Raw genomic sequence first — 52,218 nt, forward strand, 5'->3', positions numbered from 1 at the left:
TTTAAAGACTACATTTAAGTCTTGTTTTTCCACACCTCAAAGTACATATTTTGAGTAAAACAAGAAAGGCTAGCCGAGTAATCGACTAGCCTTTTAAACTATCTACTTTTGAGACAGCCACGTCTGCAATTGTTTGTTGGCTTAAAGATCAGAATATTCAGCTGGGTAAAGTAATCTTGTGTCGTTCCTAGAGACCGTATTTTGATACTCCGGTAGGTCCTTCATGGCTGCCCAAGCAGGATCTGCTCCAAATTGCTTCCAATGCTGGTTTCTAATTTCCATATTTTCATGGGTAGTCAGATACATCAAGTTCGGCATATTTGCGCCGGCGATAGTCTCTCCATAGAATATTGGACTACAATTTAGCCTGCTGAAAATGTCCATTTCACCAGAGTTAAACATCTTCACTTTTTGCTTGTAAAGTCTCTCTGTCGGCCCTTCATAGCTTCTCAATTCATAAATCCTGTCTTTCTTTGGGCTAGTAAGTGCTGACTCAGCATACTTTGGATGTCCTATCATTGCCTGCAAAATAGAAGTTTCAATTCGCTTATAGGGAGGCTTATCAAATGCCGCATTGATGTAAGCACTTCCGGCTGCCTGATACGCTTGGTCTTTTGCCAATTTCCCATCCAAAGCTAAATATTCTTTCATGGACTTAAATGGAACAAATAAATACACGGCTTTGCCCGCATCTGGCTGGGAAGCTACAGGTTTGAAAACGCCCACTTTGGCTATTCCATGCCTATGTGCAGCTGGGATAAATGCATTTGCGAGATAATCATCGAGCATAGCTTCTTGCGCTGCATTCTCAATGTGATAAGTCCTCAATTCGTAGAAATCTCTTTTTTGTGCCATCAAGCTTGAACTCATCAGCAGGCAAATCGCAAAAAGCGAAAAGGATAATTTTTTTAATAGTCTCATTTTATAGGTTTTAGGTTATGAATTGGTAATTGGTTTGCAATCTAAGTTTAACTTTATATTCATGTGTCCTGCTCAATAAATCCTAAGAGAATTTTAAGCTTGATCAGGAACTTGAACTTTAAAGGGGAAAAGCCAATTCCCGTAGGCTTTTTTATTGATTGGTTTTAGCTCTTTTCATCGTATTGCTGCCAATAGATGCCCCCCGGACAGCTCCATTTCCTTTGAAAATCTCAAATCTAGAGGGCTGATACTGTCTTGGCCAGTAATTACTCCATTCATCTATATCGGCAGTTTCTCTTTTGGGATCAAGGATAAGTTGAGTGACTTCCTTCTTTTTCACAAATACTTTAGTCACCTCTGTTTCATTTTTTCGCCAGATTTCTACTGAGATGTAGTATATCTCAAAAGTACAATCAGCATACTGGGGGTCAAGTATAAACTCTAATTATATATTCAGGTTTTTTACTCATTCTCATTTTTCTACCAAAATTTCGCTTCCAACATCAGCATCAGTGCGACACCAAAAACCATGGATGCGACCACCAGAGTCCATTCTTTCCGACTCACACCTGCTATCCCTACTAATATAGATGTGGCAAGTAGAAATATTCCTACGACGACGAGTTGACCTAATTCTAATCCAAGATTGAATGCAAGTAGAGGCTGCCAAATACTTGCTTCTTTTCCCAACAGGCTTCGGAGATAAATTGAAAATCCCAGCCCGTGAATTAACCCGAAGAACAATGCGAACAGGTAATTAATGGAAAGTCCTTTGCCAGAGGCCGGTTTTGGTCGGAGAATTGTAATAAAGGCAGTAATCGCTATCGTCACAGGAATCAGAAACTCGATCAAAGCGGAATTCACCTGGATCACTTTAAACGTGGCCAGTGCTAAGGTCAAGGAATGGCCAATCGTGAAGGCAGTCACTAAAATAACAACTTTGCGCCAATCTCTAGGAATAAAGACCGCGCACAAGGCTAATACGAAAAGAATGTGATCATAGCCATGGATATCAAGGATATGCTCAAGGCCAAGACGAAAATACAATTGAAATGAACTCATAGAAACGGTTAAATACCTCTAAAGAAGTAAATTGCGCAATTATACAGCATAATTAGCAGAAAAGACAGACCACAGAATACCAAATGCACCAGTTTTACTTATACATGTTCAGCGTGGGATGGCTGGTATTTGCACATCCATTCCACATCAGTTTGACGGAGATTAAATGGAATAAAGAGACTGAACATGTGGAAATTTCACAGAAGATTTTCTGGGATGATCTGGAGATTGCTTTGAGTGGATATCACGAGAAGTCAATTGATTTTTTGAACCCCGCCAATAAGGAATTGCTCAACGAGCAAGTTGAGACTTACCTGCTTTCCCAAAATCAGTTGTGGGTTGATGGTATAGCTGTGAAATTAAAATTCATAGGCTACGAAATCGAAGAAGATGCCGCTTGGTTCTACCTCGAATCGGAAAAAGTGAGTGAGGCCACTTCCATTAAAGTCAAAAACAGTTTATTTCTCGAATATTTTCCAGATCAAAAAAATGTAGTCCAAGTTTATTTTGGGACCAATTCTCCTAAAAGTATCATACTAGGAAAGGGTAGGGATACGGGAGTTTTGAATAATAATAATAACAAACCGGACATCTAAATCAGGAAAATTAACCAATAATTCTACCTTCTAAACTGAATAGCCCGGGGAAACTCGGCTATTTTTTTGAGCACTAAAAAGAATAGCTTTTTAAACCAACGACTGATTTAGCCTCAGAAGAGCGCAAAGTTTGTCAGTTAAACTGTTACTACCAACTTTCCACCTAAAACACAAAAAAGGAGAAACTCTTTACTTATTTTTAATTACCCACGCAACCAATTGATACCTCCTCTTGTATGGGCTAAAGCAAGCTTGGGAATGTGAAATCTGAAATACTGGACAAAAAAAACTGGCAAGGCCTGATAGGTAAAAACCGAAAAGATCAGGAAGTACTGTATAGACTCTATTACAGTTATGGGATGAGTATATGCCTCAGGTATAACGCTAACCGTGAGGGGGCAAAGGAAATCCTGCATGATGGATTCATGGTGCTTTTCACAGATCCCAAAAAGTTTAACCCTGAGCTGCCATTTAAGCCCTGGTTTAGAAAAGTATTGGTGAATCTATGTATCAATTATTATAAAAAACACCAGAGACAAGGCCATGAAACAGGTTTTGAATTTATTCCCGAATCAAAAAACTCACAGCCAAGCGCTTTGGATGACATGCAGTACGATGAGTTGGCCCAGTTGATCCAAAGATTACCAACAGCCTATCGTACCGTATTCAATCTCTACATTCTGGATGGGTATAATCACGAAGAAATAGCGAAGATGCTTGGTATTAGTATAGGAACCTCCAAATCCAATCTCTCCCGAGCAAGAGAAAAATTAAGAGAACTATTAAACCCCAGAACCCATGCGGAAGAAATCCTACGATAGGAGTGATAAGGAGCTGGATGATATGTTGAGGAAAATATCCGAATCGGCGCAGATTCCCTTCTCTGAGGAAGATTGGGGGGAAATGCGTGCACGTCTCGACCAAGCCTCCACTCCTCCTCCTGCCTGGGTTGGAAGAAAAGGTTTGGGCTGGGCTGGAGTCATACTGATGACTGTATTGATTTCAATGGTAAGCTGGAATTATCTTAGGGAAAATCAGGATGCAGATCAACATACATCTACCAATGAAATACATACCCAGCTGTCCGGATTGAATTCTGGAGAATCAGAATTTGAGAAAAACCAAGCCAAGGATCATTCAGCACTGCCATCGATAAGCCCTATCAAATCCGATGTTAATGCCCTCTTGTCTGGGGCACCTACAGCGATTTCGCCTGTGAATTCTCATACACAGATTTCTTCCCAAAAACAGATTTCGGAAGGTATAATGAAAGAACAAACGACACAGAGTCAGAAACTATGGGTACTTGAATCTATGTCTGGTCTTTCGATTATTTCTGAAAGTAAGAACAGGCAAAACAGTTCTCTACTTTGGCAGGTCAATCAAGTTCCTTTCTCGGAAGTGGGAGTTTCCCTCCCCCAAAAAATTGAGATCCAAACGAGAAAGACCAGAGAAACTATTACCAATCTTGAAGTAGTAAAGGAGAAAGGTAAAAGTCGATTTGCAGGAGAATTCAACCTTTCTATCCAGGCTGCTCCAGATCTGAGCGGGATCAAATTGAACCAATTCGGAAAGGCCGGACAAGCGATCGGAATAGGTGCAGAGTATTTTCTAAGACCTCGACTGAGTATTGCCAGTGGTGTCTATTATTCCTTCAAACCCTACAGTTCAGATGAGGGGTATAAACTGAGCTATAGTAAGCAACCTGACAGAGTGATAGGGGAATGTGACATACTGGATATTCCTTTCAATTTGAGGTTTTATCCTATTGAGGGCAAGCTTCAACGGGTTTTTGCCAGTGCGGGTCTTTCTTCCTATTTGATGCTCAAGGAACATTATAAACTGGAGTACCTGAATATCGGTACAGGCTATCCTTATTCTAAAGAATTAGAAGTGACTGGAGCCAACAACCATTTCTTTGGGGTGCTCAATTTCAGTGTGGGATATGAAAGAAAATTAGGAAATAAATTAAGTGTTCAAGTGGAACCGTACTTCAAAGTGCCGATCACCGGTGTGGGCGAAGGAGATATTTCCTTGAAAAGCACCGGCTTATTTGTAGGACTTAAATTTTACCCAAACCAACTCAAAAAGTAATAATCAGAAATATTCCTTTATCAAGCGGCACTCCCTTTTCAGAGAGTGGTAGAAATCTATTTGTCTAAAACAAACCAAAACTAATTAACCATGAAAACGCAAATCTCAATTCAGAAACACTACCTGGCTATTTTGGCCAGTATCACGGCCTTTCTCCTTATTTCCATTTCCTGCTCTTCCGAATCGGAGGACCGATTGCCTCCTCCTAGCTCAGTCAGGTGTGAGGACAGTAATGCGTCACTTTCGGCAGATATAGTGCCTATCCTTCAGCAAAACTGTGCAGTATCCGGCTGCCATGTGGACGGCACAGGTAGGGCAGATTTTACTGTTAAGGATAACATACTACAGTTTTCCTCCCAAATTAGGGCAAATACGCAGTCTGGAATAATGCCCCCAGCCAGTTCGGGTAGATCCCTCAGTAGCGAGCAAAAAGAACTCATCTATTGCTGGGTAACTGCCGGAGCAAAAGACAACTAAGACATGAAATCGAGCATGACTCAAGCGATACACAAGAGGATGAATATTAGACCCCTTAGGTGTTTTCTTGAATTCCGCAGGCGTTGAGCAAATAAATCTAAATTATAATCATGTGAAAAGATTAGTCTTTTTCCCCTTGATGCTTGCCCTGGCCGTTCAGGTTCATTGTCAATCGTTGCGCTCCACATCTGGCTATGTCCGATTTTTTAGCAGCGCATTGATAGAAGATATCACTGCAGAAAACGAAAAAGCGACAGCCATTTTTGACCCAACAAGCGGTGAGGCGGTTTTTCTTATTCCCATCAATGGGTTTGAGTTTAGAAAGTCTTTGATGAAAGTACATTTCAATGAAAACTACCTGGAATCTGATAAATTCCCGGAAGCTTATTTTCATGGGAAAATATCTGGGTACAGTCCGGGGATTTCTCAATCCAACGCAGTTGCCGAAGGAGAGCTAACTATCCATGGAGTAACCCAGCCAGTCAAAATCAGAGGAGCGATTCGCGACCAGGGCGGAAAAATCGAGATACAAGCAGTCTTTCAAGTTGTATTGGAGGATTACCATATTGAAATCCCCCGGCTAATGTTTCAGAATATAGCTGAGGAGGTAGAGGTCAGCATAAAATTTGAATTTAAACGGCAGAAATAATGGATTTGAACAAGCACTTTCTTACCTGGTTTATTTTTCTTATTACATTTTCTGCCCAAAGTCAGGACATGCTTGAGCAATTGAGAGCGCAATCTGAGCAGGAATCGGGAACAGTTTTGGGTACTTTCAAAGGAACACGGATAATCAACGGTCAATCCATAGAAACCAGAGGAAAGGGAAACCTGGATGTGATCATCTCCCACCGTTTTGGCAGGTTAAACTCCGGAGGATATAACTTGTTTGGGCTGGATGATTCTAATGTAAGGCTGGGATTGGATTACTCCTTATCGGATCGGATCACTTTGGGATTTGGTAGAAATTCCCTAAACAAAGTATATGACGGATTTTTGAAAGGTCGGATCTTTAAGCAAAAAACTGTAGGAATGCCACTCTCTGCCACTTGGGTTAGTGATATTTCTGTCTATGGTCTGAAGAGACCCGAGCTATCCATGACTTTGCAGCGGAGGCTCAGATATGTGCATCAAGTTATAGTGGCCCGTAAGTTCAGCCCTTTATTTTCCCTGCAACTTATGCCCACCTTAGTCCACAGAAATCTTGTTGCCACAGAAAATGAACCTAATAATCTAGTAGCAATGGGAATTGCTAGCAGATTGGCACTATCCAAAAGAGTAAGTTTAACGGGTGAATATTATTATAGATTTGGAAAGAATTTACCTGGACATAATTCGCTTGGGATAGGGGTGGATATAGAAACAGGAGGACATGTATTTCAACTTCATTTTACCAATTCCAATGAAATGACTCCTGCTGGGTTTATTTCTTCCACTCAGGGAAATTTCTTTGATAGCGACATACATTTCGGGTTTAATGTGGCAAGGTCATTTCAGCTTGGAAGCAAGTAGATTTAATCTTCACCGGAACCTGTCTTCGACAATACTACACAGCTCTGCATGTGGTCTGAGGATTTATTCCAAACTTACATTTAGTCAAAATCATATTTTTGCCTAAATAGTCGCTTAGAATTACCCAAGTTTTATCTTTTTGTGCACTAGCCACACTCCATCTACCCGTTTCATCAGCATAACATCAGACATGAGCAGTTTTTGAGTAAGATTCATTTCTGACGAGAATTGTAGAATATTCTGAAACTGAGATTTTTTAATGTCCTTAAAAGCAATAGTCACATGCGGATGAAAATTCCGATCACTGAGCTCATCCACGAGGTTCAACTCCCTTTTGCAAAAAGTTTTCAGCTCTTGTTGAAAACCATACAACTCCTGCCCTGCTTCTACCTCAAGATAGATGACACGCTCTCCAAAGGTTTTCACCCCTTTTATTGTCAGAATCATAGACGGATACTTACTAATAAAGCCTCCGAGCCTCTCTATCAGTTTATCTTCCTTGGCTTCATTATAGCTAAATGGCATTTTCACGGTAATATGGGCGGGTGACTTGAGCGCGTATTTAGCTTGGTAGCGGTTCCTGATTTCCAACTTTAGCTTAGTCACCTGCTCCTGAAACTCACCTTCAGGCACTAGTGCCAAAAAATATTTCTGAATTACTTTCATGTGTTTATAATTTGATTTTTATGAGCCACATGGAATCTCACATGGTAGATAATCATCCCAGTGTGTGACGCTAGAGTCATGCTCGATTTCATCAGGCTAAATTACCTCGAAAAGAAATTCCTCTTGTAAAAACAAAAAAACTATTCGTTAAACTGGATCAAAGCTTTAAATTAAGGGGAATAAACCCCATACAGCTATGAAGTATTTTTATAAGGCCATGATAGGTCTTGATCTCACCGAGATGGATGATATCCTGATCAAAAAAACGATAGTGTACCTAAGCTTTCTAGGCATAGATAAATGCTACTTTGTGCATGTCTCCAAAAATTTGGCAGTGCCTGATGCAATCCTTAAAAATCATCCTGAATTGTTAGCTCCAGGGGATGAATCTATTGAAGCACTAATTAAAGCTAAGCTGGATGAGTTTGATTTTCCTGAAAATATGGACATTGAGGTTTTCGCAGAAGAAGGTGCACATCCACTAGAGACCCTTCTTAGATGGTCCAAAATCAAGGATGTTGATCTTATCATTATGGGTAGGAAAGAGAAACTAGAAGGGGCAGGATCTCTTGCCAAAGGAGTGGCTAAAAAAGCCCCTTGTTCAGTGTTACTTTTGCAAGAAAGAAGGTCTCCAGGATTACCTAAAAAAATTATGATCCCTTCAGATTTCTCTGATCATACAGATTTGATCTATGATTTTGGCGAGCGAATCTCTGAAGAATTAGGTGCAGAACTCATTCCGGTCCATTTGTACGAAGTGCCTCATGGATACTCCAAGACAGGAAAGACGTTTGAGGAATTTGCTAAAATAATGAAGGAAAATGCGAAGGAGGACTTTAAGCGATTTATCCAAAAGTTCAATCATAAGGAATTGCAGTGCCAATTTGTATTAAATAATGGAGAAGGGCAAGGCAAAGCATTGCTCGAAGAGGCTGAAAAACTCGATGCAGACATGATTTTGCTCGGATCAAGAGGCAAAACAAAATCAGCGGCAATACTACTAGGAAGTGTAGCAGAGAAACTCGTCGTGGTGAATAACATTCTGCCTATGCTGATCTTCAAGAAAAAAGGTGAGACTATGGGCTTCTTTGAAGCCTTATTCAAAGTCTAAGTGGGCTTACGTAGAAAAAAGCAAACCTGATCACCTTTGCCCTCAAGATTGTATTGGAGGGCTTTTTTTTCAAAGTTGGCTAGGTCATCCTTGGAAAAAATGTCCACTGCCGATTTCTGATGAAGAGAGAAACCTCTTTCGTATAATTCTGTACCCCAGAATTGAAATGCAGTAGAGTCAAATAGCAGGTCATAAAACTCAAAGCCAATAGCTCTAGAAAGCATCTTAAACCCAGAAACTGACGGAATAATCAAATGCCGTGGCGCATCTAGTTGAACCCAAAACTCCCGCTTCTCCTTCCATATGGCAGCATCGGTAACTGGCGTTCTAATCAATAGCTTGCCCCCAGGATTGAGTTTATCATAACAAGCCTGAAGAGTTTCCATTGGACTTTCCATGTGTTCAAAGGCATGATGCATCATGATCAGATCAAAGGACGTTTCACTCTCTTCTATTCGTTTTTTCCAGAGGTGAAGATTAGTGTTAATTGCAAGATTTTTCTCCATAAACGGATCAAATCCATGCAAATCAGTATAGCCAGAAGCAAACAATTCATATAGCAATTGGCCATTTCCACAGCCTACGTCAGCAATTTTTGAATGATACTTCGGAGCCAATTTCTTAAGCCAATAACCATATTCGTTTGGCTGAAAAAACTGAGCCTTTGTAGCAAGAAATAAGTTCATGCGAATCTTCTTAAACACCTTGCTGGCAAAGCTAGACTGCACTAAGGGTAAAAACGAATAATATCCAGCACGTGAATAATAATCACCGAGATTTTGTGGAACCTTATCTAATTGGACTGACCTGCAATCCTCACATTTTGAATAGGCAAAGGATCCTCCCATCCCGAACATGCGCTCACTTGCCTCAAAAGAGTTAAAACTTAAACTCCCACAAAATTTACAGGCATTAAGCAGATCACTGGGCATTTCCACGAATAAAAATATGCTCGTGCATGGTTTTCATTGTAATTCTCAAGTCAAATACGAATGCCAAACTATTCCTATTAAAACTATTCAACATCTGGCTTTTTTATTTCCATCAAAGCGAATCAGTACCGTTAAATAAGAAATGTGATTCATTTCGACGTCAATATTAAGAAAAGAATCACCAAGGCTGATTACTTTTGTAAGTATTTGTTAGCAGAAACGCCTATAGGGCAACGCATGAGTTTTATTTCGAATTTATTTTCACCATCCGACAATCCCGACTCTTTGGGAGCCAAATTTAGAAATCAGAGACAAAAATATTTTGAGGATTTGTTCTTTCAGAATTTTTCGAAAAATGAACCCATTAGAGTCCTGGATGTAGGTGGAGCTTCTTACTTCTGGGACAGGAGTAGTCTCCCGTCACTTCCCAATATAGAAATCGTTCTACTCAATCTCAGTGAGCAGAAAACAACACATCCCAAGATCAAATCTTTGGTCGGAAATGCTATGGATATGCCTGAGTTTGGAGACAACAGCTTCGATTTGGTGTTTTCAAATTCAGTTATTGAGCATTTATATACTTGGGACAAGCAGCAAAAGATGGCGAATGAGATTATGCGCGTGGGCAAAAAGCATTTTATCCAAACACCCAATCGGACTTTCCCCGTGGAAGCTCATTACGCGATCCCTTTTGCTCAGTACCTTCCTCATCGTCTGCTGTACTTTATGCTGACCAAAACCAAACTGAGTAGGCTTCAAAAATGGAACCCTAAGGATGCGAAGCAATACCTGGATGAAATCCGACTGCTGGATATAAAGGAAATGCAACTGTTATTCCCTGCTTCAAGCATGTATCAGGAAAAAATCCTAGGCATGACCAAATCCATCTGCGCACATAATCTGGCTTAATCGGCAAATTGTAGTCTAACCAAATTGGCATAAAACCCATCCTCTCTGTCTAGAAGATCAAGGTGATTGCCTTGTTCTACAATTTCCCCATCGCTGAGGACATATATTCTATCCACCTTGCGGATAGTAGCCAACCGGTGCGCAATAATAATGGTAGTTCTTCCTTTCATCAGCTCATCCAATGCCTCTTGCACCAAGGATTCTGATTCCGCATCCAAAGAAGATGTAGCTTCATCCAAGATCAAAATTGAGGGGTCTTTCAGAATAGCACGGGCGATCGCCACACGCTGTCGTTGACCACCAGAAAGCTTTACTCCTCGCTCACCTACCAAGGTATCCAGCCCTTCCGGGAATTGAGAAATAAACTGCCAGGCGTTAGCTTTTTTCGAAGCCAAAATAATTTCCTCTTCAGTGGCTCCTGGTTTTGCATATTCGATATTCTCTCGAATAGACCCTCCAAACAGCAGCACTTCCTGAGGGACCATTCCTACATGAGAACGGAGGTTTTGAAGATCCCATTCGCTCAACGGACGATCATCTACTTGAATCGATCCTTGTTGTACGTCATAGAATCGCATCAGCAATTGAATAATCGTAGATTTTCCAGCTCCTGAGTGACCGGCCAACGCGACTTTCTCACCCGGATCCACATGAAAAGTTAGGTCTTTGAGCACTTCCATTTCAGGACGAGTCGGGTAATGAAAGCTGACATGGTCAAAAGCAATTTTTCCCTGAAAATTAGTAGTCTTAGTGCCTGTGGCGGACTCAGGCTCTTCGTCCAATATTTCTAAAACCCGCTCAGAAGAACCTATAGCTTTCTGAACTTGACCATAAATATCTCCCAGTCCAGCTATCGAACCACCGATAAATGTGGTGTATAACACAAAAGAGACCAACTCACCTACACTCATTTCGCCAGAGCTCACCAGACTCGCTCCGTACCACATCACAGCTACTATCCCTCCAAACAAGGCGAAGATGATAAATGAAATAAAAGCGCCTCTGTACCTGGCTGCCCGCAAAGCTACTCCCACTACTCTATTCAAACCACTACCGTATCGAGCAGACTCGAAAGCTTCTCCGACAAATGATTTGACTGTACTGATCGATTGCAATGTCTCCTCCACAATCACATTGGCAGCCGCAAGTTCATCCTGCGTACTTTTAGAAAGTTTTCGGATGAATTTCCCAAAGACCATTGCTATCACCACCAATACAGGAAAAGTAGCAAGCATGAACAAGGTCAATTTTGGGGTGTTGACCATCAAGAAAATTACACCTGCTACAAGTGTAACCACCTGTCTGAATAGCTCAGCAAGCGTAACTGAGAACGTGTCTTGAAGCATACTCACATCGGACGTGATTCGGCTTATCAATTCTCCCGTTCTACGCTTATCAAAAAAAGTCATCGGCAAACGAACCATCCTAGAGTATAAGGCTAAGCGAATATCTCGCATGGATCGCTCCGAGACTAAGGCAAAAAGCCATACTCTGAAAAATGAGAAAACACTTTGCACAGCCAAAATTCCCACCAATATTAGCGCAATCGAATTAATATCACTTACTATCCAATCTGTGCCCTGAGCAGTATCGATCAGCTTGCCAGCGACGAAAGGAAATGTAAGCAGGGTAAGGGAGGAAAATACAAGGAAAACCAAGCCCAAAAAGAATGCTCCTTTATACGGCATCAAAAATTGAAAAATGCCTCCCAGTTTACTTAAATTCTGCTTATTCAACTTCCTCTTTTCACTCTCGTCCAAAGCAGTTCCTCTTTTCTTAGCCATCCGTTAATTTTGGTATTCAGGGCACAAACTTAAGGTTTTTTCGCAAGGATGTATTCAGTAAAACGGAAAGGTTTGAAGATCACCCCAGACTAATAAACCAATTTCAAAAATAATGTCTGAGCTACACTGATTCACCAAGAGTAGATAGGGAGAAAGTCTCTTAAAATAGCTACAATTCTTAGCATTCACTGTCAATTTGAAATAAGTAGAATAAAAAGTTATCAATCAGGAAACCCAAATCGAGGAATGATGCTACTTTCTGCCCAGTTGTGCATCAACCAATTCCCGCTTGAGCTTGCGCTCACGATCCAGCATATTCTTCCGATGATTATCAAATTCTTCTTGCACTTCAGCTAAGTCCTTTTGTGCCTTTTTGATTTTCCTGAAGCTACTGTAATATTGAAAGGAAAATATAGCCAGCGCTCCAGCAAGCACCGCTACCAATATCCACATCATAGAAGAATAGACTGCCTTGTGAATTCCCATTCCCAGAAAGGAGAAATTATCTTTTTCGGCAATAGCTTCCTGCTTCTCTGCTTCTGCTGTGGCCAAAATAGTATTAAGGTTTTTGACAGAATCTTTTTCGCTCACTAACAAAAGCTTGAGATCTCCTACTTCAGTTCTCATCGTACGCATGGAGTCCAGAATGTGGGATTTAAGTTGATCCAGATTGCTCTGCTTTACTACTTTGTATTCTTGGAAATTATTGGAGACACTGTAGATGTAGTCAAACTGACTATCAATTGTTCCTGACTCCAGTGAGCCTTTATCCTCACTGCCATCTTGAGCAAATGTGAAAAATGGCAGGGTCATAAAAGCAATCAAAATAAGGAACAGGTGCAATACGCTCTTCATGGGGGTGTTAATTTACAAACTAGGGTGAAGGGACTCAGTCTCCAATAAACATGCCCAGCAAGGTAAATGCAAACGTGTTTTTTTGGCTGAAAATTAGTATGCAGCCATTTTTCAATACTTTTCATTGATTATCAGCTATTTAAAAAGTATTTTACCTATTCATTTTTATCCCGATTTTTTATGAAGCTAAAGACACTACGTATTTGGTTGTTTCTTTTGCCGATTATTGGAATTATTGGAATAGTACTTTTTGTCCAATCTAACAATAATCGACAAGAACTTGAAGAGCAGCACATTAGAAGTATCACTGCGATCAAAGATGATATCATTCGTGCACTACCTGATTATTACAAGCGTATCGACGCGTATTTCTTACGTGAGGGCTATGCCCGACTGAGTAGCAAGCCTCAGGTAAAAGCTGAAGCTGAGCACCTCACCGGAATCTTAAAGGGTTTTATACCTAACTACAGTATAGTAAAGTTTCTACCACAAGATTCCATCGTCATGGATGAACTTTCCATTGAAAAGGAATTGCTGGTCAAAAAGAAACTCAAATTAACTTTGGATGCGGCCTCCAAACACCATTTCATCTCCAATCGAGAGGTAAAAAAATTTCTTTTTGATACCACTGATTTAGAACCAACCACTAAAGGAGAGCTGGTCATTGATGTGAAAATACCAATTTCAGATCTCCTGAGAAAGCAGGAACGCAATCAGATATTTGATAACTTTTTAATTACTGATTCAGATGGTAGGGTGATTTATCCTACCAGCCAACAAGGATTGTTACTTTTCAAGCCCTCACTGATTAAAGAAGACAGTGTAGGAAAGGTCGTCTCTGGAGTATTTGTAGAACAGGTGATTTTTTCCAATCAGAATAATCGGACCTACATCGCTCCAATTCCATTGGAAAACTTAAATCTCTATGCAGTAGGCATGATCAATAACGCCTATTTCCAGCAAGTAGGGCTCAGGCTGAACTTCACCTTGATTTCTACACTTATTTTGTTTTTGGTTTTGTTGCTGGCGTCTATTCCAGTATTAGGTGTAATGAATTTGGCCCAAGGGGATAACCTCACGCAGTCCATCGTAATCCAAGTTGGGGTATCGCTGATAGGTCTGGCACTCGTGGTAGGTTTCGCGCTGTCTTTCAATTTCAACCGGCCAGACCCAGTGCGAGAGCAGGGGTCAAATATCAGCGAACTGTCAACAAATTTTACCAATATTTTAGATACCTATCATTCAATCCTTGAAAACTGGGACTTAGGATGCGATTTTATTCCCGCTCTTCCCGACTTTAATGAGCTGGTACTATTTGCCTCTGGAGGATTAGCCAATACGATTTATTTCAAAAACGCTGATTCCAGAATTGTAGATTTTGGAGGAGGGCTTTCTGCAATAGACCTCAGCTCAAGAAATTATTATAAGCATTTTATTGATCCACAAAATCAAAACACACTTTTCCTGGATTCACATTACAGTAGAACGGACGGGAAATTAGAATCTGTCATCTCAGAATCATGTAACGAAGTATTCCCGGTTCGAGCCATTACTTTTCGACTAGAACCAGATCGAAAAGACTTAAATGAATCGCATCGGTTTTTAGTGATTAAATCTTCGGGGAGCATTCTCTTCAAAAGTAATAAGATCAGCACACCTATCTCAAACCTGCAAGAAGGCGTAGCTAAAGAGTCTTGGCTGGAAATAAGCGCTATCATCAGGAACAATGAAAACAGCTCCCAGCACTTTGAAGTACCCTTGTACCTAAATGGAAATCAATATACAGGCGTTTTGACTCAGGTCTCCAAGGGTAAATTCGATGAGAACATCTGGCTGATTTTTCTTGTGAATCAAAATCTCACCCATGCATTTTCCTCACTTAGTTCGATGGAAGGTATCGTTCTCCTTTTTATTTACTTTGGAGTTATACTTCTTTCATTTATAACTCAAAAACTCACTTCTCAATCAAACTCAGCCTTTAAGTTCAAGTATTTTCTCTTCCAATGGCTAAAACCCAGCTATTCTAATTTGAATAGGTTATGGTTTCTTTGCTTTTCCTACCTAGGATATCTAATGATACTGATTGCGATTTACTATAGTGGCTCACTGAATCACCTTGAGTTTTTGGGGGCAATGCTATTTTCCAGTCTTTTTGTGTTTTTGGTGAACCTGATCACCGGCACAGAATTCCTCCCAAAGCATACTAAGCAAGAAGCGTCTATTTGGGAGAAAGTGCTAGGTACCGCCAAAAATATCCCCAGCTCTATTTATAGCAGCATGGTTTTTATATTCATCCTAGTGATTTTCAATGCCTCCTTTTCCATCACACCATTTTATGTGATTTTGATTTTAACACTGTTTTCCTCCTTGGTAGTTCTGGTATGGTTTCTTGCCATAAAAGACAGTGAGATTCTGCTGCTCAAAGTGTCTTCAGGAAAGACGCTGGCAATCTATTTATCAGTTTGGATTCTATTGATAGGATTTCTCCCCGGCTATATGATCCAGTCAAAAACCCAGCTCTTCGAGCAAGCAATCTGGGAGCAGCGCCTTGTAGAAGAACCGCCCAAACATCCCATACTTGAAAGCTACGAAAAAGTGCGCAGAGGTATTATGAACAGCATTGCTGATCCTTTTGACCCAAAAATCCAAAATTTCATAGCTCCAAATATTGAAGTATTCAAGAGTGCTTTGGCAGGTCGGAAATTGGCTTTCCCTATTTCAGCCCCCTTGATTTTTATTCCGTTTTTGCTCTTGTTGGGCATCGCTACACTCATCAACTATTGGGTTCAAAAAAACATCTTTTTTGATCTAAACATCAGTTACAAAACGAGTAAAGTGCTGAACAAAGCTCAGAAATTCAATTTCTTGTGCTCCACAGATGCGTTGAAAATAAGGCGGGTGATCGAGAATACTTTTGGAGATAAAGTAAATGACTTTGTGATAATTGACTTTTTGACAGAAAAACTCGATGGGGATTTTGATCTGGACAGGGGCAAAGCGTACTACCACTTCAAAAATTACCACTGCTTGGAAAAACCAGAAGCAATCATAGAAGTAATCCATTCTTTGAAGAGTATAAATGCAGTTATCATTATTACTTCAGGCCAGCCCTGGAAGGAGCTATTCAATAAAGTAACTAACCTTACCGATAGAATTGCTTATTCCGAGCTTTTCTCGGATTTCAACTTCCACACCTATCCGATTCAGCATAAATCCCCGCATTTTGTACTCGATGAAGAGCAAATCCTAAATGAACTGAGACGGGAAAAAGCCTACTACATCAATCTATGGCTTGAATTGAGTTTTGATGAACGAATGGTGTGCTACAGTTTTGCCCAAGAAGGTTTCTTTAATATTTCCAGAAAAGACACGTTAATTGATCTAGCTGAAAAAGGGATTATTCATCCAAAGCTAGAAGAGATTGCTGTGAAGCATTCACAGCATACCTGGCATGATTGGGAGTTTTTTAGTCCGGTATTTCGCAAATTAATCCTGAACGAAACCAGTCAAATTGAAAAGAAGGCATTCAAAGATTTCGAGCACAAGAACGGCAACAAAAAAACAATTCAGATTTCTATCGTGAGTTTTGTTTTGATCTGCATAGCACTGATTGGCATTTTCGATAAAAACTTCGTCAATGAAGCGTATGCTTATATGACTGGTGGGCTAGGATTATTGGGTAGCTTTTATGCTCTTCTCAATAGAGGATTAGCTGGATTCAAATTTGGCAAAAGCGATCCAACAACCTAAATTTTGACATCAAATCTCTTTGACAGTATCTACTTGAGCAGCGATCCAAGCGGGTCTTGAAGACGCCAAAAAAGTAATTCCTATCATCGCTATACTTATCCATAGGAAATCATTCCAGATCATTTTCACCGGATAGGCATCTACTACGGCGGATGAAATCCCAAGCGAAACCAGTCCAAAAGTCTGCTGCCCCCAGCAAACCACATAGCCAAGAACTAGCCCTATCACTGCTCCGCTGAATGCAATCAGAGCTCCTTGCTTCAAGAAAATCTTTCTGATCAATCTCTCTGGAGCTCCCATAGCTTTTAGCACAGCTATATCTTTTTTCTTTTCTATAGCCAGCATACTTAGCGAGAAGAAAATATTGAAGGACGCTATCGCCAAAATAAAAACCAACGTGAGAAAAACAAAGAGCTTTTCCATCTTAACCGTACGAATAAGTCCTGCATGTTGCTCATCAGCATTTTTGATCAAAAATGCCTCACCTAAATGTGCCTTGAGCTTTTTTTGAACCTCAGCAATAGCATGCCCTTTGGCTACTTTCACTTCGAGTGAGGTTCTTTTATCCCCATATTTCAACAAGTCTCTGACAAAAGAAAGCGGCGCAATCACATACTCATCGTCAAACTGACGGTCAATGCTAAAATAGGCTACGGGATCCAATACGGCAGATTCGTAAAATTGGGAGGGATCTATAGTAGCAGCACTTCTGGGCGCTTTTGGGTAGTAGATTTTTAGCGGCACATTGACATTTTCCAGATTCACCGAAAGAAAGAAACCCACACCTCGCCCTAGAATTGCAGCAGGATTAAGCTCAGTTCCCAAAGTAGTATCTCCCCAGAAGTAGCCTTTTGAGAATCTTTCCTGATCCAGAAAATTAGTTGAAACCCCCTTTAATCTACCAATCATCTGATTGCCATTGTAATCAAACAAGGCATTATCCTCTATGATTTCAGTGAGAATCGCTACACCTTCCAGGTTTTTGATACTTTCCAGCCATTCTTCGCTGGTCATAAAACTTTTCCCTTGAGCGGCCTCTATTTTCAGTTCAGCATCGAAACTAGCAAAAATCCCGCGAATCAAATCTTCCAAGCCATTGAATACAGACATCACAATCACCAAAGCCATCGTGCCCACAGCGACTCCTATCATAGAGATTCTGGACAAAATGGTGATGAAGTTCCGCTTCTTTTTGCTGCGAAAATATCTGGAGGCTATGAAAAAACTGAGATTCAACGATAGCTATATTAATTCTCTTCTTCTTGATCCTCTTCCTCAGTAGGCGCTGGTGGAATAGACAGATTGGAAATCACCTTATCCATGTATTGCGCGTAAGCGGCAGAATCATCCGGGAAGAATGCGATTTCAGGAATGACACGAACCGATTTACCAATTCGCTTGGCCAATTGATGTCTGATTTCCTTTTTATGCTCATTGATAAGTTTAAATGTCGCTTCTGGATCGGCTAATAAAAAGCTTAAGTAAACTTTTGCCAAACCTAAATCCGGACTCATCAAAACCCGCGTGATCGTCACCATAGCGCGACCGACTAGATGTTTTGATTCTTTCTGAAAGATATCACCTAGCTCTTTTTGGATCAGCTTGGCGTATTTTTGTTGTCTTTTACTTTCCATATGAAGTATTTGTGGTACAAATTTAGCGAAATAGTTGGGCAAGCTTTAATTTCGGGCAAAACCAACCAAACACTCTTCTCCAATTTACCTTGTTCAGCTTTTTTAAATTAAATGACCCCTTCAGGCTAATCGGCATAGGAATATACATTCTCCTGCTGACAATAGTCTATTTGACTCTTAATCCTTTCCCAATTACCCATTCACAATTGATTTGGATGCTTTTAGGGGAGCGATTGGGGCAGGGCTATTTTTTGTATCAAGATATTATAGATGACAACGGGCCGCTATCTGCGGGGTTCTTTACTTTCATGGATTTGTTGTTTGGAAGGAGCCCTTTCGCCTATGAAGTTGTCGGTAGAATTTTAATAGCATTTCAGATAGTTTATTGGAATGCTATGCTGATTAAGTTCAAGGCTTTTGACCTGAACACTTATCTCCCAGCTATTATAATGGCTGCGCTATTCCATTTTTCTTTTGATTTACTTAGTTTGAGTCCGGCATTATTGGGAAGCTGCTTTTTGATTTTGGCTCTGGGACAGCTCTTCTCCCAGACAGTATTGCAGAAGGATACAAGTGAGTCCACTCTATTAATCGGGATATATGCTGGTCTGGCAACGGGTTTTCACCCAAATTACATCCTCTTTTTACCCTACATGATTTTCACAGGGATCGCGATCAGTAGTTTTTCTTTTCGGCAATTGATGCTCTCTCTAGTTGGATATGCTCTTCCTCTCCTATTGATTTCTTTATTCTACTTTTGGAATGGTGGACTGGAAGAAGCCATTCAGATTTGGCCATTGACATTCATTTCTGAAAAATATGAATACCAGTCTCTCCTTGACTGGCTGATCCTAGGAAGTTTTCCGCTATTGCTAGCTGTGATAGGGTATTTCATGGCTACCCTTTTGCGTGGATCTACCATCAACCAGCAAAAGCAACGGCAGCTAGTCATTTTTTGGCTTTTCTTTTCGGCAGCAGTGTTTTTCATTATCAAGAGACAGGCGGCGTACCAGTTAGTTATTTTGATTCCTGGCCTTACGTACTTGATCACGCAGTTTTTTCACCATGTCAAAAGGAAATTCATACTCAAAATCGCCTTTTATCTTCTGATCTTAGGCTTACCTGCAGGTAGCTTTTGGTTTTGGCAAAAAACAATTCCTAATTCAGAATATTTCGTAGTCAAAAGTGAGGGAGCATATTCAGGAGAAATTCTGGTTTTGGGAGATGATCTCTCACCCTATCTCAATGCTAAACTCGGTGGACCATTTCTTAATTATCGGTTGACTCAGCTTTATCTTGTTCAGGATCGCGATTTGAGAGAAAAGGCAAGGCTCTTTCAAATGCTTCAAAAGCAATTGCCTTCCATGGTACTCGACCCAAATGGGGACTTTGAAAAATTACTCAGACAATTTCCAGCATTGGAGAACCAATACCTCGAAACGCGCACAGGGGTTTATACTTTAAAAAAGTAGTATTTACCTCCACTTTTTAATACAAGGGGCAAGGTGAACTTATGATTTAATCGTTTGATTGTCAGCTTAATAAAATGTACTTTTAGCCTGAGACTTTGCTTTTTCACTCCTTAACCACTTTTTTATGGAATCAATCAACCTGCTCCTAGACGCATGTTCTTTGCCCGAAAAGATGCAGTTGGTAGAGTTTGCTAAAATTAAGAATTCTCCCAGCTCCAAGAAGTTGATGCTCATGAGACTTTTCGTGAGCCACCCGGGTCTATCTGATTCTGAATACTCCCAAAAAATATACAAAAAGCCTGAAGGAGCCGCCTACTTTCAGCTCAAGAAACGGGTGAAAGATGAATTTGAAGAGCTTTTTTTACTTTTAAAGCCAACCTGCATTAAGAAAGAAAACCAGCTACACATCGAATGCTCGGAATTGCTTCTCAAAAGCCAACTTATACTTGCAAGAGGCATACGATCTGAGGGAGCCAAATTGCTGGAGCGAGGGCTTAAAATGGCCATCAAGTACGAGTTTCATGACTTAGTGCTGACCATATATAGTACCGCCGTTCGATTTGGGATTTGTGAAGTGCTTAGCAATAATGACTTACCAGAACTTGAGATTGCCATCAAAAGTCATTTGCAATTATTGATTAAGAAAAATTACACTAAATCAGAAGAGCAAAAGCATTCTAAAAACCAGTATTTAAAGATGATGATCTGTCAACTAAATTATAGCCGGAATTCCAGGTTTATTCTAGATGATATCAATCGAGCTATTCAGCACAAGGAATATGAAAATGCATTATCTCAGGTGACTGAGGCCGAATCAGATTGGAATAATAGTTTTGAGCCTAGATCCAAGGATGAATTATTGATAGCGAAGATGTCTATTCTTCTCGCAAAACGAGATTTTACCAAATTACTAGAAGAATGTATTGACTCCGTGGATACTTCTAATTTTTCGCAAGAAAATGAACTGAGCTATGCGCTGAATCATTGGCATGCCTTATTTCACCTGAATAGGACAGAGGAAGCCCAACAAATTCTCCGTAAAAACTTGATGAAGCTGGATTCTAACCAACATCCAAAGTGGAGTTATCTAGAAGCTTTTATTCTTTTTAAGCAACGGAATCTTAAAACTGCCATGAAGCAAATTCATGCTTATCAGAAGCACTTGAAGTGTATTCCTGAATATTACTTAGGCTCTAAAATGCTAGAAATGATGATACTTTTTGATCAGAATGATCAAGACTGGTTAGAATATAAAATTGAGAACTTCCGGAAATTAATCTCCAGGTACAAATGCAAAACATACGGAAGGATTTATCTCGCCTTTCAGCTCTTTTCAAAATTACAAAAATCACTATTTAAACCAGCCCAATTTGATTTGATCCAAGATCCCTCCCTTATTGAACTACAAAATGAAATTGATGGCTTAGAGTGGAAACCTAATACTTCTGAATTAATTCGTTATGATAGCTGGATTATCAAATCCATCAAGAGGCAAAATTCCTAAATCGGCAATCTTCATCTTTGAACAATCTTTTGAAAAAGTCAAGATATTCGTAATTTTTAAGAAAATTTTATGTCATCATTGATTCAATTTTTTTGACCATTCTATTGATTATCAGATAATTGTAATTTTTTAATTCTTAATTATCGTATAAAGGCGCAGTATAATTTCCTGTCTTTTGCTAGCTAAGTTGAATACCTTGAAACAGCTCTTTAACCATCTTTTTTTACATCATTTTTCTAGCGATATGATTCATTCCACACTGGAATTTTTAACTGCCGAGTTGAATGCCTTTATCAAATTAAAGGTAGGTGATACCATGGGGAATCGGATTTACCTCTCCAGTGTCACCAATGAAGCAGGGATTGCAATTCCTGATCAAAGTCTCGGGCTATCGCTAATCAATATTGAAGAGGAACGCACAATCAAGGAACAGCGCAGCACCTACATCAACCCTGTTGGGAAAGTGGAAAAGCGAAATCCTGAAATTCAACTGAATCTATACGTGCTGATCACGGCAAATTTCCAGAACAAGAATCTAATCGATTCTTCAGACGATTATGTAGAAGGACTAAAGCAGCTCGGCTATGCCATCGCCTTTTTCCAGTCCAAGAATGTATTCACCAAGGAAAATAGTCCTGGACTGGCAGGATTCGACCCAGAGCTTACCAAAATTGTGGTGGAGCTATACAGCTACTCATTTGAGCAACTCTACAATTTCTGGACAGTAGTAGGTGCCAAATATCTGCCATCAGTACTTTATAAGGTGAAGACGCTCAAGATTCAGGAAAATGCAATCCAGGAAAGCGGCGAGCCCATTGAAAAAATTCATCTCGATACACTTCATAAATCATGAGCATCATCTACACACGCCTGGGCGAAGTAGCTATTCGCCATGATTTCTTCAAAGATGGCTTAGCCAAGGATATACTTATTTGGCCTACTGAGGAAACTGCCCATATGCTGAAAAATGGGAAAATCTTATTTCGGAAAACGCCAGGTGGAATAGTATTACTCTACAGAGCGGAAGAGGACGAGGTGACTCCGCTTACTCCGCTGCAATTGCCTGAATCCTTTTTCTTCTTTTTTAAACCTGAAAATGCAGCATCTTTCCTTCAAATCACTGATCTAGATAGTGGTGGAGAGAAGTTTCAAGCTGATAAAGTGCCATTTTTTCAAAACATCCCTGCCAGCGCCTCAAGCGATAGTGATAACCCAGAGGAGCTGACCTATCAGTTATTGGATGGAACACGATCAAAGGTTTTTTCTATGGAGATAAGTCTCACTCCCCTACCATCCTCAGTTCGGGTCAAGGTAAGAAATGCCGCCGGAGATGTGATTCCCTCGGGAAAAGATATAGCGGGTAATCCCTTACCAGATGGATATGAAGTTACTCCTGATGACAGCGGGCTATTCAGGTTTACATTCGATTTTAAGGGAAAAAAAGAAGGGGTATATTCTTTTACACTCCGCAATACAGCAGACACAGAAGATCTCTGGTCTAAGAATTATTGGCTTGGCGACTTCCGTTCTTCTCAGCCTTTTGGTGTAATAGAATTACAATATCAAGCTGCCCCCAATCATCTTTATGGGGCAAAAGAATATTATCAACTCTCGTTTGCTAGAAAGGAAAGCCTCTGGACTTACTATGTGGTCAATGGCAATAAAAAAGTAGATCTAATTTCTAGCGAACTTCAAATCCAAGATCAAGGAAATGAAGGATCAGTCCCATACGGCTCCTATACTTTTGACAGGATTGGGGACAGTCCAAATGCTGACATCAAGATAAATAATCTGGAAACAGTGGTTTTCCGATCCCAGGATAAGATTCCTTACTTCGAAATCCCGAAGCTTAATTTTCAGCTCAGAAAAACACCAGGAAATCAAGTGTTGATTTCTAACCTTCCAAATCCATCCCGATCTGCCCCGACCAAGCAAAGTGGTGGAGAGGCTAACTCAGAAATATATGTATTCATCTAGCAAACAATCCGAATATGGCAGACTTTAAAACCCCCGGGGTTTATGTTCAGGAAATATCAACCCTTCCCGCCTCCATTGCTCCAGTCGCTACTGCGATCCCTGCATTCGTAGGCTATACTGCAAAACGCGAAAAAAATGGTGAGACTTTACCCGCAAATAAGCCCGTACGAGTCAGTTCGTATTTAGAATACAAGGAGATTTTTGGTGAATCCTATCCAGAAGATTATAGGGTGACTTTGACCGAAGCAGTAGATGGATCAACTGTGGTACAGATCACAGACCCCACAAATTTCTCTCCTTACCGCATGACTTACCAAGTATATATGTATTTCAACAATGGCGGAGGACCTTGTTATATCGTTCCCGTTGGAGGCTTTGTTGAGGGACCAAATCCAGCTCCAGCTTCTATTGATCCAGGAGAGCTGATAGCAGGAATCGACGCCTTGGAAGAAGAGGATGAGCCAACACTTTTAGTAGTGCCAGAAGCGGTGATTTTAAGCGAAATCGACCGCAAAACTATCCATGAAACCTTGATTACTCAATGTGCCAAACTTCAAGATAGATTTGCTCTACTGGATGCTTTGCACTACGATACCCAAAGTGTAGAAGAGGATGGAAATTCTTTCCGAGACGAAGTTGGATCAAGCGACCTGAAATATGCAGCAGCCTATTACCCATCGCTGAAAACCTCTCTTTACAAATATTATTCAGAATCAAGACTTACTATTATAGACAATCGAGGAGGAGCAGGTCTGGGGGCATATCATGGCAAATCATTAGCAACAATTGGTGCAGGGGATGCCTTTGCTACAGCCAGCATTAGAATAAACAACTTCGATAATATTGATGGAGATAGTTTCACTATAGGCTCAGGATCCTACACGGAAGGGACAGATTTTAATAAAGCTGGGACAGACATTACTACTGCGGGGGCCCTGGAAGCTGCGATAAATAGCGATCCGGAATTCTCAGTAGAACGAACGGGGAATCTTATCACTCTCATGGCACGGATTCCTGGGGAAGCTGGGAGACTAATTCCATTAACATATACTGACAATGGTGATGGCGGTGCAGTAATTTCCGGATCTGGCACTTTCTCATGGCAAGCGCCAGACAAGACGCTTTATAATACCATCATCGGAAGACTGCAGTCCAAAAAAATGGAGCTTTACCCTTCCGCTTCCATGGCAGGGATCTGCGCAAGAGTAGATCGGCAGAGAGGAGTATGGAAAGCACCTGCAAATGTAGATGTTCGAGGAGTAATTAAGCCTGTTGTGGCTGTGAGCGCTGAAGATCAGGGATTGCTCAATGTAGATCCTACTTCAGGTAAGTCGATCAATGTCATCCGCTTTTTTCAAGGAAAAGGAAATCTGGTGTGGGGAGCTAGAACTCTTGCAGGAAATGACAATGAGTGGCGATATATCCCAGTCCGCAGATTTTACATATTTGTGGAAGAATCAGTCAAAAAAGCTACTGAATTCGTTGTTTTTGAACCAAACGATGCAAATACCTGGCTTCGGGTGAAAACCATGATAGAGAACTTCCTGAGTAACTTATGGAGGGACGGAGCACTGGCAGGTTCCAAACCTGAGGAAGCATTTTTTGTAAGAATTGGTTTAGGCAAAACTATGACTCCTTTGGATATTTTGGAAGGTCGCCTAATTGTAGAAATCGGTATGGCGGCAGTGAGACCGGCAGAATTCATCATCCTTAAATTCTCTCATAAACTTCAGGAATCTTAATCCACTTCATCTTAAACACATTTAGCCATGTCAATTCAATCAACACCAGGCGTATATATCGAAGAGATCTCCACGCTACCTGCATCTGTAGCTTCCGTGGAAACAGCGATTCCAGCATTTATAGGTCATACAGATCTTGCCGAGAAGGACAGAGAAAGCGTCCGCGGTGTCCCAACACGAATCACGAATATGCTTGAATTTGAGGGCATTTTCGGAAAAGGAAATCCAGAAACCTTCACAATCTCAGTGGAAGACAACTATGACGCTGCAAAAGGTGCAGGTGAAAAATTAGCCAACCGGAAAATCAATGTAACCCCTCCCCCTAGCCTAAGTCCTTATAAGCTTTATTATTGCCTTCAGATCTACTTTTCAAATGGTGGAGGACCCTGTTACATTGTATCTGTAAATGATTATAACAATGATCCCAGCAAAGGTGCCCCTACAGATTCAGCTACAATTCTAGGTGGTCTGGAGGCTATCAAAGCAATTGATGAGCCCACCCTATTGGTATTTCCAGATATAATTCCTGCGGTACTTCCAGAAACTGTCGGCTCCATATACAAGGATATTTATGATGCTGCGCTTGCGCAATGTGATAGTCTGAAAGACCGATTTGTCATCATCGATGTAAAAGATGTCACTGCTGATCCATTTTCGGATGCCCAGAATTTCAGAAATGATTGCGTAGGAATGTCTAATCTAAAATATGGAGCAGCATATTATCCTAATTTGAGTACTTCTCTGAACTATGCCTATTCTCCGGTGAATCAAACGATAACACATACTAACCTCTATCCCTCAGGAGCTACACCTTCAGAGGCAGGAGTTTCGAATTCACTCTCGCTGGAAACACTGGAAATCACCGATCCCAGCCTAAACAGGAGCATACTAGCCGAAATCAAAAAACAATACATCACCTTGCCTCCATCAGGAGCCGTAGCTGGAATCTATGCCAGAGTAGATCGACAAAGAGGCGTCTGGAAAGCTCCTGCAAATGTGGACGTGAGAACTGTCATTGGCTCTTCTCGCAAAGTGTCGCATGATCAGCAAGCAGATCTCAATGTAGATGCAACTTCAGGTAAATCCATCAATGCAATCCGCACCTTTACTGGCAAAGGAACGCTGGTTTGGGGTGCTAGAACATTAGCCGGCAATGACAATGAATGGAGATATATCCCAGTTAGAAGGCTTTACATCTTTGTGGAAGAGTCAGTGAAAAAAGCCACCGAATTCGTGGTCTTTGAGCCAAATGATGCCAATACGTGGCTAAGGGCAAAAACAATGATTGAAAATTTCCTCTCAAAGCTCTGGAGAGATGGTGCTCTGGCAGGAGCCAAACCTGAAGAAGCATTTTTTGTACGAGTGGGACTAGGTCAGACAATGTCGGCACAGGATATTCTTGAAGGGCGACTCATCATAGAAATCGGATTGGCAGCAGTAAGACCTGCCGAATTTATCATCCTGAAATTCTCCCATAAACTTCAGGAATCCTAATCTAACATTTCAACTACAGCAAACTTAAAATCAAAATATTATGGCAGTAGCATATCCAGTTTCCGTATTTCATTTCCAGGTAGAATGGGGCGGTTCTCGCATAGGTTTCACAGAAGTATCAGGGCTCACTGTGGAGCTACAAAGCATCGACTATCGTGAAGGCAGCTCTCTTGAATATCATGTGAGCAAAATGCCGGGAATTCCTCAGTATTCCAACATTACACTGAAAAGAGGTGTTTTCAGAGCTGACAATGAATTTTTCCAATGGCTCAATACGGTGAAAATGAACAACATTGAGCGCCGTGACCTCACCATTAGCTTACTCAATGAGGAGCATGAACCGGTAATGGTCTGGAAGGTAAAAGAAGCTTGGCCTTGTAAAGTGGAAGGTCCTTCATTGAATTCTACCGGAAATGAAGTAGCGATAGAGACTATCGAACTCTGCCATGAAGGACTGGCTATAGAAACACCTTAAGCCATGGCGCTATTTTATCCGCCAACTGGATTCCACTTTCTGGTAAGATTTGAGGGACTTTTGCTGAAATACCCGGCTATGCCAGATATAGGATTTCAAGAAGTATCTGGATTAAGTGTGGAAATCGGTGTAGAAGAGTATGCAGAGGGCGGTGAGAATCGCTTCAAACACAGAATGCCCAGTCCCATTTCTTATCCTAACCTGGTGTTGAAAAGAGGCATGGCGATCAGTTCTCAAATAGCAAAATGGTTTAAGGATAGTGTGGAAGGGTTTCAGTTTGAAACTCAGGATATCACCGTCATTTTGTTAAGTCCAGAGAAAGTGCCTCTTCAAGCTTGGAATTTTGTCAATGCCTGGCCAGTGAAATGGTCGGTGGAAGGTTTCAATGCTATGGAAAACTCCATCATGATCGAAAACATTGAATTCGCCTATCAATACTATAGACGGATTAGTCCTGATGACATTTCAATATAAAATTATGCCCATAGAAATCAAGGAACTCATTATTCGCACCACTGTCGACACTGCAGAAAGTAAGCCGACAGGAAAAGGCAACAAATTCCCAGATACCGGTGCTGTCATGGATGGTATTCGGGAATTGAGCCGAATCATTAAAGAAAAAAACGAACGCTAAAACATAGCTAAATGTCACTTTCAGATATTTTTTCTCAAAAAGGAGGGTTAGAAAAGCTGAAAATCACAGCTTTCAAGGACGAAAACTACAACGAGTCAACCGCGACTTATGTGGTGATGTATAACCCTACGACTTTTAGCCAGGAATTCAAGAGCAAGTGGATTCCTGAAGAAGGTCCCGCTGATGGCAAACAATATCAATTCAGAACGCTGGAATCGGATTCTGTTTCTTTCGAATTTCTATTTGATGCAAGTGCAGCATCGCCACCCAGCGAGGACAAATCCGGCGATTCAAATTTTGATTACCTGGGTGATGATAAACCTGATTTGGAAAGTATCAGTAGCAACAAAGTCTCTGCAATTGAGCTAATCAATCAAGACAGGCATGTCGATCGTGCAATTCGGAAATTTCTGGACATCACGCAAAATATCCAGTCAGACACACATAAACCCAACTATTTACAGATTAACTGGGGTGCCTACCAATTCCGGGGAGTGCTCGCTACAGCCACTATCAATTACAAACTTTTCAATAGTTCTGGACTTCCGATCAGAGCTACCGTTTCTGCCAATTTTGACCAGTCTCTTTCCCGCCAGGAGCAAGCTGCTACTACAGCGAGAACCTCTCCTGACCTAACCCATGAGCGAATAGTCAAAGCCGGCGACACCTTGCTTCTGATGTGTCAAAGAATTTATGGTACACAAGAATATTACCTGGAAGTAGCTCGAGCCAATCAATTGGGGAATTTCAGAAAGCTTACTCCCGGTCAAAAACTCATTTTTCCACCATTAGCCAAATTTTCAAATGCCTGAAGCCTCCACATCTGCGCAAACTCAACTTGATCTTGCCACCTTCAAGGTCTATTCTGAAGGTCAGGAGCTACCACCATCAGTGGGAGTAGCAATGATTGCTGTGCGCAAAGCTGTGAATAAAATACCCATGGCCAAACTCGTGCTTTTTGACGGTGATATAGCGACAGGAGAATTTCAATGGAGTGAGGGCGATTTGTTCAAACCAGGAGTAAGCCTGAGAATAAACGCAGGATATCACAATCTAGAAGAGCCTATTTTCGAAGGAATAATTATCAAACACGGACTAGAAATTTTTTCCGATAAGGCATCCCGGTTGGTTATTGAACTTCGTGATCCAGTCATCAGGATGACTGTTGGAAGAAAAAATAAATACTTCTTTGACAGCTCAGACAGCGAAATGATGGAAGAGCTCATTGGAAAATATTCCAGCCTTAAAGCCGAAGTGGAAGGAACGGATTTATCCCATGGGGAGATCGTACAATACCATGCGACTGATTGGGATTTTATCCTTAGTAGAGCTGATGCAAATGGCAGAATAGCCACGACTGAAGCAGGGAAAGTCACTATTCAAAAACCACAGACGACTGCAGATCCTGTCATCGAACTTCAATATGGTGACAATGTGGTAGAGTTCGAGGCAGAGATGGATGCCAGACAGCAATATTCAGCCACTAAAGGATTTAGCTGGGATTTCATCAAACAAGAAGTCAGCGAAAAGGAGGGTGCAGACCCATCCATGGACTTTCAGGGAGATATCAGTGGGGACGATTTAGCAGGAGTTATAGGACTGGAAGCATTTCAAATGCAGCATGGAGGGTTATTGGCAGACGAAGAACTTCAAGCTTGGACTGATGCCGGACTGATGAAAAGTCGGCTATCGAAAATCCAGGGGCGAGTAAAAATCCTCGGAGACAATAAAGTGAAGCCCGGAGATATGGTGGAGTTGAAAGGTTTTGGCAATCGCTTCAATGGCAAGGCATTCGTCTCTGGAATCTATCATGAGATCTCTCCTAGTCAAAAGTGGTTCACCCATCTTGCGCTCGGGCTCGATCCAAAATGGTTTGCACAGCAATATGATGACATCTTAGATGAGCCTGCGTCAGGACTTGTTCCAGCTATTAAAGGACTTCACATAGGTGTAGTTACGGTTTTAGAAGGCGATCCTGACGGGGAAAATCGTATAAAAGTAAAACTCCCACTGGTAAGCAAAGACGAAGAAGGAATCTGGGCAAGATTCGCCTCCCCAGATGCTGGAAATGAACGTGGAATTTATTTCAGACCGGAAATCGAAGATGAGGTGATAGTTGCCTTTATCAACGAAGACCCACGTGATCCAGTGATTTTGGGGATGTTGCATAGCAGCAGTAAACCTTCTCCAATTGAAGAAAAGGATGATAATCACGAAAAAGGAATTATCACACGAGACAAGCTTAAACTCCTTTTTGATGACGACAAAAAGACGATTTCCATCGAAACACCAAATGGAAATAAAATTCAACTCACAGATGACGAAGGAGCAATTCTGCTCATAGATGAAAATGGAAATAAGATCAGCATGAGCGCTGATGGAATTACTATAGAAAGCAGCAAAGATCTCATTTTGAAAGCTAGTGGTGACGTGTCTATCGAGGGCACAGGAGTGGAAGTCAAAGCCAGTGCTCAGCTAAAAGCTGAAGGGTCAGCCGGAGCCGAAGTTTCCTCTGGAGGGCAGACTGTCATTTCAGGTTCACTTGTTCAAATCAACTAGATATGCCAGCAGCAGCCAGATTAGCAGATACCACAACCCATGGGGGGACGATTATCGGGCCAGGTGAGCCGACCGTAATTATAGGCGGAATGCCCGCGGCAGTGTTAGGTGATAATCATGTCTGCTCACTTCCGCCAAATGTACATCAACCTACCGTGAGCCCTTTCATCGCTGGTAGTGGGACGGTTCTAATAGGTGGAAAACCTGCATTAAGAGCCGGGGATGCCTGTGTATGTGGTGCATCCGCAGCTGTAGGAGAACCAACTGTAATCATAGGATAGTATGGAAGACAACAAATCATTTTTAGGAAGAGGATGGGCATTTCCAGTGGCATTCAGTGCAGAAAGCCATCAAGTCCAAATGGCAGAAGATGAAGAAGATATTCAGCAAAGCTTGATCATTTTGCTCAATACTACGCTGGGAGAGCGAATAATGCGCCCGGATTATGGTGCAAATATGGAGGACTTACTATTCGAAGCTTTGAATGTAACCACAGCAAATATGATTGCCAACCGCATTAAAAAAGCAATTCTTTTCCATGAGCCAAGAGTAAAAACTGAGGATATAGACCTAAGACCAGATTACAATGAAGGAAGAATCGAAGTGCTTGTGGAATACCTTATTATCTCCACCAACAACCGAAGGAACCTAGTGTACCCTTATTTATTCACCGAAGCAACTGATCTGAAATTATGAGTAAAGACTGCAACGATCTAACCCTTCCCGGCAATGGAACTAGCCGTGCACAGAGACTTATTGACAGTCTTTTGCCAGACTATGTCCGTGTGGATGAGCGGAAAATGGAGGATTTGCAGGCATTTGCAGTAAAAATAGCAGGAGAATTAAAATTCATAGAAAATGGGGGATCAGGGTCTGCAAAAGACTGGAGCGAATTTTTTAACCAAAAAATTCAAGAGAATCAGCTTACAAACCCTCATTTCGCACTTTTCCTAGCTTTCTTAAAACTTTTCAATTTTGCACAGCAAGACATCAATACCCTTACCCAACGGCATTTAGATTTCTATTATCGGGATGTGCTTAGACTGAAAGAAAAGCCTGCGGATCCAGATCAAGTCTATTTGATTCTCAAGCTGGCAAAGCATATTCAGGAACACTTCTTAGCAAAAAACACCACTTTCAAAGCAGGGAAGGATGATCTGGGAAAAGAAATACTTTTTCAAACTACAGATCAAAATGTCTTAAATAAAGCTGAAGTGACCTCACTGATGAGTTTGTACAAAGACAAAGATGGAAGACTTTATAAATCTCCGATAGCCAAGTCTGCTGATGGACTAGGGAGTGAAATCCTTACAGAGGAAATGCAATGGAAGACCTTTGGAAGACCTTCAAAACTCTTTCCAAACCAAGATCGAGAAGTAGCAACAATAGGTTTCGCTTTTGCCTCACCAATCCTGCTGATGGGGGAAGGCAAACGAAAAATCTCCTTAAGAATCCGCTTTAAACTGATCGAGGGTTTACTTGAGAAATTGCACTCACTGGCATTGGATGATACGTTTGAGATCTGGTTTAGCGGAGAAGAAGAATGGATCCGAGCAACAATAGGCTGGGAAAATACGGAAGAGAATGTGGATGCAGATGTATTAGCATTTCTAAATAATGCGAAGACCTGGCAAGATATCGCAGGTTTGGAACCTCAATTTGGGCCTGTGATCGATGACCCCGAATTCGGAATTCATCGCCCGTTTAAAGGCTATGATATAGGAGAAGTGACCGCGAAGAACATTTTGAGTCGAAGAGATTCTTTTAGTACAAAGCAATTTTCTACAATAAATCAAGTAATGGGTGTTAGGGGAATAGGCGAAGACAAAATCAATGATCTCCGATACTCTTTTCTTCACATGAATCATCAACTTATTTCTGGTGCAGACGGAATCGATTTGATTCTGAATTGCATGCTTTTACCCGAAGATCCGGCAGTAGTGAATTATGACGAGAAAGTTTTGATTCAACGAATTCAGACCAATTCGCCTGTGATGAAAGTGAATCTGGCGAATACGATTCAAAGTTATGGTTACGAAATATTGAAGGAATGCGAGGTATTGAAAGCGACTATTTCTATCGATGTAACTGGAGTTGAAAACCTTATTCTTCAAAATGATCAAACAGTATTACCCATTGGGAAAAATATTCAGCCCTTTGGCTTCAGACCAGTCAAAGGGTCGAACTTTTATATAGGAAGCAAGGAAATTTTCGGGAAGACTCCTAAAACGGTAGAGTTGAAATTAAACTGGCATGGACTTACCGAAGCAGCAACAGGCTTTGCGGATCAGTACAATGGTTACAGTGCCAACCGAAATAATCAGAGTTTTACAGTGGCTGTTGATTTTCTGGGCCAAAAAACCTGGAAATCAATTAATCCTTCCAAATCACTTTTTGAAGGGAGTAACAGTCTTCCTTTAATTTCTGAAAAAACAATAACTCTATCAGATCCCGCATGGGACTCCATAAAAGAAGACCCAGATCTTAAGAATCTTACGGAATGGACTCCAGCTTCCAACCGCGGTTTTTTAAGATTAAAACTCAATAGTCCTGATTTCGGACACAAAGAATATCCGCTGATTTTTGCAACTCAGGCATTAGAAACGACTCCGGTATTACCCAAAGAACCTTACACTCCCGAACTCCAGTCAGTCAGCTTAAACTATACAGCTGATGATGATCTAAACCTGAAAAACAACAAGTGGGNCGAACTCCAGTCAGTCAGCTTAAACTATACAGCTGATGATGATCTAAACCTGAAAAACAACAAGTGGGATGGGTTTTTCCACATGGGGGCATTTGGCGAAGCCAAGATCTCAGGTTTTAATAGCAGCTCACCGCTTTTGCCAGCATATTCTGATGAAGGAGAATTGCTTATAGGACTTAGTGAGCATCAAAAAGCTCAAAATATCCAGCTCCTTATTCAGATCCTAGATGGCTCAGCTAATCCAGAAAAACCTGTTCCGCAGGTGAATTGGAGCTATTTGGCAGGTAATCAATGGAATGCTTTTGACAAATACGCATTGCTAACTGATGAAACAAATGGTTTGATTCAAAGCGGTTTGTTGGCATTTGCGATGCCTAGAGTCGCCGACAATTCACATACAATTTTACAGGATAAGCTTACCTGGCTGAAAGCATCAGTTAGTACAGATTCGGATGCTATTCCTGATTTTATCGCAGTATTGGCGCAAGCCATCAAGACAAAATTTGAGCCCAATGAGGATGATCCTTTGCGGGTTGGCAAGTCAATATTGGAAGAAACCATCAGCAAATTAAAAATCGGAGATAGCGCTATTAATAAAGTACAGCAGCCTTTTTCATCATTTGGAGGGAAAACTGCCGAAGCCTCCAGCGATTTTTATCAGCGAATTGCAGAACGAATCCGACACAAGCAGCGGGCGATTACAGCTTGGGATTACGAGCATTTGGTCTTGGAAGAGTTCTCTGAAGTGTATCAGGTAAAATGTCTCAACCATACTTCTTACGATGGAGATTTGACAAAATACCGTGCATTAGCACCTCGGAATGTAACCTTGGTCATTATTTCCAATGTGCAAAATAAAAATGCCATTGATCCACTTCGTCCTAAAGCCAGTGTAGCTCAACTGGGCACAATCCGGGATTTCATCACGCGTATTTATCCGCCGGGAGTTTTTCTGCATGTGGTAAACCCTGTTTTTGAAGAAATCCAAGTTAAGACAAAAGTAAAATTTCACTCTTGGGTCGACAAGAACTTTTTCGCAAGAAAACTAGAAGATGATCTCAAAGCTTTTCTATCTCCTTGGGCTTTCGAGACCGAATACGATTGGACCTTCAGTGAATCATTGCACAGTTCAGTGGTGCTTCATTTTGTGGAAAAACTGGAATATGTAGACTACCTGACTTGCTTTGAACTCTATCATCTGGTCAAAAACCCAGTTTCTGGAGAGCTATTATCAAGAACCCGTGTGGAAGCGGCAAAAGGAAGTCGGGGTGTCTCGGTACTAGGTTCTATAGGCACACTCAATTCCTATGGAGATCATCTCATAGAAGTTTTGGAAACCGACGATTGTCTATGCGAAGACAATGAGATAAAAGCTGCTGCGAGCATCGCCTCAGTGGAAGACGAAGACTTGGATGAAGCATTTTGATACTTGAGAAAAATGGAACAGTCAACCACCATATCGAAAGCAAAACCAACCAACAAAAGTATGGATTATGAGCTGCTGCGGACAGAAGCAATCAGCTATATCCAACGCATTGGTGGAAAAATCTGGACAGATTACAACAGTCACGATCCTGGAATTACGATTCTTGAAGTGCTTTGCTATGCGATAACTGACCTGGGATACCGAAGCAATTTCACCATTCAAGACCTTCTAGCGGATGAATCCGGTAGTTTGAAAAATCAATTTTTCCCAGCCTCCAAAATTCTTCCCTCAACTCCTGTCACTTTAAACGATTACCGCAAACTTCTAATGGATGTAGAGGTCGTCGACGTAGCCGATCTGCAGTGCCCTCGGGCTGGAATCAAAAATGCTTGGATAATCCTGAGGGAGAGCAATGAAATCGCAATTTATCCTGATCGAAAAGAAAAAACATTAGCCTATAAACCATTCCCAACCGATGAAAAAACACTTCAAATGGGGATTTTGTACGATGTACTCCTAGAGTTTGATTCCTGCGAAAATCTCGGTGATCTGAATGAGAATAAGATTAGTATGGAAATCGAGGTGGATGAGCATCAGGATCTGGAGGGAGTGGTGATTGATATTCAAATGGAATTCCCGCGTTGGGATACCACAAGTGTGGATTGGGAAGACCCTGCAAGCATTCGCAAAAACGTACAGGCTATTTCTATTCAATTCCAAAATCTACGGGATGGAATTACATTGGATTTTGATCTGAGTCCCAGCAATTTTATCGAATTAAAGGGAAGTAAGCTAGTAGCTGAGGGACTCGAACCCTTGGATGGCTTAGGTGAATTGAGCAATCAGGTGAATAATTTCACATACACTAGCCCTGAAGGGATTTTAGCCTTTTACCTAAAAAAAGTCGCTAAAATCAGACAAATTCTTGAGCAGGCTAAAAGCACTTTGCATGCACATAGAAATCTATGTGAGGATTTCGTGGATTTTCATGCCTTGCGTGTAGAGGAAATACTCGTTTGTGCAGACATTGAACTCTCTCCAAATGCTCCGATAAATGAAACTGAGGCTTTGATTTTTCAGGCGATTAGTGCATTCCTTTCTCCGCAGGTCAATTTCTTTAGCTTGGAAGAAATGCTCAATCGTTGTAAGGATGAGGCACTTCAGATAGCCAAGATTCAGCAAAACCCAGCGAAAATATGGATTGAAATCCCAACGGCAGACTATCCAAAACCAAAATCCAAGTTGAGTATAATTGGATCTGGCGGGAATGTGGGAATCTATGAAGCACTGGAAGTAAAGACAGATCCAAAAAATGCTAAGCTTTGCGAAATCCTGCTTACCCCTAATTTCCCTTCGCCGGTTTTAATGGATGATGATCAGGTATTTCTGGGGAATTGGGAGGAATCACAGTGTGTCCCAACTGAAAAACTTTTCGAAGGACCGCTGCTAACCCATGGTTTTATAGACGAGGAAGACCTGATCAAGGCAGACCGGAGATCTAGTATCCATGTCACAGATTTGATCCATATTATTATGGACATTGCTGGAGTAAAGGCTGTGAAAAACATACAAATTGCCAACAGACCTCAGGACAATGCCGATGGCTCTATTGCATCCAAAAGTGTAAAATGGTGCCTTGAGTTGGCGATTGATGAATATTATGTCCCTCGATTAAATACGGAGCTTTCCAAAATCACTTACTTCAAAGAAGAATTACCATTCAGGGCAAATCGAGAGAAGGTTGAGGATTTACTGGAAGCTTATAAAGCTGGCGAACGCAAACAGAAGCTCTACTATCCAAAACTGGATTTTGACTTACCTCAGGGAAATTATAGAAACCCTGGAGACTATGAATCAATCCAAAATGATTTTCCGCTAGTCTATGGAATCACGGAAGCGGGAATGCTTCCAAAATCTCAGGGCCGACCAAATCTTCCCCAAGTGCAGCAACTGAAGGCCTATCTAATGGTTTTCGAGCAGCTTTTGGTGAATTATCTAAGCCAGCTCGAGAATGTTAAACACCTATTTTCCATTGACAATAGCAAAGATGAATTTGGAAATCCAATCATAGATTCCACCTATTTTTCTCAAAGTTTAGAAAATCTAACCCCAGATGGTGCGGTGCTCTGGAAGGATTTGGTAGCTCTTGAACCAACCGTTAAGGAAATAACTGAGTCTGTCGAAGACTTTCAAATCCGAAGAAATCGCTTCCTGGATCACCTCCTTGCAAGATTTGCGGAGCAATTTACCGACTACGGCCTACTTGCTTTGCGCCTTAATCCGGCTGAAGGTCAGGCAAGATTGATCGAGGACAAAATGGCTTTTCTCAATGCCTATCCAAAGATCTCTTCCAAACGAGGAAAAGGCTTCGATTATAAAGTTGGAGATCATTTCTGGCACCGGGAGAACTTATCAGGTCTGGAAAACCGGATTCAAGGATTGATGGGAATCCGAGAAAAACCTGCGACTTGGCTACGCTTCTCTCCTGCTTTCGAAATTTTGGAGGTTTCAGGAAACTGGAAGGCTCAGGTGAAAGACTCCACAGATGTACATTTCTTTGAACTCTCTGATGATTTTCCGAACCAAGAAGAGGCGGCTTTGGCCTTGGAGATCGCACTGCTGATTGGGGCAAGTAAGGAAAATTATCAGATTTCTACCGGCGATGCAGGTTTCTATTTTGAATTGCTTTGGGAAGGAAACAGTATTGGAACCAGCCTGAAAGTCGATTTTGGCGATGATATAGTCGGAGGCGATGCAGATCTTGCACTTACAGAAGTTTGGGAGATTCTGCGATCTGAATTTCTTAACAACCCACTCGCAAATCGAAAGAATTTAAGTCTCGCATTAGAGGCATTTTGGGAAGGAGAGATCACAGTTAGTCTGGCTCCCGCTCCTCCGAAATACACCTTAGAATATGCTCTTTTTGCTGCTCCTTTTGGAACTGGAATAAAAATCTTAGAAGGAACTTTAGAAGTTGAAGTACCCGATGCTACCTCCGAACCAGAACTTCAAGAATTGGCTGAGGAAAGACTAGAAGAGCTTATTTGGCAAATCTGCACTGCCGGAGTAATGGAGGCTGCCTACGTCACTGACCCGGCACCATACGCTTCGCCTTACAAATTCTCAGTTACTGATCCAATTCGCGGAGGAGTGCTCGCTAAAAGTGTTGAATCAGACTTCAATGTTCCTCTAGCCACTGCCATTCTGAATGAAGATTGGGGAGATTCTTGGCTGGTTCAGGCTGGATTCGAGCCTATAGAACTGAACATCACTGAAGCCACAGCCATTGGTCCTTTTATTCAACTCAAAGCAAATCCAGCACCGCAAAAAGGTGATCAGATTCATTTTGAAAGAGCTTTTGAAATCATCGGACTTGATCTGAATTTCCACCAAATTACCATTGAAGGCCTCCACGCTTCACTTTTTGAAGAATTTGAGGATTTCGAAGTTCAATTTATGCTGGGGGAAACTGAGCATTTGATTTACTACGACATCCATCAAGTCAAAGAAGAAGATGGCAATACAATTTTGGTGACCAAAAAGACGCCGAGACTAGATTTGGTTGAAGACCCTGAAAACTCGGATGAGCAACCTGGGGGATTCGTCATTCTCAGCAGACAATTTGATGTGGTATCCGCTTCTGGAGACACTTTCAGAATCCTTGGCGGAGCAGATACCAAAGCAATTCAAAAAGTTCAACAGTTCTTCGTTCGAGAGTTTTTCTCACATGAAGGCACACACTTGATCGAGCATATTTTGCTCCGTCCAAAAGTAAAAGGAAAGTACAAAGTGCCAGATGGAATGGGTGGACTCATCACTGAGGTCTTGGAAGACAAACTACTGGACCCGCATTCTGAAGAGGAGTGTGTGTGCACGCTTGACGATCCATACACCTGCATGGCACATGTGATTTTACCTTATTGGTCAGGTCGCTTTACCAATACAGACTTCAGAAGATTTCTGGAGAAAAAGATAAAAAGGGAAACACCAGCGCATGTCTTTTTGACGATATGCTGGATCAGCCCCAGTCATATGAAAGCTTTGGAACTGGCCTGGAAACTTTGGCTTCTCGAAACGCTAAAAACTACTCAGGAGCCTAAAAAGCTTGCTGAAACACTCGCAGGGCTGATTGATGCCTTGGCGCAAATCCGAAATGTCTATCCAGTCGGCACACTCCACGATTGTGACGAAGACGAAAATTTGGAAAATTCCATCATTCTCAACTCCTCATCATTAGGAGAATTTTAACCACGACGATTATGAGCCAGATCATTTCAACTTATCCGATTTTTGAAGGTAGCCAAGTACTTACCAGTACTCAGCTCAACCAGCTCTCCGCCTACCTGGATCAGCAAGGAAGGCTAACTCGATCGAAACTTATTGGCATTGGTGTCGTCTGCGGCATGCAGGTTCAGCCTTTCCCGCAGGGTCTTCAGATCACCAAAGGTCTGGGCATTACCTCCGAAGGGTTTCTGATACAATCAGGCAATTTCAATGCAACACATTATCGTTCCTATTCCCTACCTGAAGGTGTGGAGTATAAGCCTTTCAAAGATGTGGATCATGATGTTTCACTTTTTGAGCTATTAACTGAAATCCCGACTGACAGCACCGGTGTCAAAAAACTCAACAATCCAGCTAACTTTTTAGACAATAAGTATGTCCTGATATTCCTGGAGATCTTTGATAAAGATCTGAAATCATGTCTTGGGAATGCTTGTGATGACCGTGGTCAAGATCGACTGCTGACTATTCGAAGGTTAGTAGTCAATGAAACAGATTTAGATAAAATCCTTACCAAATCTTCAAACGTTCGAACTCCATTTCCAGCAGCGTTAGAATTGAAGGAGTTCTACGCGAAAAAGCCCTTTTTCTACCCTGGCAATCCTGAATCAAATGAGTTTAGCGCTTTTGTAAAGCATTATCAAAAAACGATAGCTGAGATTCTGAATGAAGATTTTTTTAAGGCAATAGAGACTTCTTATGAAATTTTCCAACCGATTCTAAGCAAGAGTTATGGCTTCGCCAATCCTCTGGGAAACGTATTTATCAGTACCAAAATAGCGAAAATCAAGTCTTTACTTGAAGCTGATCCATCAGATATTCAAGGGGTTCAATATTTATGGGATTTTGCGAAAGAGCTGGTGAAAGCCTATATGGAATTCCGAGCTTCCGCTTCGGAGCTATGGTACACCTGCCCAGCTGACAGTTCTCTTTTTCCACTTCATCTGATGCTTGGCCGAGCCAAAACTGATTCAGAAACCCAAGCGCAATTCTTAAAATACCGTCATGGCTTTATTCAGCCTCCCATTTTCAACCTGCAAAAACTTTTGGCTGAAACCTGTATCCAACGACACCGAAGAATGATTCTGCTAATTGAAAAGCTGGAAACAGGAATTTTAGAGAAATCTGAATCTGAGAAATTTCCTATAAAAATCACCCCTTCAATTGAAAAACAAGGACTTCTTGGCAATAGAGCTTTACCTTATTACTACGATATCAAATCAAAGAGCACAGTTTCAAACTGGTTTTCGCTTGAAAAAAGCTGGATAGATCCGGGCAATTTACAGTTGGTAAGTGCTCAGCGAAACGGAGTGCAGGCTTATGACAACCAGCCTGATGTGGAGGCTACCGAAGCTAAAACCATCTTAGAAACTCCACTATTCTATGATTTGGAAGGATTCCCATTTTTTAGAATTGAGGGTCACCTCAATAAACCACTTAACGCCACGCTCAGTCACCTGAAAAAACTCATTCTCCAATTCAACCTTCCCATTCATGTGGAAATTCTTCACCTAGGTGAAACTACAGAATCCGAGTTGATCGATGATTGTGGATGGAATTATCTTCAGGAAGAGTATGCATTTCAGCGCTATTTCATGCTTGGAATGTTCCTGGAATTGAAGCAGCTTTTTGATTATGTGACGGAATATGCCAAAGAAATCGAGGAGGAGGATATTACCTCAAATGAATTTTACATTAAGGCTTCTGAGGTTTTGAAGCTGCTTCTAGGGATGGCAAATGCTTTACCTGAATGCCTGAAAGACCTAAATTGGGCTGTTTTTCAAAATACTTACAAGAAGCTACTTCAGTATTTAATTGATTTTGCACTTCTAGAATCTGGGCTTTTGCAAAAAATAGAAGCAGATCCTGAAAAGGAGAAAGAATTGGATTTCTACAACGGAATTCTGATGAGACTTTCTCCGATTCTATACAGGGTTTTGGATTTATTTTTCTTCACTAAGCTTCAGCGTATTTACACCAGTTACGAAAATCGCATTCAATTGCTTTTGCAGTCAAATCAATTTGCCAACTACTTAAAACAACATAACGGCCTAGCTCATGAAGCGGGAGTACTGAGAGCTGGAACATTCTTTCTGCTCCATGATCCAAAGCAAGAACGAGTGATCGGAGATTTCAGCTTGCCATACTATTGCTGCGATTGCGCGCCTTGCGTCGAGGCATGCGGTGAACAAAGCTTTTCCTTACCTCCTTTTGCAAGACCTGACTATGCTGTTGCCTACACGGAAAAACCTATTAAACTGGAGATCACTCTAAATGACGCGTTAGTTTCCGGAAGGACCTATGACGTCTTAGACGTAGGATCATCCTCGGCACAGAATGGAAAGGTGGAAAAGGATCCTGAAACAAATGTTTTCAGATACACTTCTGCCCCAGGATTTACCGGAGTGGATAGCTTCCAATATGTCTTACGTGATCGAAAAACCAATCAATCTGATCAAGGAAAAGTCAGTATTCTAGTTAAAGGGGCGCAAGGCTGTTATTCTATCGAGGTGCTCACTTGTTGGGGAATCGATAGAGTTCGAGAAACTTTAAAAATAAGAGGAATTGAAGCTTCCAATGAGTCTGATTCACGAGCCGTTGAATTGTTGCTCGAAAGTCTCCGCAAGTCAAAAGGATTCTCGAGTGATGAACTCAACAGTAATGTTTTGGAAGAAGTAGAGGACAGAATTCAATTGTTGAGCTGTTTAGGTATTCCAACTGACGGATTAAATCGTCAACAACTGGAACAGGCGATTCTTGATCATCAAGGGAAAAATTGCGGTGCTATAATAACACCAGAATGCACCTCTTTGGCTGTAACCGGAAAGGTGCGGAATGTCGCTGGAGCAGAATTGTCCAAAGTAAGAGTGACAGTCGTGGGCTCGGAAATAGTCACTTTCACCGATGGTTCAGGAAATTACGGAATCCAATTCCAATCCCCTGGTCAGACCTTGCTATTTCAATTCGATGGATTTGAAAATCAAGAGGTGGAAATCTGTAGCCAAGCTGTGGCCAATGTGACGATGATTCCAAGTGTTCAGCCAGCGAAAGAATGCTATTCCATCAATATTATTTCAAGCTGGAGAGAGGATTTCATCCGTGCAGTAGCAAAAGACAGAAAACTAGCCAAGCCATCAGGAAATCTTCCTGAGGTAATTACCAATCTGTTGGAAAGCCTAAGGAGCACAGCTGGCTTCACTTCCACCGAACTTCAACGAACCACAGTAAGTAATGTGGACATCCAAAAGATGATTCTGGAAAGTGTCGGAGTTAATATCGGAAGAATCAAGCCAGAACAATATGCTAATGCAATTGAGGAATATCAAGACATTAATTGCGGTGCGCGGGTTATTGTAGGTAGAGTGACTGCCGATATATTAACAGCGGATGAGATCAAAGTAATCCTTGATTCTAACCGAGTTTCTTATCTAGCTACAGCAGATAAAACTGTGTTGGATGAAACGTATAAAGCCGCGATACCAGATTCAGGATTAACTGAAAAGGACTTAACACTTCTCAAAAAAGATACGCTTACGACTATTCTTGAAAAGAACTCAACCTCCTTCAATCGCAATGACAAAAAGAAAGTATTGATAGATAAAATCCTTGGGAAATAATGGGCTCGCATCTTATACAGACACAAGTCATCGAAGCTGAGTTCCGAGACAAACACGCGGCTCTTGAAGGGCAAAAGCTACTTCAGGAGCGATACAATAAAGTGTTGATGCCTGTCCTGGAGCAAATTCTAGACGAGTATGATCCCATTTCAAAATCACTGAGGATAGATAAGCTGGAACTGGATTTGGGTAGAATCCCGGCTGACCTTCCAAAAGACCTGATGAGGAATAGGTTCCGTGATACTTTGGAAGATCAACTTCGAAAATTCTATGTGGAGCAGGGATTCCATTTTCCTCCGAGTTCAAAAACACCACTTGCGAAAAGTCATAGTTCGACCTCTGAAGCCAAAAATTCAACGAATTGGGAGCTATTTGAGTACTTTCTACATTTTGGAAGATTTCCTTGGTGGGGATCTACAACTGATAATCTCAGCGTTAACGAGCTTTTAATTTCAGTTTTCAAAAATCAAAAGTCACTCATACAACCATGGCTAGAAAAGAAAGTCTTGACCTACACTATGGCTCATCGTATGGCCACGATCTTATCGGAAAAGCAATTTGAATCCATTATTCGACCAAAATTTCCTGCATCTTTTCAACACTTAGGCAATCTTGAAATCATTTTGAAACACTTGACGCTTTTAGGAAAGACTGTGCTTCACTTCCGCTTAAAGTCAATGGTTCTGTATTCACTCTTTGGCAAAAGCAGTGAATTTTCCTCCCATCTAGAGAAAGGATTAACCTTGATTTTCACACCTGATCCCAAACTTGCTCATGAAGCATCGCTCTTCATCTGTGAACTTGCCTTTATTCTAAATCAGGATCGATTGAAAAATGGGGAAAGCTTGCGAATAGATCAAAAAAAACTGACCACTCTCCGCAAAAACCCTAAACTGGCTTCGCTACTTCAGGGAAATGTATTTTGGAAGGCGATAGTCAAAGAACTGCAAGTCTTAAAAGATAAACACCAAGACTTGTCCACATTTCCAGAACTACTCAAAAAGCAGGAACGAAACGAAAAATCGGAGCAAAATGAACTGCTCAGCAAAGCTCCTGAGCTTGATGAAACTATCATTGTTACGAATGCCGGTCTAGTATTGACCGCTGCTTTTTTACCCAGATTTTTTGAAAAACTCGGACTTGTAAAAGCTGGTAAATTCATTTCTGGTAAAACCCAATCAAAAGCTGTCTTCCTACTCCAAGCCATGCTCGGTTCCGATGATGTTTTTGATGAAAGTGATTTGACGCTGAACAAACTTCTTTGCGGATTACTTCCCGCTGCGGCATTAGAGCCAATTCCTAAAATCAGCAAATCTGAAAGGCAGGAGATTGACTTACTTCTGGAAAGCATGTCTACCCAATGGACGGCATTAAAAAGTAACTCGGGAAAGATGATAGCGGAAGGATTTTTCCGACGCGAAGGAGCATTGCGCAGAGTCCACAAAGGCTATCAACTCCAGATTCAACGATTACCTTTTGACTTACTCCTAGACAGATTGCCTTGGACTATAGGAATGATCAAGCTTCCCTGGATGGAGGATTTAATCTATGTGGAATGGTAGATCTAAACTCAAATAATGCAAAGGTAATTCAGGCTGAATTAGACTGGCTACAGAGCATTCTGAAAGCACGCTCGACTATGAATTCAAAATCGGGTAATAGCATCCGAGAAGTCCTAGAAATCCCAGCTCCTGCTATCCCAGATAACTCTAGTTCATATGCCAATATTGTTCATAAACTAGTGCTAAATGACGCGGAACGTTTCCTATTAATTTTAGCAACTGTCCCCCATATCAAGCCTCAATTGCTAGATATGTTCATGGGGAAAAATCAATTGACTCAGCAGATTTTCACAGAATTTGGTGGAAGAAAAGGCAAGAATCACAACGGCTTTATCCCCACTGGAGAAACGGTCCTTTTTATACTTGCCGGAAGTGATCTGGAAAAGCGATTCAAATACCTCAGCTTACTGAGCTCTGATACTATTCTTTTCAAGGAAGGTCATCTCAAACTCAGCGAAACAGATTCAGATGATCCCTATCTCAATGGAGCGCTGAATATCTCGAGAGATACACTTCAGGAAATAACGAGTGGAAAAGTGCGAAAGCCAGATTTCTCTGCTGATTTCCCCGCCCAGCTTTTGGAAACTGAAATGAGTTGGGATGATCTGGTGCTGAATCCACACACCTCCGATGAACTGCGAGAGATAGAAATCTGGCTCAAGCACAAAGACAAATTACTTCAGGAATGGGGAATGCATCGAAAGCTCAAACCCGGTTTCAAAGCTCTCTTTTATGGTCCTCCCGGTACAGGAAAGACATTGACGACGACACTGTTAGGCCAAAAGTTAGGCTTGGATGTCTATAGAATAGATCTCTCCAGAATGGTATCCAAATATATCGGAGAAACAGAAAAAAACTTGGCAAAGATTTTTGATCGAGCGGAGCGGAAAGGATGGATTCTGTTTTTTGATGAAGCCGATGCGCTTTTTGGAAAAAGAACTTCCGTTTCTGATTCGCATGATCGCTATGCCAATCAGGAAGTTTCCTATTTACTCCAGCGAATCGAGGATTATGATGGCTTGGTGATTTTGGCAACAAACCTCAAAAACAACTTGGATGAAGCTTTTATGAGGAGATTTCAGGCATCAGTATTTTTCCCTATGCCTCAGCCAGAAGAGCGAAAAATGCTTTGGAAAAAAGGGTTTCCTGCAAGTGTCCAACTTGAGGAACGAATCGATCTGAAGGAATTGGCGAAGAGCTTTGAGCTTTCGGGCGGCTCTATTATTCAGGTGATCCAACATAGCCTTTTGATGGCATTGGATAAAGAAAGTACCACAATCCAACTCGGAGATATTCGGGAGGGAATTCGAAGGGAATACCATAAAATGGGGAGGACGATATGAGGAAGAAAGTCAGAAAACAGCAAGAGCAGGACAATGAAAACGAGCCTCTAGTAGTCTTGGTAGAGGATAAAGAATCTGCCGAAGAAAAAAAGCAAGAAGTCAAAATGACGCCAGTAGAAGAGGAGCAAGAACCTATGACTCCGCTGGCAGCGGCCTCTCCCATGAAAACCGAAAGCAAGAAATGAAATGAGCGCAGTAGCTGAACGTAAGCCCTTGCCTATGCCATCAAGAAGTGGTAGTAATAGGCTTGCGGTTCAGCCAAGCCTCAAAATTGGACGGCCAGGGGATAAATACGAGCAAGAAGCTGAATCGGTAGCCAATCATGTGGTAATGTCTCCGTCGAATTCTGCGCCAGCAATGGCTATGAGTCCAGCCCCGAGTTCCGAAGCAACTTTTCAAATGCAGGCTGAGGAGGAAGAGGAGACGCTTCAAATGATGCCTTTTTCTGAAAGCAATTCTTTTCTCCAGCTTAGTTCTATGGAAGAGGAGGAGGATGCAGTGCAGCTCAGCCCGGATTTCTCCAAAACTATTCAGCGACAGGAAGAAGAGGAAGAATCAATACAACTATCACCTGATGGTTCTCCAGCAACTTCTCCTCAGGTTTCCTCCCAAATCACTCAAAGTAAAGGCTCAGGACAAGCACTTCCTGCACCCGTTCAGGCTGAAATGGGGCAAAAAATTGGAGCTGATTTTAGTGGAGTAAGTATTCATACAGGATCCCAGGCAGCCGGAATGAGTAATGCATTGGGAGCGCAGGCCTTCACCCATGGCAGCGATATCTATTTCAATGAAGGGAAATATCAGCCAGAATCGTCTCAGGGTAAGCATCTGCTTGCACATGAATTGACGCATACGGTGCAGCAGGGAGCTGCGCCGATTCAGAGAATGCCAATCCAACAAATCAGTTCTACGGAACCGAAAGTGCAGCGCCTGCCGTGGTTAGTAAGAGAAGGGTTGGCAGAATTTGCCAGCTATATTCCCGGCTATTCTTTATTAACAGTCATTATTGGATATGACCCACTTGCAGGCAGAAGCGTCGAGAGGAACGGACCAAATCTTCTGGGTGGGCTGCTCGGATTAATCCCTGTTTTTGGAATGCTCCTGTTCAACAAATTGACAGAACTGGGAATCATCAACGATGCCTTCACATGGGTTCAGGGAGAAATGGCTTCCCTCAATCTTACTTCCAGTAGACTTGGAGACACCTTAGAGGAAGCATGGGATAGAATGGGGATTACCGAAGGCTGGGATGGGAATATCAGGATTCTGGATGAGACTTTTGGCCAATTATACCGAGACATTGTCACCTTTGCCGGCAGAGTAAAAGACCATATTTTCACCCTGATCAAGGAAGCTTTAATGGCTGGACTCCGAGCTTTAGCGGAAGCTTTTCCAGGTTATCCATTGCTCACCAAATTACTGGGGCACGATCCATTGACAGGAGAAGAGGTAGTCTCTACCACAGCTGAGAAAATTGAGGATTTTTTGATTTTAATTGGCAAAGAGCAAGAACTGGAGCGGATGCAGGCTGAAGGGACGATTCAGGAAACTGCTAATTGGATTGATGGAGAATTGGCTGCACTCAACTTTAGTTTTGCTGAGGTACGAGGACTTTTTGAAACAGCATGGAATGCATTTTCTCTGGAAGATATCCGGGATCCGATTGGAGCATTTCAGCGTACCGTTGCCATTTTTACTCCATTTACTACGCGGGTATTCACCTTCGCAGCAAATGTTGCAATTAAGGTTCTTGGATTCATAAAGGATGCCCTTTTAGCACAACTTTCAGCTTATGCCAGAGAGCAGCAAGGATTCCATTTGGTGACAGTGATTTTAGGTAAAGATCCATTTACTGAGGAAGTCGTGCCAAGGACAACCGTAAATATCATTCGCGGATTTATGGGCTTGATGCCAGGGGGAGAAGAACAATTCCAGCAAATGCAGGAAACTGGAGCTATTGAGCAAACTGTTTCAAGAATCAATGCAGCAGTCGAAACGCTAAACTTCTCGTGGGCCTATATAACAGGTCTCTTCCTAGAACTTTGGAATGGATTTTCCATAGAAGATATCTTCCATCCAATCGAGGCATTTTTACGCATAGTACAAACTATAGCTGATCCGATTCGAAGGCTTTTTGCCTTCGTAGTGACCATTGTCCAAATCCTCATTGAAGTTCTGCTAGTGGTAATGAACTTCCCGATAGAAACGATACAGCAGATTATTGCAAATGCTCAAAGTGCATTTGAAGACATCAAGCGGGATCCAATTGGTTTTCTCCGAAATCTCCTAGGTGCGGTAAAACAAGGCTTTGTACAGTTCTTTGAAAACATACTGACTCACCTTCTTGGTGGATTACGAGATTGGCTATTTGGGGAATTATCCTCTGCAGGAATTACTCCTCCAGCTGATTTGACTTTTGAAAGCATCTTGGGTTTTGTGCTAGATGTCCTAGGGCTGACCATGGACAACGTATGGGAGCGATTAGAAATGAAGCTAGGTCCAGAGCGGGTCGCTCAGATCCGTGGAGCCATCGATACGCTGTCAGGTATTTGGACTTTCATCAAGGATGTGTGGGAACGTGGGCCAATTGCAATCTGGGAATATGTGCAGGAGCAGTTGAGCAATCTTTGGACAATGGTGCTGGAGCAAGTTCAGAGTTGGGTAGTTACTCAGATTATCACTCAGGTAACTACACGATTACTATCCTTGCTTGATCCTACAGGAATTATGGCTGTAGTGAATAGTTTCATTGCGTTCTACAGAGCGGTGCAATCCTTTATCGAGAAGCTTCGTGAAATGCTGGAAATCGTCAATTCCTTTGTGGCAGGAGTGGCCAATATCGCACGCGGAGCAATTGGAGATGCAGCAAATTACCTTGAAAATGCATTGTCCAGAGCTATTCCAGTTGCCATTGGCTTTTTGGCAAATCAAGTTGGGCTTAGAGGATTGGGAGCAAGAATCGCAGAAATGATCGGTGGACTAAGAGATCGGGTGAATGCGGCGATTGATTGGCTGATAGATCGTGCTATCTCCGCAGGTGGAGCATTGCTAGAGATGGGTAGGAATGCGGTGAATGCTGTACTCGGTTGGTTAGGATTAAGAAAGGCTTTCAGAACAAATGATGGTGAAAATCATGAGCTATACTTTGAAGGAGAATCTGGAAATTCCCATTTGATGGTAGCAAGTAATAACCCTAAAACCTATTCTCAATTTATTCAGAATGTCACTATTTCAGATAGTGATAGTCAAAAAACGCAGAAGGAGACCGCTAAGGCCGAGGCATTACGAATTTCTCAACAGATTGATGCCTATCTAGCGGATCCTGCAGTCCGCAGAAATACTACGCCGGATGCAGATATTCAAACTGCGATTCAGCCACTTCTAAATCAATTGGCTACACAAACTGCGATTATTGGGATATCGGACGGAGAGAGTTTACCACTCTCCCAAATTAGATATGGCCCACTAACCTCAGAAGGAGGAGGAACCTATGCGGAAGCTACTATTTTAACCAAAAACCATGTTAGAGGAACTACTCCAAGAGATACTCCACCAATTTGGAGAATGGCAAATAGGCGTAAGAGAAGGAGTGTTTTTATCAGAGGGCACTTGTTAAACCACAATATTGGAGGGCCTGGTTATGCGTATAATCTAACTCCAATAACTGGAAATGGCGCAAATCAAGGATCAGCATATGCGAATAGGGTTCACTTAGATAAAGTAGAAAGCCTAGTAAAGCCAGAAGTGGAAGCGGACAAGATTATTCATTATAAAGTAACTGCAAACTATGGCCCGCATCCTACTAGATCTTACCAAACGGAATTGACTAATAGAATTGGAACACCGCAACAGCAGCCAGAAGACGTCGCAAGATTAGACATCATGAACTATGAGCAAAATAACTTGCCATTAACTCTCTCCACAGAATGGAACGAAGTAAATGACGCTGGCAACGTCATAGGATCAGTCAGTAGAGATACCATTGAAAACAACCTGCCACTAGAAACTGATTTTGAAGTGAAATAAGTGGTGGTATCTTGGTCGCTGTCGATACTCAAACATTGCAGTAATTAATTGGTTCCGATGAGAATTTACAATTTAGCTTTGAAGGGAATACTTCGGCAATTATGGGGTTTGATGAGTTTTAGGTGGTATCAGAAGAAGGGGTGAGCGAAAAAAATGCGTAAAAATTTTTTACCTTTTGAAGGTGATTCTTTATTTCCTTGAAACAAATATTTGAGAAAATATAAATGTTACATGGATCCGTTTTTATCTTACACCAATATGAATATTTTGGCTATTATTCCAGAAATAACCCTTTATTCCAAAGTAGAAAATGAAAAGCTTTGCAAAAAATATAACAGAAAAATTAAAGCAACTAGAATTAAAGTATTCAGTTTTTTTATCAAATCATTCGAAGATTAAGCGGATAGTTTTTCCAAATGATGGAATTTTTTCAGGAAGAGGAGATTATTCATATGAAGGCTTGAAAAATGAAGCGATTTCAATTCAAGATAGACTTTATAAAGACTTTTGTAAAGTTTTCGAAATCATCGAAGTTCTTATTTCTGATTCTTCTAAGGAGCACATTAGAGCGTTTAAATCAAATAAGACCTTTATAGAAAACTCACTACTTCAAAATGATATGACATTTTACAAATCTATCGAGGAGGTTGAAGAAAATGGCGTTAAAGCTATTGAGGATATTATTGAACTCATATTATCACTTTATCCAAAAACTATTGTTAAACCCATATTAGTGGTTGATACTAATTCGCTTTATCAAAAACATGAAATCGAGGATTGGACTTTTGATGATTTCAATGAATTTGAAATAATTATCACACCCAGTGTTTTAAAAGACCTTGACAAACATAAAGTTGAACATCGAAATGAAGAGATAAGAAAAAAGGCCATAAAAATAATTAAGAAATTAAAAGAATACAGAAGAAGAGGAAAGCTAATAGAAGGGGTAACAATTATTAAGGGAAAAATTACTTTGAGGACTATTGCTGTAGAAGCAAATTTTGATAAAACACTAAAATGGCTCGATAGTAAAAATGATGATGACCGATTAATAGCAGAATTTCTAGAAATAATGAAAAATCTTGGAAATGCTTCAGTGCATTTAGTCACAAGTGATATAAATCTTCAAAATAAATGTGAAGCAGCAGATTTGTCTTTTATTGAGCCTCCCCTGTAGATGGAATTACAACGTTTTATCCACTTGAATTTGCAATTCCCATCCTGAATCAATTTTGTCCCTGCTTTTAGGTTTAATCAATAGAAGATCAATCTGATTTTATGAGCCAATTTTTGAATTCCCTTTCAATATATTTGAAAGACAGAATTAATAGAGGAAAGAAAATCGAAAGACTTTGGCACTTTATTTTCCTTGTTTTGGGTGTAAGTATAGGTACTTGGAAATATAGCTTGAAAGCCACCATTTTAACTGTTTTTGCCCTTTTTTCGGCATTGGTTTTGGCTCAATTAATTTCCCAGCCTATGTACTATATCACAAACTTTCAAAGGAAATCTATAATTGAAAAAGGAAGGGTGTCTTTTACATTGATCCTACTAACATTGATTATCATTTTGCACTTGGCTCTTTGGAATCAAACAATCTTTATTATCAGCATTACAATGGGAATTACCTATGGGATAGTCATTTTCATTTTAGTAAAATGTAGTAGGTAACCCCCGCTAGGTGTATTTTGTCCCGACAATTGTGGAAAACTACACCTTTCTATTTTTCTAAAGAATAAATCATCAAATTTTCCTTCACCAGGCAAAATCTATTCACCAACTTGATGATTAAACTACAACATACTAATGCGATTTTTATTCCGTACACTATTTTTTACCCTTTTCATTCTTAGTTATACCCATTCTGGATTTTCTCAGGATAAGGTAAAATCACTCAAAGTCATGACCTACAATATCTGGAATGGCTTTGACTGGGGTAAGGATACTACGCGTCAGGAAAACCTAATCCAATGGGTGAAGGAACAAAATCCCGATGTGTTGGCAGTGCAAGAACTCTGTGGATATGATGAAGAAAAGCTACGTAAAGACGCTGCTAAATGGGGACATCCCTATGTACATATTTTAAAGGAGGGAGGATATCCTACAGCTTTGACTTCGAAAGAACCCATAGAATTGATAGAAAAAAATGTGGAAAACTTTTGGCATGGCTTGCTCCATGTTAAGACTTTCGGGATTGACTTTTTCGTAGTCCATCTGTCCCCTGCGGATAGTGATACCCGATTGAGAGAAGCCAAACAAATCAAATCCCGAATACAGGAACTGCAAAGTGATTCTTATATCATTCTAGGAGATTTTAACACCCAATCTCCATTTGATGCCTATTGGCTCGAATCCAAAAAGGAATTGAAAGCAGGTATGCTAGCAAGGCAAAATGAGGAATACAGTAACCTAAGATTAGGGGAATTTGATTATGCTCCCATGGCAGAATTCTTATCCATCCCCGCCATCGATCTAAGTTTGGGTAAAGCAGATCTGGAAGAAAGCTTTACTTTTCCTACTCCTGCCCTCATTGGCTTATATGATCAAACGTCAGAAACTATCCTCCAAACTCGGGTGAGGATAGATTACATTTTGGCTAGCCCAACACTCGCACAAACTTGTTCCTATGTGAAATTTTTCAATCAGGGTGCCGCAGAAAAGCTTTCGGATCATTTTCCGGTGATGGCAGAATTTCAGATTGACAAATAGGGATAAAGTTTCCTACCCAAAAAAAAGCCCAAACCTGAATTATCAAGTTTGGGCTTCTTCGGTCCTCGGTCTTCTGACTTCCAGCTTTTTAGCTGCAAGCAATCTTATTTACTCGATTCTGATGTCTTCCACCTTCGAAGTTTCTGTTGCTAACTAAAAAACGGACTTCAGTTTCGATAAAGGATATATAGTTGGTTGCTTATATCTTTACGCTAGAAACAAGTACTAAAAGAAATTAAAGCCTTATGAAACAAATAATCATATAGAGGTGTCCCTATAATTGCATATATTTATACTGTTAAAAATGCAAGAAATGGATATTTTTCGAGGTCAGGAGATTATAGAGTTCAGTCAACGCTTCCACAGCGAGTTGGATTGCAAGAA

At 41.2% G+C, this 52,218-nt stretch carries 39 protein-coding genes; 30 read left to right on the forward strand and 9 right to left on the reverse strand.

Going from position 1 to position 52,218, the window contains the following annotated elements; all coding sequences use genetic code 11:
- Window positions 1–141 precede the first annotated feature (141 nt).
- The 3 genes from U3A58_RS19270 to U3A58_RS19280 form a co-directional block, all read right to left on the reverse strand.
- Window positions 142–921 (reverse strand): NIPSNAP family protein, encoded by a 780-nt coding sequence (locus U3A58_RS19270; protein ID WP_323826033.1) that lies wholly within the window; start codon window positions 919–921, stop codon window positions 142–144.
- Between the two features lie 151 nt (window positions 922–1,072).
- Window positions 1,073–1,276 carry a hypothetical protein gene (locus tag U3A58_RS19275; RefSeq protein WP_323826034.1) on the reverse strand — a complete coding sequence of 68 codons (204 nt, stop codon included), beginning with the start codon at window positions 1,274–1,276 and terminating at the stop codon, window positions 1,073–1,075.
- A 125-nt stretch (window positions 1,277–1,401) separates the two neighbouring features.
- Window positions 1,402–1,983 (reverse strand): HupE/UreJ family protein, encoded by a 582-nt coding sequence (locus U3A58_RS19280; RefSeq protein WP_323826035.1) that lies wholly within the window; start codon window positions 1,981–1,983, stop codon window positions 1,402–1,404.
- Window positions 1,984–2,066: 83 nt separating this feature from the next.
- Between U3A58_RS19280 and U3A58_RS19285 the strand changes: the two genes are divergently transcribed.
- The 6 genes from U3A58_RS19285 (at window position 2,067) to U3A58_RS19310 (ending at window position 6,662) form a co-directional block, all read left to right on the forward strand.
- Entirely contained in the window at window positions 2,067–2,579 is a 513-nt protein-coding gene (locus tag U3A58_RS19285; protein WP_323826036.1) for a DUF6702 family protein, read from the forward strand.
- A 260-nt stretch (window positions 2,580–2,839) separates the two neighbouring features.
- Window positions 2,840–3,400 (forward strand): RNA polymerase sigma factor, encoded by a 561-nt coding sequence (locus U3A58_RS19290; RefSeq protein WP_323826037.1) that lies wholly within the window; start codon window positions 2,840–2,842, stop codon window positions 3,398–3,400.
- Window positions 3,378–4,673: a hypothetical protein gene (locus U3A58_RS19295; RefSeq protein ID WP_323826038.1), complete on the forward strand. Its 1,296-nt coding sequence runs from the start codon at window positions 3,378–3,380 to the stop codon at window positions 4,671–4,673. The genes U3A58_RS19290 and U3A58_RS19295 overlap by 23 nt, the downstream gene beginning before the upstream one ends.
- A gap of 90 nt (window positions 4,674–4,763) precedes the next feature.
- Window positions 4,764–5,150 (forward strand): 2-polyprenyl-6-methoxyphenol hydroxylase, encoded by a 387-nt coding sequence (locus U3A58_RS19300; RefSeq protein WP_323826039.1) that lies wholly within the window; start codon window positions 4,764–4,766, stop codon window positions 5,148–5,150.
- Window positions 5,151–5,262: 112 nt separating this feature from the next.
- Window positions 5,263–5,799, forward strand: a complete 537-nt coding sequence (locus tag U3A58_RS19305; RefSeq protein ID WP_323826040.1) for a YceI family protein — start codon at window positions 5,263–5,265, stop codon at window positions 5,797–5,799.
- On the forward strand, window positions 5,799–6,662 hold the full coding sequence (locus U3A58_RS19310) for a DUF5777 family beta-barrel protein (protein ID WP_323826041.1): 864 nt from the start codon (window positions 5,799–5,801) through the stop codon (window positions 6,660–6,662). Before U3A58_RS19305 ends, U3A58_RS19310 begins: the two co-directional genes overlap by 1 nt.
- Window positions 6,663–6,782: 120 nt before the next feature.
- On the opposite strand, the gene U3A58_RS19315 is transcribed toward U3A58_RS19310, so the two are convergent.
- On the reverse strand, window positions 6,783–7,328 hold the full coding sequence (locus tag U3A58_RS19315) for a 2'-5' RNA ligase family protein (protein WP_323826042.1): 546 nt from the start codon (window positions 7,326–7,328) through the stop codon (window positions 6,783–6,785).
- 196 nt (window positions 7,329–7,524) lie between these two features.
- On the opposite strand from U3A58_RS19315, the gene U3A58_RS19320 reads away from it, so the two are divergent.
- On the forward strand, window positions 7,525–8,439 hold the full coding sequence (locus tag U3A58_RS19320; protein ID WP_323826043.1) for a universal stress protein: 915 nt from the start codon (window positions 7,525–7,527) through the stop codon (window positions 8,437–8,439).
- On the opposite strand, the gene U3A58_RS19325 is transcribed toward U3A58_RS19320, so the two are convergent.
- Window positions 8,436–9,371 (reverse strand): class I SAM-dependent methyltransferase, encoded by a 936-nt coding sequence (locus U3A58_RS19325; protein WP_323826044.1) that lies wholly within the window; start codon window positions 9,369–9,371, stop codon window positions 8,436–8,438. The genes U3A58_RS19320 and U3A58_RS19325 overlap by 4 nt on opposite strands.
- A 144-nt stretch (window positions 9,372–9,515) precedes the next feature.
- Here U3A58_RS19325 and U3A58_RS19330 point away from each other — a divergent pair, with 144 nt between their 5' ends.
- The gene (locus tag U3A58_RS19330; RefSeq protein WP_323826045.1) at window positions 9,516–10,280 is read left to right on the forward strand and encodes a methyltransferase domain-containing protein; all 765 of its coding nucleotides are present in this window, start codon (window positions 9,516–9,518) and stop codon (window positions 10,278–10,280) included.
- On the opposite strand, the gene U3A58_RS19335 is transcribed toward U3A58_RS19330, so the two are convergent.
- Both U3A58_RS19335 and U3A58_RS19340 read right to left on the reverse strand, forming a co-directional pair.
- Window positions 10,277–12,064 carry an ABC transporter ATP-binding protein gene (locus tag U3A58_RS19335; RefSeq protein WP_323826046.1) on the reverse strand — a complete coding sequence of 596 codons (1,788 nt, stop codon included), beginning with the start codon at window positions 12,062–12,064 and terminating at the stop codon, window positions 10,277–10,279. The two genes, U3A58_RS19330 and U3A58_RS19335, sit on opposite strands and share 4 nt — an antisense overlap.
- A gap of 252 nt (window positions 12,065–12,316) precedes the next feature.
- Entirely contained in the window at window positions 12,317–12,919 is a 603-nt protein-coding gene (locus tag U3A58_RS19340) for a hypothetical protein (RefSeq protein ID WP_323826047.1), read from the reverse strand.
- Window positions 12,920–13,099: 180 nt separating this feature from the next.
- On the opposite strand from U3A58_RS19340, the gene U3A58_RS19345 reads away from it, so the two are divergent.
- Window positions 13,100–16,669 carry a hypothetical protein gene (locus U3A58_RS19345; RefSeq protein WP_323826048.1) on the forward strand — a complete coding sequence of 1,190 codons (3,570 nt, stop codon included), beginning with the start codon at window positions 13,100–13,102 and terminating at the stop codon, window positions 16,667–16,669.
- Between the two features lie 9 nt (window positions 16,670–16,678).
- Here the strand turns inward: U3A58_RS19345 and U3A58_RS19350 are convergent, their stop codons facing one another.
- Both U3A58_RS19350 and rbfA read right to left on the reverse strand, forming a co-directional pair.
- Window positions 16,679–17,905, reverse strand: coding sequence for an FtsX-like permease family protein (locus U3A58_RS19350; protein WP_323826049.1), 1,227 nt, complete (start codon window positions 17,903–17,905; stop codon window positions 16,679–16,681).
- 11 nt (window positions 17,906–17,916) lie between these two features.
- Window positions 17,917–18,303 carry a 30S ribosome-binding factor RbfA gene (gene rbfA / locus U3A58_RS19355; RefSeq protein WP_323826050.1) on the reverse strand — a complete coding sequence of 129 codons (387 nt, stop codon included), beginning with the start codon at window positions 18,301–18,303 and terminating at the stop codon, window positions 17,917–17,919.
- A 215-nt stretch (window positions 18,304–18,518) separates the two neighbouring features.
- Between rbfA and U3A58_RS19360 the strand changes: the two genes are divergently transcribed.
- From U3A58_RS19360 to U3A58_RS19465, 21 genes are all read left to right on the forward strand, one after another.
- On the forward strand, window positions 18,519–19,775 hold the full coding sequence (locus tag U3A58_RS19360) for a hypothetical protein (protein ID WP_323826051.1): 1,257 nt from the start codon (window positions 18,519–18,521) through the stop codon (window positions 19,773–19,775).
- Between the two features lie 124 nt (window positions 19,776–19,899).
- Complete coding sequence (locus U3A58_RS19365) at window positions 19,900–21,279, forward strand: hypothetical protein (RefSeq protein WP_323826052.1); 1,380 nt, start codon at window positions 19,900–19,902, stop codon at window positions 21,277–21,279.
- A 244-nt stretch (window positions 21,280–21,523) separates the two neighbouring features.
- The gene (locus U3A58_RS19370) at window positions 21,524–22,132 is read left to right on the forward strand and encodes a Pvc16 family protein (protein WP_323826053.1); all 609 of its coding nucleotides are present in this window, start codon (window positions 21,524–21,526) and stop codon (window positions 22,130–22,132) included.
- Window positions 22,129–23,256 carry a hypothetical protein gene (locus tag U3A58_RS19375; protein WP_323826054.1) on the forward strand — a complete coding sequence of 376 codons (1,128 nt, stop codon included), beginning with the start codon at window positions 22,129–22,131 and terminating at the stop codon, window positions 23,254–23,256. Before U3A58_RS19370 ends, U3A58_RS19375 begins: the two co-directional genes overlap by 4 nt.
- A gap of 14 nt (window positions 23,257–23,270) precedes the next feature.
- Entirely contained in the window at window positions 23,271–24,998 is a 1,728-nt protein-coding gene (locus tag U3A58_RS19380) for a phage tail sheath family protein (RefSeq protein ID WP_323826055.1), read from the forward strand.
- 27 nt (window positions 24,999–25,025) lie between these two features.
- Window positions 25,026–26,492, forward strand: coding sequence for a phage tail sheath family protein (locus U3A58_RS19385; protein ID WP_323826056.1), 1,467 nt, complete (start codon window positions 25,026–25,028; stop codon window positions 26,490–26,492).
- Between the two features lie 40 nt (window positions 26,493–26,532).
- On the forward strand, window positions 26,533–26,967 hold the full coding sequence (locus U3A58_RS19390) for a phage tail protein (RefSeq protein ID WP_111320708.1): 435 nt from the start codon (window positions 26,533–26,535) through the stop codon (window positions 26,965–26,967).
- 3 nt (window positions 26,968–26,970) lie between these two features.
- A complete protein-coding gene (locus U3A58_RS19395) occupies window positions 26,971–27,441 on the forward strand; it encodes a phage tail protein (protein ID WP_323826057.1) in 471 nt (156 codons plus the stop codon).
- Between the two features lie 4 nt (window positions 27,442–27,445).
- Window positions 27,446–27,601 carry a DUF5908 family protein gene (locus tag U3A58_RS19400; RefSeq protein WP_323826058.1) on the forward strand — a complete coding sequence of 52 codons (156 nt, stop codon included), beginning with the start codon at window positions 27,446–27,448 and terminating at the stop codon, window positions 27,599–27,601.
- A gap of 11 nt (window positions 27,602–27,612) precedes the next feature.
- Entirely contained in the window at window positions 27,613–28,413 is an 801-nt protein-coding gene (locus U3A58_RS19405; RefSeq protein WP_323826059.1) for a CIS tube protein, read from the forward strand.
- Entirely contained in the window at window positions 28,406–30,160 is a 1,755-nt protein-coding gene (gene vgrG / locus U3A58_RS19410) for a type VI secretion system tip protein VgrG (protein WP_323826060.1), read from the forward strand. Before U3A58_RS19405 ends, vgrG begins: the two co-directional genes overlap by 8 nt.
- 2 nt (window positions 30,161–30,162) lie before the next feature.
- The gene (locus U3A58_RS19415; protein WP_323826061.1) at window positions 30,163–30,441 is read left to right on the forward strand and encodes a PAAR domain-containing protein; all 279 of its coding nucleotides are present in this window, start codon (window positions 30,163–30,165) and stop codon (window positions 30,439–30,441) included.
- Window position 30,442: 1 nt separating this feature from the next.
- Entirely contained in the window at window positions 30,443–30,856 is a 414-nt protein-coding gene (locus U3A58_RS19420; protein WP_323826062.1) for a GPW/gp25 family protein, read from the forward strand.
- A 3,449-nt stretch (window positions 30,857–34,305) separates the two neighbouring features.
- Window positions 34,306–38,541, forward strand: coding sequence for a hypothetical protein (locus U3A58_RS19430; protein WP_323826064.1), 4,236 nt, complete (start codon window positions 34,306–34,308; stop codon window positions 38,539–38,541).
- Between the two features lie 11 nt (window positions 38,542–38,552).
- The gene (locus U3A58_RS19435; protein WP_323826065.1) at window positions 38,553–42,194 is read left to right on the forward strand and encodes an Ig-like domain-containing protein; all 3,642 of its coding nucleotides are present in this window, start codon (window positions 38,553–38,555) and stop codon (window positions 42,192–42,194) included.
- Window positions 42,194–43,756 (forward strand): contractile injection system tape measure protein, encoded by a 1,563-nt coding sequence (locus U3A58_RS19440; RefSeq protein ID WP_323826066.1) that lies wholly within the window; start codon window positions 42,194–42,196, stop codon window positions 43,754–43,756. The genes U3A58_RS19435 and U3A58_RS19440 overlap by 1 nt, the downstream gene beginning before the upstream one ends.
- Window positions 43,750–45,099, forward strand: a complete 1,350-nt coding sequence (locus U3A58_RS19445) for an ATP-binding protein (RefSeq protein WP_323826067.1) — start codon at window positions 43,750–43,752, stop codon at window positions 45,097–45,099. Before U3A58_RS19440 ends, U3A58_RS19445 begins: the two co-directional genes overlap by 7 nt.
- On the forward strand, window positions 45,096–45,284 hold the full coding sequence (locus U3A58_RS19450; protein WP_323826068.1) for a hypothetical protein: 189 nt from the start codon (window positions 45,096–45,098) through the stop codon (window positions 45,282–45,284). Before U3A58_RS19445 ends, U3A58_RS19450 begins: the two co-directional genes overlap by 4 nt.
- Window position 45,285: 1 nt before the next feature.
- The gene (locus tag U3A58_RS19455; RefSeq protein ID WP_323826069.1) at window positions 45,286–49,125 is read left to right on the forward strand and encodes an eCIS core domain-containing protein; all 3,840 of its coding nucleotides are present in this window, start codon (window positions 45,286–45,288) and stop codon (window positions 49,123–49,125) included.
- A gap of 310 nt (window positions 49,126–49,435) precedes the next feature.
- A complete protein-coding gene (locus U3A58_RS19460) occupies window positions 49,436–50,302 on the forward strand; it encodes a PIN domain-containing protein (protein ID WP_323826070.1) in 867 nt (288 codons plus the stop codon).
- A gap of 629 nt (window positions 50,303–50,931) precedes the next feature.
- On the forward strand, window positions 50,932–51,834 hold the full coding sequence (locus tag U3A58_RS19465) for an endonuclease/exonuclease/phosphatase family protein (protein WP_323826071.1): 903 nt from the start codon (window positions 50,932–50,934) through the stop codon (window positions 51,832–51,834).
- The last annotated feature ends 384 nt before the right edge of the window (window positions 51,835–52,218 follow it).

This window comes from Algoriphagus persicinus, assembly GCF_035156415.1.
Taxonomy (GTDB): Bacteria; Bacteroidota; Bacteroidia; order Cytophagales; family Cyclobacteriaceae; genus Algoriphagus; species Algoriphagus persicinus.

Excerpts from the sequence above, each read along its gene's own strand:
- rbfA (WP_323826050.1), bottom strand. The coding sequence starts at position 18,303 with ATGGAAAGTAAAAGACAACAAAAATACGCCAAGCTGATCCAAAAAGAG.
- U3A58_RS19280 (WP_323826035.1), bottom strand. The coding sequence starts at position 1,983 with ATGAGTTCATTTCAATTGTATTTTCGTCTTGGCCTTGAGCATATCCTT.
- U3A58_RS19325 (WP_323826044.1), bottom strand. The coding sequence starts at position 9,371 with ATGCCCAGTGATCTGCTTAATGCCTGTAAATTTTGTGGGAGTTTAAGT.
- U3A58_RS19465 (WP_323826071.1), top strand. The coding sequence starts at position 50,932 with ATGCGATTTTTATTCCGTACACTATTTTTTACCCTTTTCATTCTTAGT.
- U3A58_RS19310 (WP_323826041.1), top strand. The coding sequence starts at position 5,799 with ATGGATTTGAACAAGCACTTTCTTACCTGGTTTATTTTTCTTATTACA.
- U3A58_RS19320 (WP_323826043.1), top strand. The coding sequence starts at position 7,525 with ATGAAGTATTTTTATAAGGCCATGATAGGTCTTGATCTCACCGAGATG.
- U3A58_RS19400 (WP_323826058.1), top strand. The coding sequence starts at position 27,446 with ATGCCCATAGAAATCAAGGAACTCATTATTCGCACCACTGTCGACACT.
- U3A58_RS19435 (WP_323826065.1), top strand. The coding sequence starts at position 38,553 with ATGAGCCAGATCATTTCAACTTATCCGATTTTTGAAGGTAGCCAAGTA.
- U3A58_RS19270 (WP_323826033.1), bottom strand. The coding sequence starts at position 921 with ATGAGACTATTAAAAAAATTATCCTTTTCGCTTTTTGCGATTTGCCTG.
- U3A58_RS19360 (WP_323826051.1), top strand. The coding sequence starts at position 18,519 with ATGCTTTTAGGGGAGCGATTGGGGCAGGGCTATTTTTTGTATCAAGAT.
- U3A58_RS19315 (WP_323826042.1), bottom strand. The coding sequence starts at position 7,328 with ATGAAAGTAATTCAGAAATATTTTTTGGCACTAGTGCCTGAAGGTGAG.
- U3A58_RS19285 (WP_323826036.1), top strand. The coding sequence starts at position 2,067 with ATGCACCAGTTTTACTTATACATGTTCAGCGTGGGATGGCTGGTATTT.
- vgrG (WP_323826060.1), top strand. The coding sequence starts at position 28,406 with ATGCCTGAAGCCTCCACATCTGCGCAAACTCAACTTGATCTTGCCACC.
- U3A58_RS19420 (WP_323826062.1), top strand. The coding sequence starts at position 30,443 with ATGGAAGACAACAAATCATTTTTAGGAAGAGGATGGGCATTTCCAGTG.
- U3A58_RS19390 (WP_111320708.1), top strand. The coding sequence starts at position 26,533 with ATGGCAGTAGCATATCCAGTTTCCGTATTTCATTTCCAGGTAGAATGG.
- U3A58_RS19340 (WP_323826047.1), bottom strand. The coding sequence starts at position 12,919 with ATGAAGAGCGTATTGCACCTGTTCCTTATTTTGATTGCTTTTATGACC.
- U3A58_RS19450 (WP_323826068.1), top strand. The coding sequence starts at position 45,096 with ATGAGGAAGAAAGTCAGAAAACAGCAAGAGCAGGACAATGAAAACGAG.
- U3A58_RS19440 (WP_323826066.1), top strand. The coding sequence starts at position 42,194 with ATGGGCTCGCATCTTATACAGACACAAGTCATCGAAGCTGAGTTCCGA.
- U3A58_RS19385 (WP_323826056.1), top strand. The coding sequence starts at position 25,026 with ATGTCAATTCAATCAACACCAGGCGTATATATCGAAGAGATCTCCACG.
- U3A58_RS19370 (WP_323826053.1), top strand. The coding sequence starts at position 21,524 with ATGATTCATTCCACACTGGAATTTTTAACTGCCGAGTTGAATGCCTTT.
- U3A58_RS19455 (WP_323826069.1), top strand. The coding sequence starts at position 45,286 with ATGAGCGCAGTAGCTGAACGTAAGCCCTTGCCTATGCCATCAAGAAGT.
- U3A58_RS19460 (WP_323826070.1), top strand. The coding sequence starts at position 49,436 with ATGAAAAGCTTTGCAAAAAATATAACAGAAAAATTAAAGCAACTAGAA.
- U3A58_RS19345 (WP_323826048.1), top strand. The coding sequence starts at position 13,100 with ATGAAGCTAAAGACACTACGTATTTGGTTGTTTCTTTTGCCGATTATT.
- U3A58_RS19395 (WP_323826057.1), top strand. The coding sequence starts at position 26,971 with ATGGCGCTATTTTATCCGCCAACTGGATTCCACTTTCTGGTAAGATTT.
- U3A58_RS19375 (WP_323826054.1), top strand. The coding sequence starts at position 22,129 with ATGAGCATCATCTACACACGCCTGGGCGAAGTAGCTATTCGCCATGAT.
- U3A58_RS19380 (WP_323826055.1), top strand. The coding sequence starts at position 23,271 with ATGGCAGACTTTAAAACCCCCGGGGTTTATGTTCAGGAAATATCAACC.
- U3A58_RS19335 (WP_323826046.1), bottom strand. The coding sequence starts at position 12,064 with ATGGCTAAGAAAAGAGGAACTGCTTTGGACGAGAGTGAAAAGAGGAAG.
- U3A58_RS19365 (WP_323826052.1), top strand. The coding sequence starts at position 19,900 with ATGGAATCAATCAACCTGCTCCTAGACGCATGTTCTTTGCCCGAAAAG.
- U3A58_RS19445 (WP_323826067.1), top strand. The coding sequence starts at position 43,750 with ATGGTAGATCTAAACTCAAATAATGCAAAGGTAATTCAGGCTGAATTA.
- U3A58_RS19295 (WP_323826038.1), top strand. The coding sequence starts at position 3,378 with ATGCGGAAGAAATCCTACGATAGGAGTGATAAGGAGCTGGATGATATG.
- U3A58_RS19430 (WP_323826064.1), top strand. The coding sequence starts at position 34,306 with ATGGAACAGTCAACCACCATATCGAAAGCAAAACCAACCAACAAAAGT.
- U3A58_RS19300 (WP_323826039.1), top strand. The coding sequence starts at position 4,764 with ATGAAAACGCAAATCTCAATTCAGAAACACTACCTGGCTATTTTGGCC.
- U3A58_RS19415 (WP_323826061.1), top strand. The coding sequence starts at position 30,163 with ATGCCAGCAGCAGCCAGATTAGCAGATACCACAACCCATGGGGGGACG.
- U3A58_RS19405 (WP_323826059.1), top strand. The coding sequence starts at position 27,613 with ATGTCACTTTCAGATATTTTTTCTCAAAAAGGAGGGTTAGAAAAGCTG.